This is a genomic window from Pseudomonas sp. BP6, assembly GCF_017875935.1.
Lineage (GTDB): Bacteria > Pseudomonadota > Gammaproteobacteria > Pseudomonadales > Pseudomonadaceae > Aquipseudomonas > Aquipseudomonas putida_Y.
The window spans coordinates 3,590,292-3,647,962 of the sequence record NZ_JAGINI010000001.1; the positions used below are offsets into that span (position 1 = coordinate 3,590,292).

The window sequence follows — 57,671 nt, forward strand, 5'->3', positions numbered from 1 at the left end:
CGGTCCAGCAGACCCAGAGCATGACCCAGGCGCTGCTGGGCAACTGGCAAGGGGAGTCCGATAACAACCTCATCGGCGCACTGTTCACCAACCCTTGGGCAGGCACCTTCCCCCAAGGGCCGTTGAAGCTGGTCGATCGCCTGCCAACGCTGGGCTTTGGCCATCAGGGCGCGGCCTTCGAGGTGTATAACGGCCTGTTCCAGCGATCGTCCCCCGCCCGCTACGATGCTTCGACCCACGTTCAGGTTCCGGCTGAAGCCTTCCAGCGGTTCATAGAAGCGCTGGACTTTCACCAGCCGTTCAAAGCCATGCTCGACGCTTACTGGCAGGAGCATCAGTACAGTCACCGCCTGGCCAGCAAGATCAATTTCATCGCCGCCTGCAACGCCCAGGTCAGCCGAGGCAGCCTGAGCGATGCCGCCAGAACGCTGGCATGGCAAGCCGCTGGCCTGATGCCGCGGCGGCGCAAGGTAAGGGTGAGCACACTGAGCATCTATGGCTACGCGGCCACCGACCTGCTGTACATCAATGCCCCCGACAGCGATCTGACCCTGCTGTACATGCCAGGCAACAGCTCACCCTTGCTCGAATTCGCCAGCGAAAACCTGCTCAAGGACTGGGTGGGCGATCAGTGCAAGGACCCCGCCCGACGCGAGGCACTCAAACAACATTTCAGGCTCGCCGACCGTCCTCAGGGCCTCGATTTCAGCGGCCTGGACACCGCGCTAGAGGGCCTTGGCGACTATCCAAACCGGCACCGGCTGCCGCCTGAACATGGTTATTTCAACGATGATGGTGTCTGGCCCCCTAGAACCTACGTGAACTACAAACCTGGCAAATACAACCCCAAACTGACCGGGGATATGTTCGCAGCCCTGACCGAGCGCCAGCGCCAGCGCAGCTACGACGATGCCGATTTTGTCATCACCACCGATAGCCAGGTTACCAAAGCCAGATGGCGAGGCTACCTCACCAACACGCTCAACCTGCTGGCGCCACTGTGCCTGGTGGTGCCGGGGCTGGCGCCATTGCTGGCAGTCGGTGGCATTGCCCAGTTGGGCCTGGGCCTGGATCAGGTGATCAACGGCCACAGCCTGAAAGCCAAACAGGACGGGGTTGGCGACATCGCCTGGGGGCTGTTCAACGCCGTACCGCTGGCAACGGAGGGCACGGCAGGCATCAAGGCCCTGTTCGAGTTCAAAAGCGATGGTTTTGTCATGCCGCGCGAGGTCAACGGGCAGCTCGGCTACCCGCTGAGCCCGATCCGTCCACCACGGCTTCCCGAGCCAGAAGGCGTGGAGTATTTCCACAACCACGAGCCGATTACACCGCTTGACGAAGGCGACCCGGCTGTTGCCGGCGCGGTGATTCGCTTGCCCCACTACGATGGCGAACTGGACGACCTGGAATGCAGCATCGAAACCTACAATGCACGCGTGGTCTATGACCTGGAGCGCGACGCATTCATCATCAAGGAAACCGTCAACGAGGTCGAGCCGCAAGCCTACATCGCAGTACCTGGCAGCCGTGACCTTGTCGCGCTCGACAGGCAGCGCCCAGTCACCGACGCCATGCGCACCCGCACCTTGCGCGCGCTGGGTGTGGACCTGCCACTGCCAGTAAACATTCCGACACCGGCGCCGGACAGCGCCCCCATCCCCAAACTTATCTCCAGCCTCTGGGTCGGCGACAAAGTCATAAGCGAGCCATTGCTGGCCAACCTTGCCGCCAATGCCGCGCGCCTGAGCGACAGTGAATACAGCATGCGCCTGTTTCTGTCGAAGGCTTCGCCTACCGCTTACGAACAGAACGCAAGACTATTGGCAGCCCGGGCGCCAGGGCTGCAGGTATTGCCGCTAGAAGAGCAAGGCTTCTTCCGGGCCTTCCGCCAGAGCCGCTATTACGCACAGTACGAGGCAGCGCTGGATGGCAACGGTGGCATCGCCACCAATTACGCGTCTGCGACCGATGTGCTGCGCTACCGGATGCTGCACCATGAGGGCGGGCTATACATGGACGTGGACGACTTCCTGCTGCCGGACGGCAAGGGCGAAACGATCGATCAGGTCGAGTTGCGCACCCCACCCGATGGGCTGCTGCTGCCTCCGCCGATGTCCAACGAGAAAATGAGCATGAATTGCCTGTACAACACCAGCCTCATGGGTAGCCACCCAGGCAACCCGCTGCTGGATGCAATCTCCGATGAAATGCTCGCACGTTTCCAGACCCATGCAGACTTCTACGAAAGCCGACCGAGCCTGGAACAGGACCCGAGCGGTTTCTACCGCTATGCCAATACGCTCAGCTATCTCACCGGGCCGGCGCTGCTCACCGAAGTGGTCGATCGCCATCTACCCGGGCTGCGGACCCTGCGCCAGATCATCAACCTGCACACCATGCCACGCGTCAACACCTATCCATTCATCGACCCTTCGCAAGCCAATACAGCCCTGAGGCAACTGCTGCCACTGAACCGATTCGCCGGCGTCGGCGGCAACCATTCCTGGGTTCGCAACTGAAATGAACAGCGGGTACCGAACGGGCCCGGCGGCACCTTTCAGATCGAGCGTCGCGTGGACGTCGCTCGATTTCCCAGGCGACGAACCTGCTGCCAAGGATACCTGCCAGCCCCACTCAAGGAGCCCGGTACACCTTGCTCATCAACTCCGCCTCGGCCTGGGTCAGGCCGCAGCTCTGGGTCAACTCATCGATACTCGCCCCCATCCCCACCAGCTTGGCCGCCTGGCTGAAGGTAACGTTGCTCGGGTCGCGCTGTTCGAGGCGCTCCAGCCGGTCCGGCAGGGTGGCCACCGCCGCACGCAGCTCATGGATGGCCTCCCCCATGCGCACAGTGCCGTTCTGGTAGTCATCCAGACGCTTGGCCAAGTCCTTGATGCGCTGGTCACGCAGCGCATCGCCCTCGGCCTGCTGCGCAGCCAGCTCGCGCTGGCGCTTGCTGTAGTTGAGAAAAAACCACAGGCTCAGCGCCCAGGCCAGCGCCAGGAAGATGACAGCAACCTCTAGGATCAACTCAGATGTTCTCCAGCTCGGACCACTCTTCCTCGGTCATCATCTTGTCCAGTTCGACCAGGATCAGCAGCTCGCCATTCTTGTTGCACACGCCCTGAATGAACTTGGCCGACTCTTCGTTACCCACGTTCGGCGCAGTCTCGATTTCGGACTGGCGCAGGTAAACCACTTCGGCCACGCTGTCGACCAGAATGCCGACCACTTGCTTGTCGGCTTCGATGATGACGATACGGGTGTTGTCGGTCACTTCGGTCGGCATCAGGCCAAAACGCTGACGCGTGTCGATCACCGTCACCACGTTACCGCGCAAGTTGATGATGCCCAGCACGTAGCTCGGCGCGCCCGGCACCGGGGCGATCTCGGTGTAGCGCAGTACTTCCTGCACCTGCATCACATTGATGCCGTAGGACTCGTTGTCCAGACGGAAGGTAACCCACTGCAGGATCGGATCTTCGGAACCTTGTGCAGACGACTTTTTCATTCCCCTACCCTCAAAATCCGCCGTTGGCGGTATGTTCTGTGTCATTTCTGGTTGGCGTGCATCTGCTTGACCGCACCGCTGGCGATCAGCTCGGCCAGTGCGGCGACGTCGAGCAGTGCACACATGTGTTCGATTACGGTACCGGCCAGCCACGGGCGCTGGCCACGCTGGCTGCGCCACTTGATCTCCGACGGGTCCAGGCGCAGCGAACGGCTGACCTGATGCACCGCCAGCCCCCATTCGTAGCCCTGCACCGAAATCACGTACTGCAGGCCCTGGCGAAAATCATCGCGGTAACGGTCGGGCATTACCCAACGCGCAGTGTCCAGCACCTTCAGGTTGCCAGCCTGGCAGGTCAGGATGCCGAGGAACCAGTCGGGCTGGCCGAACAGTGGCGTCAGTTCCTGGCCAGCCAGGGTGTAGATCGAGCCCAGGCACACCAACGGTACCGCCAGGGTCAAGCCGGCAACATCGAACAGCAGGCACTCGAACGGCTCGGCCGCCCACGCCGGACGACCGTCTACAGTGGCCGGAGGCACGGGCAGGTTGGGCGCCGGCAGATACACATCGACCAGCGGCACAGCCGGTTCCACGGTTTGCTCTTCGACCAGTACCGGAATGGTGGCTTCGGCCACGATCTCCTGCTCGACCACCGCCACCACCGGGGCTTGCACCGGCATCACGCTGGGCAGTACCGCCAGCCGGGGCTCGGCGAACGGCCGGGCAAGGCTGGCGGCGGCTTCGGCGGGCTCAGGCCGGGCCGGCTGCCGGGCATCGCGTGCCTGCTCCTCGCGCACCGCCTCGGCGAACTCATCCGCCACTGCCGGCGGCTCGCTCTGGTCTTCGGCCTCGGTGGCCTCCTGCAGCAGGCCGTCCAGGTACGATTGCAGGGCCATCTGGGGTCGGGTGCTGGTTTGCCGGGTTTGAGTCATCAGGCCACCTGCACTGCGTTCTTGTAGGTGAGCAGGTGCTTGAGCAACGCCCTGTAGGCGATCAACCCACGGCTCTTGCTGTCGAACTGCGAGGGCGTGACGCCCTTGCGACTGGCATCGCGCAGGCGCGTATCCACCGGAATGTAACCCTGCCATACATGCTGCCCGTATGTGTCACGTAGCAGCTTGAGGGTGCCCAGCGACGCCTGGGTACGACGGTCGAACAGGGTTGGCACGATCTGGTACGGCAGCGCCTGCTTGCGCGAACGGTTGACCATGGCCAAGGTGCCGACCATGCGCTCCAGGCCCTTCACCGCGAGGAATTCGGTTTGTACCGGGATCACCAGCTGCTGGCTGGCGGCCAGGGCATTGACCATCAGCACACCCAGCAAGGGTGGGCTGTCGATCAAGGCATAGTCGAAATCCTGCCACAGTTGCGCCAGACTCTTGGCGATTACCAGGCCCAGGCCATTCTGCCCTGGTGACTGGCGCTCCAGCACCGCCAGCGCGGTACTCGACGGCAACAGCGAAATGCGCTCATCGCTGGTGGGCAGCAGCAGTTGCCCGGGCAAGCCTTCGGGCACCGCCCCCTTGTGCAGGAACAGGTCGTAGCAGCTGTGCTCCAGGGCATCCGGGTTATGCCCGAAGTAGCTGGTCATCGAGCCGTGCGGGTCGAGGTCGACGACGACCACGCGCTTGCCGGCCTCGGCCAGCAGGCCGGCCAGGGCAATGGTAGTGGTGGTCTTGCCGACGCCACCTTTTTGATTGGCTACTGCCCAGACTCTCATCAAGCAAACTCTATCCATTGATTTGGCAGGGACACTGTAGATACAACTGTCATGCGCAAAACTTCAAAGCTTGCACGCCCCTCTGTGGGAGCGGGCAAGCCCGCGAATACCGGCGCAGCCGGTGCCATTCACCGAGTCGCTGGCTTCGCGGGCATGCCCGCTCCCACAGGGGACGGCGGCACATTCAAAATCGTGTTCGTATCAGCGACGGGGAATTGACGAATCACTGCCCCGCCACTGTTGCTGGCGTTGCTGGTGCACTTTGTGTGCCAGCCCGGCGCAATGCGGCATCCGGTGTGGCATTGGCGCTGCCCGAGCCTGTCAGGCTGCGGCGCACTTCCAGGTTACGGGAAATCACCAGCACCACCCGACGATTGCGTGCGCGCCCTTCGGCGGTATCGTTGCTGGCCACCGGCTGGTACTCGCCGTAGCCCACCGAAGCCATGCGCGCCGGGTTGACGCCCTCCATGGCCAGCAGCCGCACGATGCTGGCCGCGCGCGCCGAGGACAACTCCCAGTTGGTGGGGTACTGCGCGGTGCGGATCGGCAGGTTGTCGGTGAAGCCTTCGACGTGCACCGGGTTGGCGAACGGCTTGAGGATGTTGGCCACCTTCTCGATGATCGCAAACGCCTTGTCACTGGGCATCGCATCACCACTGCCAAACAGCAGCGACGAATTGAGCTCGATCTCGACCCACAGTTCGTTGCCGCGCACAGTCATCTGGTCGCTTTTGATCAGGTCGCCAAAGGCATCGCGCACGTCATTGCTGATGGTTTTCAACGGGTCGGCATTGGTCGCCGCCAGGCCCGCTTCGGTCTGCTCGCTGTCTTTGACCAGCGGTTCGGCCGGACGCACGCTCAGCGGCTGCTCATCGCCAATCGGGATCGGTTTCATACTGCGCTCGGGGTCGTTGAAGACCCCGAGCAAGGCCTGAGAAATAACCTTGTACTTACCCTCGTTGATCGAGGAAATCGAATACATCACCACGAAGAAGGCGAACAGCAACGTGATGAAGTCGGCGTACGACACCAGCCAGCGCTCGTGGTTTTCGTGTTCCTCGGTATGACGACGGCGACGCATGGGTTACTCCATGAAGCCTTGCAGCTTCAGCTCGATCGAGCGCGGGTTTTCACCTTCGGCAATCGACAGCAGGCCTTCGAGCAGCATTTCGCGGTAGCGCGACTGGCGCATGACGATGGCCTTGAGCTTGCTGGCAACCGGCAATAGCACAAGGTTGGCACTGGCCACACCGTAAATGGTGGCGACAAAGGCCACGGCAATGCCATTGCCCAGTTGCGACGGGTCGGCCAGATTGCCCATCACGTGGATAAGGCCCATGACCGCACCGATGATGCCGATGGTCGGCGCATAGCCGCCCATGCTTTCGAATACCTTGGCTGCCTGGATGTCACGGCCTTCCTGGGTAAGGAAGTCGACCTCGAGGATGCTGCGGATGGCTTCCGGCTCGGCGCCGTCCACCAGCAGTTGCAGGCCCTTGCGCGCATACGGGTCGGGTTCGCTGTCCGCTACCCCTTCCAGGCCCAGCAGGCCTTCTTTGCGAGCGGTCAGGCTCCAGTTCACCACGCGGTCGATGCCGCCCGCTAGGTCGACCCGTGGAGGAAACAGGATCCAACGCAAAATCTGCAAGGCACGCTTGAACGACGACAGCGGCGACTGCAACAGCGCCGCCGCCAGAGTGCCACCCAGTACGATCAGAGCCGCCGGGCCATTGACCAGAGCACCGACATGACCACCTTCAAGGAAGTTGCCACCGACGATGGCAACGAAAGCCAGGATCAAACCGATCAGGCTGAGGACGTCCATCAGACGCACGCCTCCACCAGGTGCTTGCCGATTTCGTCCAGGCTGTACACGGCATCAGCCAAATTGGCCTTGACGATGGCCATGGGCATGCCATAAATCACGCAGCTGGCTTCATCCTGGGCCCACACTGTGCTGCCCCCCTGCTTGAGCAGGCGCGCGCCTTCGCGGCCATCGGCGCCCATGCCGGTGAGCACTACCGACAACACCTTGTCACCATACGACTTGGCCGCCGAACCGAAGGTGATGTCCACGCAGGGTTTGTAGTTCAGACGCTCGTCGCCGGGCAGGATCTTCACCGTACCACGGCCATCGATCATCATCTGCTTGCCACCGGGGGCCAGCAGGGCCAGGCCCGGGCGCAGCATGTCGCCGTCTTCGGCTTCCTTGACGCTGATGCGGCACAGCTTGTCCAGGCGTTCGGCAAACGCTTTGGTGAAGGCCGCCGGCATGTGCTGGATCAGCACGATCGGCGCCGGGAAATTGGCTGGCAATTGGGTCAGTACCCGCTGCAACGCCACTGGCCCCCCCGTGGAGGTACCGATGGCCACCAGTTTATAGGGCTTGCGCTTGGGTGCCGGCGACTGCGAGGCCGCCGGTGTCGGGGCCGCTGCACGGGCAGGCGCAGCCGGGCGCGCCTGCGCCTGGCTGGTGAAGGTGCTGGCCGGCGCTGGCGCGGCGACCGGCGCCGTTCGCGCATAGCTGCCGATCCGGCGGTTGCTGCGCGAAATGGTGTGCACCTTCTCGCACAGCAGTTGCTTGACCTTGTCAGGGTTGCGCGAGATGTCCTCGAAATTTTTCGGCAGGTAGTCCACTGCGCCGGCATCCAGCGCGTCGAGGGTGACCCGGGCGCCTTCGTGGGTCAGCGACGAGAACATCAACACGGGCGTCGGGCAGCGCTGCATGATGTGCCGCACTGCGGTAATGCCATCCATCATGGGCATTTCGTAGTCCATGGTGATGACATCGGGCTTGAGCGCCAGCGCCTGGTCGATTGCTTCCTTGCCGTTGGTCGCGGTTCCCACTACCTGGATCGTTGGATCCGCCGAGAGGATTTCCGAGACACGGCGGCGGAAGAAACCAGAATCATCCACCACCAGGACCTTGACTGCCATAAACACTCCATTAGGCGGCGCAACCCGCAGGGCGCGCCACCGAAATCAAATACGCCGCGCGGCGTAACGCTTGAGCATGCTCGGAACGTCGAGAATCAACGCGATGCGACCGTCGCCGGTAATGGTGGCCCCGGACATGCCCGGGGTGCCCTGCAGCATCTTGCCCAGTGGCTTGATGACCACTTCTTCCTGGCCAACCAGTTGGTCGACGACAAAGCCGATGCGCTGGGTGCCGACCGACAGAATCACCACGTGGCCCTCGTGCTGTTCTTCGTGCACCTGGCCCTGGACCAGCCAGCGCTTGAGGTAGAACAGCGGCAGCGCCTTGTCGCGCACGATCACCACTTCCTGGCCGTCGACCACGTTGGTGCGCGACAGGTCGAGGTGGAAGATCTCGTTGACGTTGACCAGCGGGAAGGCAAACGCCTGGTTGCCCAGCATCACCATCAGGGTGGGCATGATCGCCAAGGTCAGCGGCACCTTGATGACGATCTTGGAGCCCTGGCCCTTGGCCGAGAAAATGTTGATCGAGCCGTTGAGCTGGGAGATCTTGGTTTTCACCACGTCCATGCCCACGCCACGCCCGGACACATCGGAAATCTCGGTCTTGGTCGAGAAGCCCGGGGCGAAGATCAGGTTGTAGCAGTCCGACTCGCTCAGGCGCTCCGCGGCGTCCTTGTCCATCAGGCCCTTTTCCACGGCCTTGGCACGCAGGATGTTCGGGTCCATGCCCTTGCCGTCGTCCGAGATCGACAGCAGGATGTGGTCACCTTCCTGTTCGGCCGATAGCACTACGCGGCCGGTACGCGCCTTGCCAGAAGCTTCACGCTCGGCGGGCATCTCGATACCGTGGTCGACAGCATTGCGCACCAAGTGCACCAGCGGGTCGGCCAAGGCTTCTACGAGGTTCTTGTCAAGGTCGGTCTCTTCGCCGACCAGCTCCAGGTTGATCTCTTTCTTCAGCTGGCGCGCCAGGTCGCGCACCAGGCGCGGGAAGCGGCCGAAGACTTTCTTGATCGGCTGCATGCGGGTTTTCATCACCGCAGTCTGCAGGTCGGCGGTGACCACGTCGAGGTTGGACACGGCCTTGGACATGGCCTCGTCGCCGCTGTTCAGGCCCAGGCGCACCAGGCGGTTACGCACCAGCACCAGCTCGCCGACCATGTTCATGATCTCGTCCAGGCGCGCGGTATCGACGCGCACCGTGGTTTCTACTTCACTGGCGGCATGCTTTTCGGCGGCCGGGGCTGGCGCGCGAGGCGCCGCGGCAGGTTTGCTGGCCGGCGAAGGCGCTGGCGCGGCGGCTGGCTTGGCCACCGGCTGGCTTTCGGCCTTGGCGGCAGCCGGCGCTTGCGCCTGGGCAGCAGCCGGGGCTTCTACAGCGTCAACATCGCCACCGAACTTGCCCTTGCCGTGCAACTGGTCCAGCAGGGCTTCGAATTCGTGCTCGCTGATTTCATCGCTGGCTGCGCTGCTGTCTGGCACGGCAGGCGCTGGTGCCTGGGCGGCTGGCAAGGCATCGACCTGGAAGGTGCCCTTGCCATGCAGTTGGTCGAGCAGCGATTCGAATTCGGCGTCGGTGATCTCATCACTGGTCGCTTCGCTGCTGACGGCAACCGGCGGCGCCGCAACCTCGACACTGAACTGGCCCTTGCCGTGCAACTGGTCCAGCAGCGACTCGAACTCGGCGTCGGTGATTTCATCACCAGCGCCACTGACAGTCTCGCCCTGCATCTGCTCGTCGGCCGCTGCTTGCGCCTTGACCGCATCGAGCGAATCGAGCAACTGCTCGAACTCGCTGTCAGTGATGTCCTGGTGCTGCTCTTCGGCCTCGGCCGGAGCCGCAACCGCCACGTCGGCAACCGGGGCCGGCGGCGCTGCAACAGCTTCGGCTGCGCCAGGCTCGGCCAGGCGCGCCAACGCTGCCAGCAGCTCGGGGGTGGCCGGCGTCACTTCAGCACGCTCGCGCACCTGGCCAAACATGCTGTTGACCGTATCCAGTGCCTCGAGCACCACATCCATCAGTTCCGCATCGACCCGGCGCTCACCTTTGCGCAGGACGTCGAACACGTTCTCGGCGATATGGCAGCACTCCACCAGCTCGTTCAGCTGAAGGAAGCCGGCGCCCCCTTTTACAGTGTGGAAACCGCGAAAGATCGCATTGAGCAGGTCGGCATCGTCAGGCCGGCTTTCCAGCTCGACCAGTTGCTCGGACAATTGCTCAAGAATTTCGCCGGCTTCTACCAGGAAATCCTGGAGGATTTCTTCATCGGCGCCGAAGCTCATCAAACGTGCTCCTTAAAAACCAAGGCTGGACAGCAGATCATCGACATCGTCCTGACCGGACACGACGTCTTCACGCTTATCGGCATGAATCTGCGGACCTTCACCCCGAGTCGGATGTTTTTCTCGATCTTTTTCTGCACGCAATTGATCGTGATCATGGTTTATACCGGCAAAGCGGTCGACCTGGCTGGCCATCAGCACCAGCTTGAGCAGGTTGCTTTCCACCTCGGTCACCAGTGTGGTGACGCGCTTGATCACCTGGCCGGTCAGGTCCTGATAGTCCTGGGCCAGCAAAATGTCATTGAGGTGCCCGGAAACCTTGCGGTTACCCTCAGCGCTATGCGTCAGGAAACTGTCGACTCGCTTGACCAGATCACGAAATTCCGGCGCAGCCACTTCGCGGCGCATGAAGCGCTGCCAGTCGGTGCTCAGGGCCTTGGCCTCGCTGGCCAGCTCATTGAGCACTGGTGTGCTTTCCTCGACCAGGTCCATGGTGCGGTTGGCCGCGCCTTCGGTGAGCTTGACCACGTAAGACAGGCGCTCGGTGGCGTCGGTGATCTGCGACACCTCTTCTGCCTGCGGCATGGTGGGGTCGATCTGGAAACTGACGATGGCGCTGTGCAACTCGCGAGTCAGCTTGCCGACTTCCTGATACAGGCCGCGGTCGCGGGTCTGGTTCAACTCGTGAATCAGTTGCACCGCCTCGCCGAAACGGCCCCGCTCCAGGCTTTCGACCAACTCCTGGGCATGCTTCTTCAGGGTCGATTCGAACTCGCCCAAAGACGTTTGTGATGAATCCATGACGCGCCCCCCGTAACGTGACTCAGCCGTTGACGCGTTCGAAGATCTTCTCGATCTTCTCTTTGAGCACCTGAGCGGTGAACGGCTTGACCACATAACCATTGACGCCGGCTTGGGCCGCTTCAATGATCTGGTCGCGCTTGGCTTCAGCGGTCACCATCAACACCGGCATGCTTTTCAGCTTGTCGCTGGCACGCACTTTACGCAGCAGGTCGATGCCGGACATGCCCGGCATGTTCCAGTCGGTCACCAGGAAGTCGTAGTGACCGTTTTCCAGCATTGGCAACGCCGTGGTGCCGTCATCGGCTTCATCGGTGTTGGTGAAACCCAGGTCACGCAACAGGTTCTTGATGATCCGCCGCATCGTCGAAAAGTCGTCAACGATGAGGATTTTCATGTTCTTGTCCAATTAGACCTCCAAGCAGTCTCAAACGCGCTCGGCCTACCGAGCACGCACTCATTCAATTCGGTACAACGTGGAAAACGACTGCAACGACAGCGGGCTCAACGCGCCCGCCATTCCCCCAGGCGGCTGCGCAGGCGCGCGGCACACTGACTGTGCAACTGGCTGACCCGCGACTCGCTGACCCCCAGCACCTCACCGATCTCCTTGAGGTTCAGCTCTTCGTCGTAGTACAGCGCCAGCACCAGACGCTCACGCTCCGGCAGGTTGGCGATAGCCTCGGTCAGGGCAGCCTGGAAGCGCTCCTCCTCCAGCCCGCGCGCAGGTTCGACCTGGCCACTGGCGCCATCCTCATGCAGCCCTTCGTGCTCGCCATCCTGCAACAGGTCGTCGAAGCTGAACAGGCGGCTGCCCAGGGTATCGTTCAAGATCCCGTAGTAATCATCGAGACTCAATTGGAGTTCGGCAGCAACTTCATGATCTTTAGCGTCACGGCCTGTTCTGGCTTCAACTGCACGCATGGCATCACTGACCATACGAGTGTTGCGGTGCACCGAACGCGGTGCCCAGTCACCTTTGCGCACTTCGTCCAGCATGGCGCCGCGGATGCGGATACCCGCGTAAGTCTCAAAGCTGGCGCCCTTGCTGGCGTCGTATTTGTTGGCCACTTCCAGCAGGCCGATCATGCCGGCCTGGATCAGGTCCTCGACCTGTACGTTGGCCGGCAAGCGGGCCAACAGGTGGTAGGCGATGCGCTTGACCAGCGGGGCGTAGCGTTCGATCAGCTCGTACTGGGCATCCTTCGCCGCCCGGCTGTACATCTTGAAACCGCTGGCGTTCATAGTACGGGTCCCGCGCTGGTGGGTTGCACCAAGCGCTCGACAAAGAACTCCAGATGACCGCGCGGGTTGGCCGGCAGCGGCCAGCTGTCGACCTTCTGCGCAATCGCCTTGAAGGCCAGTGCACACTTGGAGCGGGGGAAGGCTTCGTAGACGGCACGCTGCTTCTGCACCGCCTTGCGCACGCATTCGTCGTAAGGCACGGCACCCACGTACTGCAGGGCAACGTCAAGGAAGCGATCGGTGACCTTGGTCAGCTTGGCAAACAGGTTACGCCCTTCCTGCGGGCTCTGCGCCATGTTGGCCAAGACACGGAAACGGTTCATGCCGTAGTCGCGGTTGAGCAGCTTGATCAACGCGTAGGCATCGGTAATCGAGGTGGGTTCATCACACACCACCAACAGCACTTCCTGGGCGGCACGAACGAAGCTGACCACCGAGTCACCAATACCCGCAGCAGTATCGATCACCAACACATCGAGGTTGTCACCGATTTCGCTGAACGCCTGGATCAGCCCGGCGTGCTGGGCCGGGGCCAGGTGCACCATGCTCTGGGTGCCCGAGGCTGCCGGCACGATGCGCACACCACCAGGGCCCTGCAGCATCACGTCACGCAGCTCGCAACGCCCTTCGATGACATCGGCGAGGGTACGTTTGGGGGCAAGGCCCAGCAACACGTCGACATTGGCCAGGCCCAGGTCGGCGTCCAGTAACATGACCCTGCGGCCAAGCTCGGCCAGCGCCAGGGACAAGTTCACTGAAACGTTAGTCTTGCCGACGCCACCTTTGCCACCGGTCACGGCGATCACCTGTACGGGATGCATGCTACCCATGTCTGTTCTTTACCTTGTCTCGCTGGGACTCAGGCCACACGTAGGGCAATTCTGCGTGCCCCTTGGCATAGCGACTTTGCACACGCTTCATGGTCAACCCGCTCGCCGTGGGTTGTGATAGAGATCAGCGAACATGTCGGCCATGGCCTCTTCGCTGGGCTCGTCCTGCTGCTGCACATTCACGGCCCGCGTGACCAACTGGTGGCCCCGCGGCAGGTGCAGGTCGTCAGGAATGCGTGGGCCATCGGTAAGATAGGCCACTGGCAGTTCATGACTGATGGCAAGGCTCAACACATCGCCAAGGCTTGCCGTTTCATCGAGCTTGGTCAGGATGCAACCGGCCAGGCCACAGCGCTTGTAGCTGTGGTAGGCGGCGGTCAGCACCTGCTTCTGGCTGGTGGTGGCCAGCACCAGGTAGTTCTTCGCGGCAATGCCACGCCCGGCCAGGGTTTCCAGTTGCATGCGCAGCGCAGGGTCGCTGGCCTGCAGGCCGGCAGTATCGATCAGCACCACGCGCTTGCGCAGCAGCGGCTCCAGCGCTGCTGCCAGCGACTGGCCCGGGTCGACGTAAGTCACCGGCACGTTGAGGATGCGGCCCAGGGTCTTGAGCTGCTCCTGGGCGCCGATACGGAAGCTGTCCATGCTCACCAGCGCCAGGTTCTGCGCGCCGTACTTGAGCACGTAGCGCGCGGCCAGCTTGGCCAGGGTGGTGGTCTTGCCCATGCCCGCCGGGCCCACCACGGCGATCACGCCGCCCTCTTCGATCGGCTCGACTTCAGGTATTTCGATCATCCGCGCCAAGTGAGCCAGCAGCATGCGCCAGGCCTGGCGCGGCTCTTCGATCTCGGCGGTCAGGTCCAGCAACTCGCGGGCAATCGGCCCCGACAGGCCGATGCGCTGCAGGCGGCGCCAAAGGTTGGCCTGCTGCGGCTTGCTGCCCTGCAGCTGATTCCAGGCCAGTGAACCGAGTTGCACTTCCAGCAACTCGCGCAGGCCCGACAGTTCGGAACGCATGGCATCGAACAGGCGCGGATCAACCGGTGCAGCAACCGGTGCGGCGGCTGCCTCAGGGATATCGGCGTGCGGCTCGACCAACGGTTCGGCAGCGGTCAAAGATTGCCCGGCGAACAATTGGCGGTTGTTGTCGCTGCTGTCCTGACGCTGGTCCAGCTCGGCCTGGGCACTGGCAATGCGCGTATGGGTCTTGCGCAGCTCTTGTTCCAGCTCGGCGTTGGGCACACGCGGGGCCAGGGCGGACAGCTTGTAGTCCAGCGCGGCCGTCAGTTCGACACCACCGGCAATGCGGCGGTTGCCAATGATCGCGGCATCGGCGCCCAGCTCGTCACGGACCAGCTTCATGGCCTGACGCATATCGGCGGCGAAAAATCGCTTAACTTGCATTATCCCCTACCTCAGCCGTTAGGGCCCACGGTGGCAACGATGGTGACTTGCTTGTTGTCAGGTATTTCCTGATACGCCAGAACATGCAAATTCGGTACAGCCAGGCGACCGAAACGCGACAACATGGCGCGGATCGGGCCGGCGACCAGCAGAATGGCCGGCTGACCCTGCATTTCCTGGCGCTGGGCCGCCTCGATCAGCGAACGTTGCAGTTTCTCGGCCATGCTTGGCTCCAGAAGAACACCGTCTTCCTGACCCTGCCCAGCCCTTTGCAGACTATTCAGCAAAATCTGTTCCAACCTTGGCTCCAGGGTAATCACTGGCAGCTCCGACTCAACGCCGACAATGCTTTGCACGATGGCGCGACACAATCCGACGCGCACCGCCGCCACCAGCGCGGCGGTATCTTGACTCTTGCCGGCATTGTTCGCGATGGCCTCGGCAATACTGCGAATATCGCGCACTGGCACCTGTTCAGACAACAGTGCTTGCAGCACCTTGAGCAGCCCCGACAAGGAAATGACACCCGGCACCAGCTCTTCTGCAAGTTTAGGCGATGCCTTGGCAAGTACTTGCAGCAGTTGCTGAACCTCTTCGTGGCCGATCAGTTCGTGGCAATGTTTCTGCAGGATCTGGTTGAGGTGGGTGGCCACCACGGTGCTTGCATCGACCACGGTGTAGCCCAGCGACTGCGCCTGCGAGCGCTGGCCAACGTCGATCCACACCGCCTCCAGGCCAAACGCCGGATCGCGCGCGGCAATACCGTTGAGGGTGCCGAACACCTGCCCCGGGTTGATTGCCAGTTCGCGGTCCGGATAGACCTCCGCCTCGGCCAGAATCACCCCCATCAGGGTCAGGCGATAGGCGCTGGGTTGCAGGTCGAGGTTGTCACGAATGTGCACGGTGGGCATCAGGAAGCCCAGGTCCTGCGACAGCTTCTTGCGCACGCCCTTGATCCGCGCCAGCAGCTGGCCGCCTTGGTTGCGATCGACCAGCGGGATCAGCCGATAGCCGACTTCCAGGCCGATCATGTCGATGGGGGTGACGTCGTCCCAACCCAGCTCCTTGGTTTCCAGCGCGCGCTGTGGCGAGGGCAGCAGGTCCTGCTGGCGCTGCGCCTCTTCCAGGGCTTTGACCTTGGCCTGCTGCTGTTTCTTCCACACCAGGTAGGCGCCCCCACCGGCCAGCAGGCCGAGGCTGAGGAACGCCACGTGCGGCATGCCCGGCACCAGCCCCATGACAATCATCAACCCGCCAGACACTGCCAGGGCCTTGGGCGAATCGAACATCTGCCGATTGATCAGCTTGCCCATGTCCTCGGAGCCCGACGCGCGGGTCACCATGATCGCGGCGGCGGTGGACAGCAGCAGTGATGGCAATTGCGCCACCAAACCGTCACCGATGGTCAGCAAGGCGTACACCTTGCCGGCCTCCGGGAAACTCATGCCGTGCTGCATCATGCCGATCAATATGCCGCCGATCAGGTTGATGAACAGGATCAGCAAGCCGGCGATGGCATCACCGCGCACGAACTTGCTGGCACCGTCCATCGAACCGTAGAACTCGGCCTCCTGCGCCACCTCGGCACGGCGGTGCTTGGCCTGGGCCTGATCGATCAGGCCGGCATTGAGGTCGGCGTCGATGGCCATCTGCTTGCCGGGCATGGCGTCAAGGGTGAAACGCGCACTCACTTCCGAGATACGCCCGGCCCCCTTGGTCACCACCACGAAGTTGATGATCATGAGGATGGCGAACACGACGGCACCGACCACGTAGTTACCGCCGATCACCACCTCACCGAAGGCCTGGATCACTTTACCGGCAGCGCCGTGGCCCTCCTGGCCATGCAGCATGACCACACGGGTGGACGCCACGTTCAGGGCCAGGCGCAACAAAGTGGCCACCAGCAGGATGGTGGGGAACGCGGCAAAGTCGAGCGGGCGCAGGGCGTATACACACACCAGCAGCACCACGATCGACAGGGCGATGTTGAAGGTGAAGAACACGTCGAGCAGGAACGGCGGTATCGGCAACATCATCATTGCCAACATCACCAGCAGCAGCAGCGGCACACCCAGGTTGCCCCGGCCGAGCCCGGCCAGGTTGTTACGGGCGTTGCTGATTAACTGAGTGCGATCCACCGCGAGTCCTCTTGATGCAAAACTTTGACGCCCAGGGGGCGCCTGGGCGTGGCTTTGCAAGAAGCCTTCCAACTTTGCATGGCGAGGGATTTATGTTGCTGGTACCGGCCCTTTCGCGGGTAACCCCGCTCCTACGACGGCCTGTGCCCAACCACCGACCTGCGCCCACCACCGTGGTAGGAGCGGGTTTACCCGCGAATACGGTGGCGGCGGCAACGGTGAACGGCGGGTGGAAATTGGCAAGCAGGACCGGCCCTTTCGCGGGTGAACCCGCTCCTACGACGCCTGTGCCCAACCACCGACCTGTGTCCACCACCGTGGTAGGAGCGGGTTTACCCGCGAATACGGTAGCGGCGGCGACGGTGAACGGTGGGTGGAAATTGGCCAGCAGGGCCGGCCTCTTCGCGGGTAAACCCGCTCCTACGACGGCCTGTGCCCAACCACCGACCTGCGCCCACCACCGTGGTAGGAGCGGGTTTACCCGCGAATACGGTGGCGGCGGCAACGGTGAACGGCGGGTGGAAATTGACCAGCAGGACCGGCCCTTTCGCGGGTGAACCCGCTCCTACGACGGCTTATGCCCAACCACCGACCTGCGCCCACCACCGTGGTAGGAGCGGGTTTACCCGCGAATACGGTGGCGGCGGCAACGGTGAACGGCGGGTGGAAATTGGCCAGCAGGACCGGCCCTTTCGCGGGTGAACCCGCTCCTACGACGGCCTGCGCCCAACCACCGACCTGCGCCCACCACCGTGGTAGGAGCGGGTTTACCCGCGAATACGGTAGCGGCAGCAACGGTGAACGGCGGGTGGAAATTGGCCAGCAGGACCGGCCCTTTCGCGGGTAAACCCGCTCCTACACGACGGCCTGTGCCCAACCACCGACATGTGTCCACCACCGTGTAGGAACAGGCCCGCCCGCGAAATGGCCTGAAGCCGTGACACAAGGTCAACTGTCACGCCGCAAATCCGGCGGGATCGGCAGGTCGTCTTTCAGCGGCTCCGGCCGCTTGCCCTTGCCAGCCCGGTACTGCCGGATCTGGAACACATACGCCAACACCTGGGCCACCGCCAGGTACAAGCCCGCGGGGATTTCCTGCTCGAGTTCGGTGGAGTAATAAATCGCCCGCGCCAGCGCCGGCGATTCGAGGATCTGGATGTTGTGCTCTACGCCAATTTCACGAATTTTCAACGCCATGAAATCGCTACCCTTGGCCAGCAGCAACGGCGCCGCACCGCCCTTCTCCGGGTCGTACTGCAACGCCACCGCATAATGCGTCGGGTTGGTGATGATCACGTCGGCATCCGGCACCGCCGCCATCATGCGCCGCTGCGACACCTCGCGCTGCAGCTGGCGAATACGCTGCTTGACTTCGGGCTTGCCCTCGCTGTCCTTGTACTCGTCGCGCACTTCCTGCTTGGTCATCTTCATTTTCTTGTGCGTCTGGTACAGCTGGAACGGCACATCTGCTGCGGCAATCAGCAACAGCCCGGCTGACATCCACAAGGCACTCCAGCCCACCACCTGCAAGCTGTGGATGATCGCCTGCTCCAGCGGCTCATTGGCAATCGACAGCAAGGCCTGGCGGTCGCTGGACAGCACCAGCACCGCCACCACCAGAATCACGAAGAACTTGGCCAGCGCCTTGAGCAGTTCAGTCAAGGCATTCATCGAGAACATGCGCTTGATCCCCGACAGCGGGTTCATGCGGCTGAATTTTGGCTGCAGCAAGCTGCCCGAGAACAGGAAACCGCTGAGCGCGATGGGCGCCACGAAGGAAATCACGAACAGCAGGATCAGCACCGGCTGCACCGCCCAGATGGCCATCTTGCCCGAGGCCAGCAGGAAGGCGCCCATGGCCCGCTCATCGACGATGATGTCGCGGGTCAAACTGAAGTTCATGCGCATCAACGCCAGCAACGTCTCGGCCACGTGGCCACCGAACGCCAGCAGGCCACCGGCGCCCGCCAGGGTCACCGCCACCGTGTTCAGCTCCTTGGAGCGGGCGACCTCGCCCTTCTCGCGGGCGTCGCGCTTGCGCTTTTCGGTGGGTTCTTCTGTCTTGTCCTGCCCGCTCTCGCTTTCTGCCATGCTCAGCGCGCCCTCGCCAGTTCACGCAGCCATTGCAGCGTTTCGCTGGCCAATGCCTGATAGTGGGACAGGACATCGGCCAGGCCGACCCAGAAGATGAACATGCCCATGACCAAGGTCAGCGGGAAGCCGATAGAAAAAATGTTCAGCTGCGGCGCAGCGCGGGTCATTACGCCAAAGGCGATGTTCACCACCAGCAGCGCAGCGATCACCGGCAGAATCAACAGCAGGCCGGCACCGAACACCCAGCCCATGCGCCCGGCCAGCTCCCAGAAGTGGTTGACCACCAGCGCACTCCCCACCGGCAGGGTGGTAAAACTTTCGGTCAGCACCTCGAACACCACCAGGTGGCCGTTCATCAACAGGAACAGCACACTCACCAGCATGGTCATGAACTGGCTGATTACCGTGACGTTGACACCATTGGCGGGGTCGACCATCGAGGCGAACGCCATGCCCATCTGTACCGCGACGATTTGCCCGGCCACCACGAAAGCCTGAAACAGCAACTGCAAGGCCAGGCCAAACAGCACGCCGACGATGATCTGCTCGGCACACAGCAGCATACCGCGCAGGCTCAACGGGTCGAACTCGGGCAGTGGCGGCAATGCCGGCACGATCACCACGGTCACCGCCACCGCGACGTACAGGCGAATCCGCGCCGGCAACATGCGGGTACCGAAGATCGGCATGGTCATCAGCACCGCAGTCACCCTGAACAACGGCAGGATGAAGGTGGCGACCCAGGTGCCAATCTGCGTGTCGGTCAGCTCCAGCATCGCCGCGTCAACCAATGAGCTGCGGGATGTTGGTGTAAAGGGTGGTGAAGTACTCCATGAACTTCTGCACCAGCCACGGCCCGGCGACGATCAGTGTGATCAGCATCACCAGCAGGCGCGGCAAAAAGCTCAAGGTCTGTTCGTTGATCTGCGTGGCAGCCTGGAACATCGCCACCACCAGGCCCACCAACAGGCTCGGCACCACCAGCACGGCGACCATGAGGGTGGTCAGCCACAGGGCATCACGAAACAGGTCGACAGCGACTTCAGGTGTCATCGGCGGCTCTCCTTGACGGCGTCAGACGCCGCCGAAACTGCTGGCCAGGGTACCCATGATCAACGCCCAGCCATCGACCAGCACGAACAGCATGATCTTGAACGGTAGCGAGATGATCAGCGGCGAAAGCATCATCATACCCATGGCCATCAGCACACTGGCCACGACCATGTCGATGATCAGGAACGGGATGAAGATCATGAAACCGATCTGGAACGCCGTCTTCAGCTCGGAAGTAACAAACGCTGGCACCAGGATCGTCAGCGGCACCTGGTCGGGGCCAGCGATGTCGGTACGCTTGGACAGGCGCATGAACAGGTCAAGGTCGCTTTGCCGGGTTTGCGCCAGCATGAAGTCCTTGAGCGGCCCCTGAGCCTTGTCGATCGCCTGCTGGGCAGTCATCTGCTCCTTCAGGTACGGTTGCAGCGCGTCCTGGTTCACCCGATCGAACACCGGCGCCATGATGAACATGGTCAGGAACAGCGCCATGCCGGTCAACAGCTGGTTGGACGGTGTCTGCTGCAGGCCCAGGGCCTGACGCAGGATCGAGAACACGATGATGATGCGGGTAAAGCTGGTCATCAGGATGACGAACGCCGGAATGAAGCTCAGCGCGGTCATGATCAGCAGGATTTGCAGACTGACCGAATATTCCTGCTGCCCGTCCGGGGTGTTGGACAGGGTAATGGCCGGTATCGACAGCGGGTCGGCGGCCAGAGCCAGCGGCGCAGCCAACAGCAGCGCCAGAGTCAACAACGTACGCAGCGCGCCGCTCATCACTTGTTGTCCTTAGGGTCCTTGCCCATCAGCTCCATCAGCCGCTGGGCAAACTCCGGCGTCGCCTGACGGACACTTGCCGGCACTTCCACGGGTTCGGCCAGTACGTGCAGGGCCTCGATACTGCCGGGGGTATGGCCGATCAGGATCTGCTCCTTGCCTACCTGCACCAGCAGCAGGCGGTCACGCGGGCCGATGGCACGACTGCCGACGATCTCGATCACCTGCCCACCCTTCACTGCGGTGCTCTGCAGGCGCCGCAGCAGCCAGGCCAGGAAGAAGATCAGGCCCACCACCAGTAGCAGGCCCAAGACCATCTGCGCCAGCTGCCCGCCGAGACTGCCAGGTTGAGCCGCCGGGGTGGCTGCTGGCGTGGCCGCGGCCAGGCAGGCGTGGCTGGCGAACAGCGCCGCGACTGCGGCGATGGCGCGCATCGTGCCCTTCACTCAGCGCAGCTTCTTGATACGTTCGCTGGGGCTGATCACGTCGGTCAGGCGGATGCCGAACTTTTCGTTGACCACGACCACTTCGCCATGGGCGATCAGCGTGCCGTTGACCAGCACGTCCAGCGGCTCGCCGGCCAGGCGGTCGAGCTCGATCACCGAGCCCTGGTTGAGCTGCAGCAGGTTGCGGATGTTGATCTCGGTGCTGCCCACCTCCATGGAAATGTTCACCGGAATGTCCAGGATCACGTCCAGATTCGGGCCTTCGAGGCTGACATTTTCGTTCGGCTTCGGCGAGCTGGCGAATTCTTCCATCGGCAGGCGGCCCGGGCCGCTGCTGCTGCCGGTATCCCCGCCCAGCAGCGCATCGATGTCGGCCTGGCCGGCTGAACCGGTTTCCTCCAACGCTGCGGCCCACTCATCGGCCAGTGCCTGGTCCTCTGGGGAGGTGATCTCGTTTTCGTTAGCCATGATTTCCTCGACAGGCATTCAATTCGTTGTAAGCGACCGGCACACCGTCAGCGGCGTTCGATCGGGTCGATGATCTGCAGGGCCAGGTTGCCCTTGTGCGAGCCCAGCCGCGCCTTGAACGCGGGCACCCCGTTAGCGCGCAGCACCAGGTGCTCAGGCAGCTCGACCGGAATCACGTCACCCGGCTGCATGTGCAAGATGTCGCGCAACTTCAGTTGGCGCCGGGCGACCGTGGCGCTCATCGGCACGGCCACGTCCAGCACGTCCTCGCGCAGGGCCTTGACCCAGCGCTCGTCCTGGTCGTCCAGATCCGACTGGAAACCGGCATCGAGCATTTCCCGCACCGGCTCGATCATCGAGTACGGCATGGTCACATGCAGATCGCCACCACCGCCGTCCAGTTCGATGTGGAAGGTGGACACCACCACCGCCTCGCTGGGGCCGACGATGTTGGCCATGGCCGGGTTGACCTCGGAGTTCATGTACTCGAAGGTGACCGGCATGATCGCCTGCCAGGCTTCCTTGAGGTCGACGAAACACTGGTCCAGCACCATGCGCACCACGCGCAGTTCGGTCGGGGTGAACTCGCGCCCCTCGATCTTGGCGTGGCGGCCATCGCCGCCAAAGAAGTTGTCCACCAGCTTGAACACCAGCTTGGCGTCGAGGATGAACAGCGAGGTGCCGCGTAGCGGCTTGATCTTGACCAGGTTGAGGCTGGTGGGTACGTACAGCGAGTGCACGTATTCACCGAACTTCATTACCTGCACACCACCCACGGCCACATCTGCGGAGCGGCGTAGCAGGTTGAACATGCTGATACGGGTGTAGCGGGCGAAGCGTTCGTTGATCATTTCCAGGGTCGGCATGCGACCCCGTACGATCCGATCCTGGCTGGTCAGGTCGTAGCTTTTGATGCTGCCAGGCTCGGATGCGCTCTCGGTCTGCACCAGACCGTCGTCGACGCCGTGCAACAGGGCATCAATTTCATCCTGGGACAGCAGGTCCTGTACGGCCATTGCGGACTCCTACTGCAATACGAAATTGGTGAACAGCAACTGGTCAACGACCGGCTTGCCGACTTCCTTCTGCGCCACTTCCTGGACCACCGCAGTGGCCTTCTGGCGCAACATCTCCTGCCCTACCGGGCTGCTGGCCAGGGCGTCGAACCCTTGCCCGGAGAACATCATCACCAGGTTGTTGCGGATAACCGGCATGTGCACCTTGAGCGCATCCAGGTCGGCCTGGTTACGCGCCTGCAGGGTGATGCTCAGTTGCATGTAGCGCTGACGGCCGTTCTGGTTGAAGTTGACCACGAAAGCCGGGGTCAGCGCTTCGTAGATCGCCGCTGGCTTGACGTTGCTGGCCGCAGCCTCGGTGGCCGGAGCCGGCTCGCTCTTGTGCATGATGAACCAGGTAGCGCCCACCGAAAGGCCGATCGCCAGCAACAGGCCTACCACGGCCAACAGGATCAGCTTGAGTTTGCCTTTAGTGGCGGGGTCTTTGACTGCTTCGCTCTTCGCCATGCCAATAATCCGTCGTCCATCGGGGGTTCAAGGGAGGATGGCTTGGCTTGAGCAAGTGTTATGCCAGATTTTGCAGTGGATGGATTCCAGCAGGTTTGCGGTGCTGGCTTCTTCGCGGGCACGCCCGCTCCCACAGGTACCGCACAGGGTTCGAAATCAACGAAATGCCTGTGGAAGCGGGCGTGCCCGCGAAGAAGCCAGCCCAGGCCAACAGTTATCAGGCGTAGTAATCGACCGCACTGTCGCCGATAACCACCTGCTGCTCCAAAGGCCGGGCGCTGTCGACCGCCTCGGACCCACCCTGCTCGGCCCGGCGCGCCGCCACCCCGGACAGGTTGCCGCCCTGCGCCTGCCCCTGCTGCTGTTGCTGCTCGCGCGACTGGTCAGCGACGTTGACATCCGGCTGCGCCAACCCCTGCTGGGCAAACAGTTCGCGCAAGCGGTGCACCTGGCTGTCGAGGGCATCACGTACGCCGGCGTGGCCGCTGATGAAGGTAACCTGGGTGGCCTGATCCGCCGCAACATTGACGCGAATGTCGAGGCGACCGAGTTCTGCCGGCTCCAGCTGGATATCAGCTGACTTGAGGTTCTGGCTGGACAGGTACATGACCCGGTTGACCAGGCCCTCGGCCCAAGCGTTCTGGTTCATCGGCAATGGCTGATGCAACGGGCTCGCATTGGCCGGTACGGCGTTGGCGGTCTTGGCCGTGGCCGCCTGGGTCAGGTTGGCCAGGCGGTTGGCAAAATCATCGACGCGGGTGTCGCTGCTGGCACTCTTGGTGTCCTTAAGGCCGTCTTCAAGCAAGGCGCCAAAGGCCTTGTCACCGGACTCGGCGCTTTCGCCATCGGCATTCTCGACCAGATTCGCCAAGGTATTGACGGCTGCCCGCCCTTCCTCGCCCTGAGCCTGGGCAGCATCAAGGGCATGTGCCGAGGTGCCACCTTTGGCCTGGGCACTGTGCTCCAGCGCCAAGCGCAGGGTCGGCAAGTTGGCCAGGGGGTCAGCATCCGGGTCGAAGGCCTCCTCGGCAGACGGCTCTTCAGGCAATGCCGCAGCAACCTGGCTTTGCGCCGTGGCCGCCTGAAGCACTGGCGCCACCGCCTCGGCCTGCGCCTGGATCAGTTGCGCGCCAGGCTGGGCATCGGTGACCTGACCAGCCACCAGGCTGGCGTCGCGCACACCCGCATCGGCCTGGGCCGAATCGCCTTCTGGCAACTTGTTGCCGCCATCGGCAACTGCAGCCTTGCCAGCCGGGTCTTTCTTGCCGCCCGTTGCCGCATCAGGCTTGTCCTTGGGCTTGGCCGGAGCGACCTTGTCATCCTGCCCTACAACCTTGTCGCGGCCCTGCCTGGCCATCATCTGGCCAAAGGCATTGCCCTTGTCGCCCTGCGCCTGCAGCGGCTTGTCCGCCTGCACGGTGGCCGAACGCGTGGTTTTGCCGAGGGCATTGGCTTGCAACAATGGGTTAGGTGCGACAGGCATCGAGCGGTCTCCGCGCCAGAAACAAAAAATCGTCGAGACAGAGACAGGCAAGACTCGCGCCAACTCACGTATCAACCTGCGGAAATACGCTGCTGCTCACCACGGTAAAAGTGCTGCACCACGACGAACTCCATGTCGATGCGGCTGATCAAGTCTTCAATACCGTACAACGGGGGCCGCCGCGCGCGCTCTTCGAGCTGTTGACACAGGCTGGCCAAGGCCACAGCGCCCATGTTGCTGCTGCTGCCCTTGAAACTGTGAGCCGCCGCGCCAAGCTCCTCGGCGCTTTTGGCCGCATGCAACTGCCCAAGACGCCGCTCTGAGTCATCGAGAAAAGTCTGCACCAACTGCAGGTAGCCATCTTCCATGACCTCACGCAGGTCACTGAGTACCTTGTGGTCAATATGCATGTCGGTCACTTGTTCACTCCTTGATCAAGCCAGATTATGCCCGAGCCAACCAGCGGCTCACCATACGAACTCCACATGCGCGCAACGCCCGCCCTCACTCCAGTGCGCATCACTGGCCAACTGCCTCACCAGATTCAGACCGCGACCGCTCAGCCCCTGATCCGGCGAAGGCCGCGCCAGCACTCGCTGCACGTCAAAGCCGGCACCGCTGTCGCGCACCTCGATCATCAGACGCCCACCGCCGCCATACGGTTCAACCTTGAAATCGATGCTTACAAAGCCTTCGGTCAGCGAGCCCAGGCGCCGGGCGCGCTCCTGGTAATAGTCGGTAAAGCCTTGCACATCGCGCTTGAGCTGCGAGTCCAGGCCCAGCACACCATGCTCCAGCGCATTGGAATACAACTCGCTAAGCACACTGTGCAGGTTGCCCGTACGTGCGCGCAGGCCATGAATTTCTTGCAATAACTGCACCAGGTACGGCACAGGGTTGAAGCGCTTGAGGCTTTCGCCACGCACCTCGAAGCCCAGCGACCAGTCCAACGGGCTGGAACGACCGCTGTCAGAGTAGATCATCGGTGCTGACACCCGCTCCTCGGCAGTGAACATGCGAATGTCGCACAAGCTGATGTCATCGCGTGGCTGCCCCCCAAAACGCTCCAGGGCCAGCATCAGCTCGTCGAACAACTGCACAGGGTCGCGGTTGTCGGCCAGTACCGCTCGCAGGCGCTGCACGCCAAACAGGCGTTCCTGGTCGTCGGCGGTATCGAGCACACCATCCGACAGCAGCAACAGGCGCTCGTCCGGTGCCAGCGGCAACACCTCAGTGCTGTCATCGAAGCGCTCAGCGGCCAGAATGCCCAGCGGCAGGTGCCGCGAACTCAGTACCGACAGCACCTGGCCATCCACCGACAGGCGATACCCATCGGGCATACCGCCATTCCACACCTCCACCGTGCCGCGCTGCATGCTGAGGTTGAGCAGCAGCGCACAGCAGAACATGTCTACCGGCAGGATGCGCTTGAGCTTGGCATTCATCTCGCGCAGGATCTGCGCCATGCCGTGGCCCTTGGCGGTCATGCCGTAGAACACCTCAGCCATCGGCAAGGTGCCGACCGCGGCCGGCAGGCCGTGACCGGTGAAATCGCCGAGCAGCACACGCATGTCGCCGGCCGGGGTAAATGCCGCCAGCATCAGGTCGCCATTGAACAGCGCGTAAGGCGATTGCAGGTAGCGAATGTTGGGCGCAGAAAGGCATCCAGAGTGGGCCACTTTGTCGAACACCGCCTTGGCCACCCGCTGCTCGTTAAGCAGGTGATGGTGATGCCGTGTGATCTGGTCGCGCTGCGCCAGCACGGTAGCCTGTAACCGGCGCAGACGGTCCATGGCGCGGATCTTGGCAGCGAGGATCACCGCGCTGTAGGGCTTGGCCATGAAATCATCGCCCCCCGCCTCAAGGCAACGCACCAGGCCTTCCTCTTCATTCAGCGAAGTCAGGAAAATGATCGGCACCAGCGCCTCGCCAGCCAATGCCTTGATCTGCCGCGCCGCCTCGAAGCCATCCATGACCGGCATCAGGGCGTCCAGCAGCACCAGTTGAGGGCGCCGTTCGATGAACAGCGCTACCGCTTGCTCGCCGTTCTCCGCAGTGAATACCTGATGCCCCTGGCGGCGCACGATCTGCGAAAGCAGCAGGCGATCGACAGCACTGTCTTCGGCGACCAGCACGGTCAACGCCTGTTCGGCCGGCATGTCGGCGCTCAACTGATATCGAAGAGTTTTTCGAAATTGGAGATGGCGAGAATCTTGCGCACGTCGGAGCTGGCATGCACCACCCGCACGTCCGACTCATCACCGCCCGCGTGGTCGCGCAGCAACAGCAGCATGCCAAGCGCGGAGCTGTCGAGGTAGGTGGTATCCTTCAGGTCGACGACCACCGAATCCGGCCGCCCGGGCTGGCGTTCGTACGCTTCGCGAAACTCCTGATGCTTGCCGAAATCGAAGCGCCCCTTGATCTTGATGGTCAGCTTTTTCCCGTCCTGCGAAAAATCAGTCTCGACTGCCATGCTAGCGATTCCTTCGATGATGGCGGATGCAACTGCTTTAAGGTTTAGCAGGCGAAGGTGGGGGTGGCAAGCGGATGCAGGCTCATGGCTTTGATGGCCTGTACCGGCCTCTTCGCGGGTAAACCCGCTCCTACATCAATCGGTGGTGTCGCCCCATACCGTGGTAGGAGCGGGTTCACCCGCGAATAGGCCGGACCTGCCAGCCAATATACCCGGTCATACACCGTCGCAGCCGCCACCGCATTCGCGGGCAAGACCTCTCATTTGTTTCGGGCCAATTATTCCGCTGCAAGGCCTGCGGGCGAACACCTATAGATGGTTTTGCCGCGGCAGGCGCTGCGACAGCTCATCCAGCAAGCGCTGCTCACGCTTGTCTTCAGCGCGCCGGGCCTCGTCCTGGTAGCGCTGCACCAGCTTGCGCAAACCCTCCACCCGGGCATAAGCCTGCTGCCAGGTACCACGCGCGTTATTGAGGTTGTTCTGGTGCCAGACCAGGCTCTGGCGCTGCTGGGTCATGGCCGTTTCCAGCTGCCCGAGAAAACGCTGGTAATTGACCAGCCAGCTACCATTGACCCCTTGCCCGCCACGGTTGATCCACTGCAGCTGGTAATCCTCGCGAAAGCGCTCCAGCTCGGCCAGCTTGGCCTGGGCCGTGGCCACCTGCTGCTGAAAATGACCAAGCCGCTGAGCCGCCTTGCGCTCGGCCTCTTCGGCCATGTCCACCACCGGCGCCAGGCGCGCGGCACGTCCGGGCTGCGCCACGGCTTATCAACCTGCCGGGGGCGTGAAAATCGCCCCCAGCTGTTCGCGGCTCTGCGCCATGCCCACGTTCTCGCGCAGGCCCTGGCGCAGGAACTCCACCAGCTTCGATTGCAAGGCAATGGCCAGGTCGGTCTCCGGATCACCGCCGGCCACATAGGCACCCACGCTGATCAGGTCGCGGCTTTGCGACAGACGCGACCACAGTTGCTTGAACTTCTGCGCCTGGCGCAAGTGGTCGGCATCGACCACTTGAGGCATGACCCGACTGATCGACGCTTCGATGTCGATGGCCGGGTAATGGCCTTCCTCAGCCAGCCGACGCGACAGCACAAAGTGGCCGTCTAGCACGCCCCGCGCCGAGTCGGCGATCGGGTCTTGCTGGTCGTCGCCTTCGGACAGTACGGTATAGAACGCAGTGATCGAACCACCGCCAGGTTCGCCATTGCCTGCCCGCTCGACCAGTTTTGGCAACTTGGCAAACACCGAGGGCGGGTAACCACGGGTGGCCGGCGGCTCGCCGATGGCCAGGGCAATTTCCCGCTGGGCCTGGGCGAAACGGGTCAACGAGTCCATCAGCAACAGCACATTCTTGCCTTTGTCGCGGAAGTACTCGGCAATGCGTGTGCAATACATGGCGGCACGCAGGCGCATCAGTGGCGCATCGTCGGCCGGCGAAGCCACCACCACCGAGCGCTTGAGGCCCTCTTCACCGAGGATATGCTCGATGAACTCCTTCACCTCGCGCCCCCGCTCACCGATCAGGCCGACCACGATGATTTCGGCTTCGGTGAAGCGGGTCATCATACCCAGCAACACCGATTTACCCACCCCGGTACCGGCAAACAGGCCTAGCCGCTGGCCACGGCCGACGGTAAGCAGGCCGTTGATACTGCGAATACCCACATCCAGCGGCTTGCTGATAGGGTCGCGGTTGAGCGGGTTGATCACCGGGCCGTCCATCGGCACCCAGTCCTCGGCCTTCATCCCGCCCTTGCCATCCAGCGCGCGGCCGGCGCCGTCGAGCACCCGGCCCAGCATGCTCATGCCCATGGGCAGGCGGCCACCGTCATCCAACGGCACTACCCGGGCCCCCGGAGCGATGCCGACGATGCTGCCCACCGGCATCAGAAACACCTTGGGCCCGGCAAAGCCCATGACTTCGGCCTCGACCTGCACCGGGTGATAACTGTCGTCGTTGATCACCAGGCAACGGCTGCCCACTGCAGCGCGCAGGCCTTCGGCTTCCAGGGTGAGGCCGACCATACGCAGCAAGCGGCCTTCGACGATGGGCTGGGCCGGCAGCGCAATGGCCTCAGCGTAAGTGCCCAGGCGCTTGCCGAAGCTGGTGCGCTCAAGGTGCATCTGGGCTGTCCACGGTACGCTCGACCGGCGCATCCAGGTCTGTCGACATGTCTGGCGCCGCCGGGTGCAGGGATTGGTCATGCAACTGGTCGAACAGCTGCGCCACCGCTTTTTCGATACGCGTTTCCATGGTGGCATCGATACGGCTGTGGGCCGTCTCGATGCGGCAACCACCCGGCAGCAGCGCACTGTCTTCCAGCAACCGCCAGTTCTCCTCATGGCGTTCGCGCAGGGCTTTGGCCAGCTCGAAATCCTGCGGATTGAGGTGGATGCGGATATTGTCCGCGCCCATGGGCAGCAGCTTGAGCGCTTCGCGCAGCACCTGAGTGATCTGGCTGGAATCGTTGCGCAGCTCGCGGCCGATCACCTGGCGAGTCATGTGCGCTACCAGGTGGACCAGCGACTTCTCGATTTGCTTGTCCTGCTCGGCAATCGGCTCCATCAGGTTGGCCATCAGCCGCTCGAGGCTGTCCAGCTTGGCCTTCAGGGCCTCTTCAGCCTCCTGCCGGACCTTGAGTTGGGTGCTGTGGAAGCCCTCGCGCTCACCGGTGGCGAAACCCTCGTTGTAGGCCTCCTGGCGGATGGCTTCGAGCTCTTCCAGGGTCAGTGGCTGGACTTCTTCCAGCGGCACTTCCTCGATTTCTTCCTCGATGACCTCGGGCTCCGGTTCCGGCTCGGGCGCAGGCTCCGGTTCCGGGTCGAAGCTGGGCAACGTCCACACGTCCACGCCCTCGAGGTCGCGGGCGCGGATCAGGTCGCTGGGGTGGTGTTCTTTGGTGGGCATGCTGTCATGTTCTCAAACCATGTTCGGCCGATACGGTCCCTTGCAGGAGCGGGTTCACCCGCGAATGCGTCGGCAGCGACAACCTCGATTGCCAGGACCGACGCCTTCGCGGGTAAACCCGCGCCTACAAAAGGCGGCGTCGGCTATGGGGTCGCGAATACCTTAGATCATTTCCTCGGCGCCCTTGCCGCCGAGCACGATCTCGCCGGCCTCGGCCATGCGCCGGGCAATGGTGAGGATTTCTTTCTGCGCGGTTTCCACGTCGCTGACCCGTACCGGCCCTTTGGCCTCCAGATCGTCACGCAGCAGTTCCGAAGCACGTTTGGACATGTTCTTGAAGATCTTGTCCTTGACCCGCTCGTCGGCGCCCTTGAGCGACACCACCAACACGTCGGAGGACACCTCGCGCAACAGCGCCTGGATGCCTCGGTCGTCGACGTCGGCCAGGTTGTTGAAGACAAACATCAAGTCTTCGATCTGCTCCGACAGGTCGCTGTCGATTTCGCGGATCGCGTCCATCAGTGCGCCTTCCACCGAGCTGTCGAGGAAGTTCATGATGTCGGCAGCACGCTTGATACCACCCAGGGTGGTGCGCGCGGCGTTGGAGTTGCCCGAGAACTGCTTCTCGAGGATCTGGTTCAGCTCCTTCAGCGCCGCCGGCTGCACGGTGTTCAGCGATGACACACGCAGGACGATGTCCAGGCGCACCTTGTGGTCGAAGTTGCTCAGCACTTCACCGGCCTGGTCCGGGTCGAGGTAGGCGACCACGATGGCCTGGATCTGCGGGTGCTCGTAGCGGATCACGTCGGCCACGGCACGCGGCTCCATCCACTTGAGGCTGTCCAGGCCGCTGGTATTGCCGCCGAGCAGGATGCGGTCGACCAGGCCATTGGCCTTGTCCTCGCCCAGGGCCTGGTTGAGCATCTTGCGGATGTACGCATCAGACCCGACACCCAGGCTGGTCTGGTCGCCAACGATGTCGACAAACTCGCTCATCACCTGTTCGACCTGGTCACGGTGCACATTGCCCATCTGCGCCATGGCCACACCTACCCGCTGCACTTCCTTCGGGCCCATGTGCCGCAGCACCTGGGCCGCATCGGTCTCGCCCAGCGAGAGCAGGAGGATCGCCGCCTTGTCGACGCGGCTCAGCTTGGCGGTAACGGCTCGGTTATCACTCATCGGCGTTGATCCAGTCTTTCACGACCTGGGCCACACGGCCCGGGTCTTCGGCCACCAGGCCTTTGATTGCGTTGAGCTGTGCCTCGTAACCCTCGCTCGGGCTAGGCAGCAGAATGCTTGTCGGGCCACCCAGGCTGACGCGGTCGTTGGCCAGTTCGCCATCCAGACCCATCATGCCGCCCAGCTCCATGTCGCTATCCGGGGCAGCCTGCTTGCCGCCCCCGGTAATGTTGTTCAGCACTGGCCGCAGCACGCCGAACACCAGCACCAGGATGAACACCACGCCCAGCACTTGCTTGACGATATCCCAGAACCAGGGCTGCTGGTAGAAGGCGATGTCGGCGATTTCCTCGCCACGGTCGGCGGCGAACGGCACGTTGATCACCGTCACGCTGTCGCCACGGCTGGCATCGAAGCCGACTGCGTCCTGCACCAGGCGGGTAAAGCGCGCCAGGTCCTCGGCGCCCCATGGCGCACGTGTGGTATCGCCAGTGGCCGGGTCGATCTTGACCTGGTCGTCCACCACCACCGCTACCGACAGACGGGTCATGCGCCCCTGCTGCTGGCGAGTGTGGCTGATGGAACGGTCCAGCTCGAAGTTCTTGGTGCTTTGCTGACGTTTGTCTGATGGGTACGGCGCGAGCATCGGCTGGCCGGTGGCCGGGTCCATGATCTGCTGGCCGTTGGCATCCACCAGCGGTTGGCCAGGCTGAATGGCAGCAGCCGGGGTCGCCGCGCCACCGGTGGTCTGCGGTGCCGAAGCGGCGCCTGGCGGCTGGTTGCTCAGCGCGCCAGGCACGCCTTGCGGGCCTTGGCTGCTGGCACGCTGTTCGTCGACTGACTGCTCGCTGCGCAACGCCGGCTGATCGGGGTTGAACTGTTCGGAGGTGGACTCGACCGCGCTGAAGTCGAGGTCGGCGGACACTTCGGCCTTGTAGCGGTCGTTGCCCAGCACCGGCTGCAGGATATTGTGCACGCGCTGGGTAAGCATGCTTTCCACCCGGCGACTGTAGTCGAACTGCTTGCCAGCCTGGGTCAGCGCGGAATCCTGAATCTGATCGGACAGCAGGTTGCCCTTCTGGTCGACGACGGTGACCTGGGACTTGTCCAGTTCCGGCACGCTGGTGGCGACCAGGTTGACGATGGCCATCACCTGCCCGGCTTCCAGTGCGCGGCCTGGGTACAGCTCGACCAGTACCGAGGCGCTGGGCTTGCGTTCATCACGTACGAACACCGAACTTTTCGGGATGGCCAGGTGCACACGCGCGGCCTTGACGTTGTTGAGGCTGGAAACGGTACGGGCCAGTTCGCCTTCCAGGCTGCGGCGGTAGCGAGTGGTTTCCATGAACTGGCTGGTGCCCAGGCCCTGCTCCTTGTCGAGCAGCTCGAAGCCGACATTGCCGTCGCTCGGCGCCACGCCGGCGGCTGCCAGTTTCAGGCGCGCACGGGAGAGGTCGTCGGCCTTGACCAGCAGGGCCCCCGAGTTGGGCTCCACGTTATAGGAGATGTCAGCAGCGGCCAGGGTGTCCATGACCTGCTTGGTGTCCATGCCCGACAGGCTGCCGTACAACGGACGGTAATCGGGTTGTTGCGACCACAGCACCACGGCAAAGCCGATGGCCACGCTGGCCGCCAGGCCGACCATGAGGCCGATCTGGCGCAGCATGGGCATCTGCGAGATGTTTTCCAGAAACGCCATGCCAAACAGCGGCGGCTTGGCCGCTGGCGAGCCAGCTTTGGCGGGGGCGTTTTCGACGACTGCTTCAGCCATGGGTTACATCCGTCCTCAAACCGGCATCTGCATGATGTCCTGGTACGCCTGGACCAGCTTGTTGCGTACCTGGGTCATGGCTTGCATCGACACGCTGGCCTTTTGCGAAGCGATCATCACGTCAGTCAGGTCGACGCCGCTCTTGCCGATTTCGAACGCGTTGGCCAGCTGGGTCGAGGCCTGCTGCGTCTCATGCACCTTGCCGATGGCCTGGCCGAGCATGTCGGCGAAGGTACTTTGCCCCGGCGCCAGCTCTGGGGCAACGGTTGCCTTGGGCAGCGACATGGCATCGGCCTGCATGGCCCGCATGTCCAACATCAGACGATTGAATTCAACACCTTGGCTCATGACCCTTCTCTCTCCTGCGGCCGCATTTTTTTGACAGTCATGCGGCGAATGACCTACCTAAAGCAACAAAGGTGCCAGCCTTCGCGACTCATTTCCCAGGGATCACACAATTCCTGTGGGAGCGGCCTTGCGCCCCTATCGCGACGCAAGGCCGCTCCCACAGAGGTCCGCGCCAGTTGCAGATGATTTGCCTGTCAGCCGAACAGGCTGGCCTCGACGTCAAACCCGGCATCGCGCATCTGTGCCAGCTTGTAGCGCAACGTGCGCGGGCTGATGCCCAGGCGTTCGGCCGCCTCTTTGCGGCGGCCGCGTTCGGCGCGCAGGGTGTCGATGATCATCTGGTACTCGTGGCGACGCATGTCATCCCCCAAGCCGCCAGCATCAGCAACCACCTCAAGAGATGGCTCGGTGCCAGCCGACAATGGAATGGCGCCTGCCAGACAAAAATCCGCCGCCTCGATCACGCCCCCCTGCTGCAGAATCAACGCCCGCTGCAGTGCGTTGTCCAGCTCGCGCACGTTGCCCGGCCAGGCATATGCCTGCAGGCAGGCCCGAGCCGCTGGCGAGAGACGCACCGGGGCATGCTTCATCTTGGCCACATGGCGCGCCAGCAGGCGCTCAGCCAGTTGCAGGATATCGCCCGGCCGCTCACGCAGCGGGCGCCAGGCCAGCGGGAACACCGACAGGCGGTAGTACAAGTCTTCGCGGAAGCGCCCGGCCGCCACTTCGCCGGCCAGGTCGCGGTTGGTGGTGGCCAGCACCCGAATATCCAGGCTGATCGGCTTGCGCCCGCCTACCCGCTCCACCTCGCGCTCCTGCAGCACACGCAGCAGCTTGGCCTGCAAGGCCATGGGCATTTCCGAGATTTCGTCCAGCAGCAGGGTGCCGCCTTCGGCCTGCTCGAACTTGCCAGCCTGAGCCGCGATAGCGCCGGTGAAGGCGCCCTTCTCGTGGCCGAACAGGGTGGCCTCGAGCATGTTGTCGGGGATCGCCGCGCAATTGATCGCCACGAAGGGCTGCGCCGCACGCGGCGATTGCTGGTGAATGTAGCGCGCCAGCACTTCCTTGCCAGTACCGGACTCGCCGGAAATCAGCACGGTCGAGTCACTGCGCGCCACACGGGCCGCCAGCTCCAGCAACTGGCGACTGGCCGGCTCGCAAGCCACCGGCCCTTCTTCGCCGGTGACCCGCCCGGCGGCATGCCGCTCCACGAGGCTGAGCAGCGCCTTGGGCTCGAACGGCTTGACCAGGTAGTCGGCGGCGCCTTGACGCATGGCCTCGACCGCACGCTCGACAGCAGCATGCGCCGTCATCAACAGCACCGGCAACTGCGGCTGCTGGCGGCGCAGCTGGCTGAGCAACTGGTGCCCGTCCATACCGGGCATGTTGACGTCACTGACTACCAGGCTGAACGCGTCATCCAGTACGGCCTCCAGCGCTTCTTCGGCACTGCCCACCGCCTGATAGGCGAACCCGCCGATTTCCAGGGTATCGCCCAGCGCCTGGCGCAATACGCGGTCATCCTCGACCAGCAGCACCTTGATTGCCATTACACCCCCTCCGCCAATTGCCCGTCGATCAACGGCAGTTCTACCCGCACGCAGGTACCACGGCCGACTTTCGAGCGCAGGTTGATCGTGCCCTGATGCGCGCGCACCACTGCCTTGACCACGGCCAGGCCCAGGCCGGTACCGGTGGCCTTGGTGGTGAGGAACGGCTCGCCCAAACGGCCAAGCAAGCCTGCATCGATGCCACTGCCGGCATCGCTGACGCAGAGGTGCAAGCTACGTTCGCGGCGGTACAGGTGCACCTTCAGCCGTGCCGGGCCATCGCTGGCCTGCAGGGCATTTTCAATCAGGTTGAGCAAGGCGCCGACCAGGGTGTCGCGGTTGCACAGCAACTCGCCCAGATGACTGTCGCACTGCCAGCGCACGGCATGCCCTTGCACATGTGCCTGGGCCGCCTGTTGCAGGGCCTGGAACAGCGCTTTCGGGGTCACCCGATCCCCCAGTGGCAACTCGCCACGGGCAAACACCAGCATGTCGCGCACCTGGTGTTCCAGCTCGTGCAGGCGCTCCTTCAAGGTCGCGGCGAAGCGCTGGCGGGTTTCCGCGCTCAGTGCTTGCTCGCTATCGGCCAGGTGGCTGGCATACAGCATGGCTGCCGACAGCGGCGTGCGAATCTGATGGGCCAGCGAGGCAACCATGCGCCCCAAGGACGACAGCCGCTCATGGCGAGCCAGTTGATCCTGGAGGCGACGGGTTTCAGTCAGGTCGTTGAGCAGCACCAACTGGCCAGGCTCGGCATCCAGCGAGCGGGTGGCAATCGACAGGCGGCGGCCGTCGCGCAGCGAGACTTCGTGGCCGTCGTCCTTGCGCGGGGCAAAGCTACGGGCGATCACCTGGCGCCACAATTGGCCGATCAGAGGATCGCCGAGCAACTCGCAGGCGGCCGGGTTGGCTTCGCGCACCAGGCCCTGGCCGTCGATCACGATCACCCCACCGGGCAGCAAGTCCAGCAGGTTCTGCAGGCGGTTGGCCAGGCGCTCCTTTTCGCTCAGTTCGTCGATGCGCTGGGCGCTGACCACGGCCAGCTCACCTTTGAGCTCACTGACCCGGGCTTCGAGCAGGCTGTAGGACTGGCTCAGCTGGCTGGACACCTGATTGAACAGGGCAAAGGCTTGCGCGATACCCTGGCCGCTGTCCTGCGCGACCGGGGTTTGCCCCTGCTGATCGGGGGCTCGGGATACGTGGGCGGCCTGGGGCATCGTGCTCTCTCGCGTGGCTGACCGTCATAAAAACGGTGTGTTGCCAGCGGTGTAGCAATAGCCGTGCCGGAGATAGGGATTTGTGCCGGCCTCTTCGCGGGCACGCCCGCTCCCACAGGATCGATACACATCTTCAATTCGGTGATATCCCTGTGGGAGCGGGCTTGCCCGCGAAGAGGCCGGCATAGGCAACCGCCAGGCTTCAATCTTCCGCCTGTTCCTCGCCGCCCTGGCGGCTCATGCCGTACTTGCGCATCTTCTCGACCAGGGTGGTACGGCGAATACGCAAACGTTCAGCCGCGCGCGCAACGATACCGTTGGCATCGTCCAGCGCCTGCTGGATCAGGCCCTGCTCCAGGCTACCCAGGTAGTCCTTGAGGTCCAGGCCTTCGGGCGGCAGCATGGCGTGGTTGCTGAAGTTTGGTGTATGGCCATTGATCGCCACGCGCTCTTCAAGGTCGCTGCGCAGGCTGTCGACCATCTGCTCGTCTTCGTCATCGACATAGCGGAATTTCTTCGGCAGTTCCGACACGCCAATGACCCCGTACGGGTGCATGATCGCCATGCGCTCGACCAGGTTGGCCAGCTCGCGCACGTTGCCCGGCCAGCCGTGACGACACAGCGACATGATCGAGGCGGAATTGAAGCGAATGGAACCGCGCTTCTCGTGCTCCATGCGCGAAATCAGCTCGTTCATCAGCAACGGGATGTCTTCCACCCGCTCACGCAGCGGTGCCATCTCGATAGGGAACACGTTCAGGCGGTAGTACAGGTCTTCGCGAAAGGTACCGTCCTCGATCATGTTTTCGAGGTTTTTGTGCGTCGCAGCGATGATGCGCACGTCGATGCTCTGGGTCTTGTTGCTACCCACGCGCTCGAAGGTACGCTCCTGCAGTACACGCAGCAGCTTGACCTGCATCGGCAACGGCATGTCGCCGATTTCATCGAGGAACAGAGTACCACCGTTGGCCAGCTCGAAACGCCCGGCACGGCTGGTGATGGCCCCGGTAAAGGCGCCCTTCTCGTGGCCGAACAGTTCGCTTTCCAGCAGCTCGGCCGGGATCGCGCCACAGTTGACCGGCACGAATGGCGCTTCGCGGCGCTTGGAATGGTAGTGCAGGTTGCGCGCCACCACTTCCTTACCGGTGCCCGACTCACCCAGGATGAGCACGCTGGCGTCGGTATCCGCCACTTGCTGCATCATTTGCCGCACGTGCTGAATGGCACGACTGGTGCCAACCAGGCTGCGGAACAGATTGGGCTCGCGCTGGCGACCGCGCTCACGCGCCTGGTCATACATTTCGCGGTAGACCTGGGCACGGTGCAGCGAGTCCAGCAGCTGGCTGTAGCTTGGCGGCATTTCCAGGTTGGAAAGCACCCGGCGGCGAAGGTCTTCCGGCAGCTCGGCAGAAGAAATTTCACCTAAAAGCAGAACCGGAAGGAACTCATCCCAGGTAGCCACTGTCTTAAGCAACCCAAGCAGATTGCCCGGAGCATTTACGGTGCCGATGAGCACGCACAGCACTTCGCGGCTCGAAGACAATGGCTCGACCGCCTGCTGCCAGTCATGGCTGGCACACGCGAGGTTTTCTTCGCCGAGGAAGTTCAGCACCACCGCAAGGTCGCGGCGGCGCGCGCTGTCGTCATCGATCAGCAGAATCTTGGTTTCACGCCACATGCAATAGCAACTTCCCTAGTCATATCGGCGCCCTGCGGGGGCGTGCTCGACATCATTCCGACTGAATGGTCAGTGTTCGGACGTCTGAAATTCGAAAACAGCCACTAGTAAAGTCAAAAAGGCCCACACAGTCAAATTTATGGCGCCTTTTGTTAAGTCGTGCGCATCTTAACTGAAGAGATGGTAAACCTTCGATGCATTTTTCGCTTGATTGATCTGCATCATCTCTTCGGCAATTGCCTGGCGTTCACCGGTTGTGACATCGATCAAATTGCGGTAGAGCCGCAGCACCCCTTCCAGCTTCTCGCGCAGCAACGCCTGATCCATCGCATGGGTTTCCAGCACCTCGTCGATGCACGCGCGGCACGCCACATCCAGCTTGGCAATGGCTTCCCAGTCACGCTCACCCAAGGCCCCGATCAGGGCATCGCAGGTGTCATCGAGGCGTTGCAGTGCGGTCACGGTAATCTCCTTGCCATCAGCTGGCAGGCTGGGCGTCGGCAATGCCGTCCCAGCCACTTTTCACGGTAATCAGCAGCTGGGCAACTTCGTCGATAATGCTGGCATCGTTGTCCACATTGGCCTGCATCAGGCGATTGGTCATGTAGACATAGAGGGCGTCGAGCTTTTCGACGTACTCTGGGTTTTCGCTTTTTTCAGGCGACAAGCCATCGCGCAAGCCGATGATGATATCGATCGCCTTGCCCAGCATCAGGCCCTTCTCCGCAATGTCGCCACGCGCCATCGCCCCCTTGGCCTGCGCCATGCGATCGAGGCCGCCTTCCATCAGCATCTGCACCAGGCGATGGGGCGTGGCTTCGGAAATCTGGGCATGGGAATTGACCTTCTGGTACTGACGAAGGGCTCTCATGGGATTCATCTTGCGACCTCGTGACGGGCAGGCTTAAGGGGGAGATATTCCTTGTATCGGGCAGGTGGCGAAAAACTTTACCGGCCGATGACATGAAGTCCGGCATCTTGCACGGACTTCATGCAAGGTTCACGGATCAATCGTCGCTGTTCGCCTTGTTCAGTGCGTTGAGGGTGCTGAGCACCGAGTTCTGCTGCTGACGCAACTGAGTGACCAGGGTATCCATGTTGTTGTACTTGTCCTGCAGGCTCTTCTGCAGGGCTTCCATGCGGGCGTCCAGGGTTTCCTGCTCGGCCGTGAGCTTGGTCAGGCTTTCGCTCAGGACCTTGGAGCGCTCGGCCAGGGTGCCGGTTGCGGCCTTGGCGAATGGCTCGGTGACTTTTTGCAGGCGCGCCAGCAGGCCATCCTTGCCATTGAAAATGCTGGTCAGGTCCGCCGCGTTGGTGGAGGCAACCTTGTCCCACTTCTTGTCGTCCAGGCTCAGCGCACCGCCATCCTGGGACGAACTGACACCAAAGGCAGCGAGCGATTTCAAGGTTCCGTTGCCCGATACCGCATTGAGCTCCTCACGAATGGAGGTCATCAACGTGCGCATGGTGGCATCACCCGTCAGCGCCGCAGCCGTCATGGTGCCATTGGGATTCTTGGTGACCTTGGTTTCCTCGTTCATCACGGCGAGCAAGGCATTGTAGGTATCGATGAAACCTTTGAGGCCCGACTTCAACGTTGTGGAACTGGTAGTCAGCGAGAGGATGGTCGCAGTAGGCTCGCCACTGGTAGCGTTCGTCGGCGAAACACCCACCAGCTTTATGTTGAGACCACTGACGGCATCGGTGATGTCATTGGTCTTGGACTTCATGGCAATGCCGTCCAGGGTGTACTCGGCGTCCGTCGGCTCATCGACAACGGTATAGCCGGTATCGATGCCCGAGTTACCGGAAAGGGTAATGTCAGAGCCCTCACCCATTTTCGTCGAGGTGACGATCAGGCGAGAACCATTGGCATCCGTCAGCACGTTGGCACTAAGGCCCGCTACACCGAACTGGCTATTGATGCTGTCGCGTACCTGCTGCAACGTGGCGCCGGCGGGAACACTCAGATCGAAGTCCTTGCCGTCCTGACTGATGGTCAGGGTAGTTGGCGTACTGCCGCTATTGACTACCGATCCCGCGCCATCTGCATACACTTTGGTCGAAACTTTTGACGCGGTCGCCAACTTGTCGACGATCAGCTTGAACGACCCGTTTGCCGCCCCAGTCCCCATGGTGACGGTCGCGACCTTTTCATCCGAAGACTTAAGGCTCAGGCCACCAAAGCTGTTGGAATCAGTCATGTTGGTCAAGGCGCCACGGAACGCATCGAGAGCCGCCTGGATCTTGCCAATAGAGGACAACGTGGTGGTTGCCTTCAGTGTTTGGGTATTGATCTGCGCCTGTTTCGGCGCCTTCTGCGCGGCCACCAGAGATTCGACGATCGCCTGGGTATCGATGCCCGAGCCAATACCGCTGACTGTTGTACCTGCCATCATTGCTCTCCTTGTTCAGTAGCTGCCGGATCCTTGGCGGATAAATCCATCAAATAATCGACAACAACAAAAATCATGCCAGCCTATGCCTGACCGTCGAACAGCAGGCTGCTGGCTTCACTGAGGCTCTGCGCCAATTTCAGTGCAGCTTCCGACGGAAGTTGCCGGATCACCTCACCGGACTGGGTAGCTATCACCTTGACTACAATCCGGCCCGTGGAATCGTCAATGGAAAAGTCCAGCTGGCGCTGGCTCGACTGGACGAAATCACGAATTTCGCCAACCGCTTTTTCCAGGTCCTCGCGCGAGTGCGGCTGATTATCGGAGGCAGCGGCTTCCTGCACCTTGGCAGGCATAGCCGGGTCCCGCTCGCGATCAGCTCCTGGCGGATGGGGCAACACGGTCGGGTACACCTGGTTCAGCTTGACACTCATGTCCATGTTTCGAACTCCTCATGTCAAAAAGGGTGAAAGGGCACGTAAACGCACCCTTTCACCCTTCACTCAAGCGCCTGAATTACTGAAGCAGTTTCAGGACCGACGATGGCAGCTGGTTAGCCTGCGACAGGATCGCGGTCGAAGCCTGCTGCAGAGTCTGCTGCTTGGTCAGCTCGGCAGTTTCCGAAGCGAAGTCCACGTCCTGCACGGTGGAACGGGCAGCGGTGGAGTTCTTCTGGATGTTCTGCAGGTTGTCGACGGTGGTTTGCAGACGGTTCTGGGTAGCACCCAGGCCCGAACGGACGCTGTCGATGGAGCCGATCGCCTTGTCGATAACAGCCAGAGCGTTCTGGGCGTTGGTGGCGTCGGTCACGTCGGTTTCGGCGATAGAGGTCTTGGCCGAAGTCACAGCGGTGACACCAGTACCCGCGAACAGGTCTTCAACGCCAGCGCCGGTCAGCGAGTAGCCCTTGGCGGAGTCCAGGTTCACCGCGCCAGTGACGACCAGAGTGGCTGCGTCCAACGCGGCGGCAGTACCAAGTTTGCCCGAACCGTCTTTGGCGGCAACTTGGATACCTGCAACGGCACCAGGGTCGGCAGCAGTGAACTTGAGGTTTTCACCGGTATCGGACTTGACCGACAGAGTGCCCTTGGTCTCGTCATAGTTGACGCTGATACCCAGCTTGGCAGCGTTGGACTTCAGCTGGTCAGCAAGACCGGCGGTGTCGGTGACACCCACGAAGTCGACAGTCTGACCGCCGACTTCGAGTTTGAAGTTGGCGGATGCTGGGGTGGCACCGGCGATAGCCGCTTCGTCGATGGTGAACTCGACTTCGGTGCTTGCGGTAGCGGTCAGGCCACCTACTGCGCCGTTCAGGGTCTTGGCGATTTCCTTGGCGGAAGCACCAGCAGCGAGCGTGACGTCAGTGCTCTGGCCGTTACCGGTGATGGTGACAGCGCCACCTGCAATGCCGGTTGCATCTGGAGTGATGCCGACGCTCTTGACTTGCTGCGAGCCAATGCTCTTGGCCGAAACGTTGTCCAGAGTCAGGTTGATGGTTTCGTTGGCATTTGCGCCGACCTGAATGGCCTTGGTGCCGTACGAACCGTCCAGCAGCTTCTGGCCACCGAAGGTGGTGGTATCCGAGATACGGTTCAGCTCAGCGGTCAGAGCCTGGTATTCGTCGTTGTTCGACTTACGGTCGTCGGCGCTCAGCGAGCCAGTAGCCGAGGACAGAGCCAGGGTACGCATTTTCTGCAGGATGTCGGTCGAGGCCTGCATTGCACCTTCAGCGGTCTGAGCGATCGAGATACCGTCGTTGGCGTTCTTCACAGCCTGGCCCAGGCCATTGATCTGGCTGGTCAGACGGTTGGCGATCTGCAGGCCGGCAGCGTCGTCTTTAGCGCTGTTGATGCGCAGACCCGAGGACAGACGCTGCATCGAAGTGGTCTGAGCGTTGCTCGCCTTGGTCAGGTTGCCCTGGGTGGTGATCGACGCAATGTTGGTGTTTACAGTTAAAGCCATGACGAAATCCTCGTTGGATGGGTACTGCGGCTTCCGGCCTTGGCAACCGCCGGATTGGCCTAGAGAACCTTCGTAATGGTTATCGTCGGGTGCGCGGGTTGCTTGAGGGCTTTTTCAAAAAAAAAATACTGGCATGGGGCCAGCCCTGATAAATCAAGGGGTTAAGGGCGGTTTATTGGCGTCAAAAACTGTTCGAACTGGGCTGAATGCCTCATCCCGTCTGTAGGAGCGGGTTCACCCGCGAACACCGGCTAAGCCGGTGCCATAGACCGAGCAGCCTTCTTCGCGGGTGAACCCGCTCCTACAACGGGCTGCGTTAGGCAGAAGTTTATTTTTGGCAGAAAAAAAGCGCCGGGCGGTGGCCGCCGGGCGCTTTTGTGGGCTGACCGGGGGATCAGTCGCGGTACAGGATGGCCGAGCCCCACGACAGGCCCACGCCAAAACCACTGATCGCCACGCGCTTCCAGTTGCCATCGAGCATGTGCTTCTGCAGCAGCAGCGGAACGCTGGAGGACACCGTATTGCCGGTTTCCAGCATGTCCTTGACGAACTTCTCCGGGTGTTGCTCTTCAAAGCGTCGCGCCACGGCGTCGACAATCGCCGCACTGCCCTGGTGGATACAGAAGGCGTCGATATCCGACGATTTCAGGTCGCTGGCATCCAGCAGCTCGTGCAGGTGCGCCGGCACTTTGATCAGGGCGAAGTTGAACACCTGGCGGCCATTCATGAAGAATTTGCCGTCGCTGACTTTCAGGTGCTCGGCACCGGAACCGTCAGTGCCGAAACGCGCCTGGCCCAGGTTCCAGACCGCGTTTTCACCCATCCAGGTTGCCGTGGCGGCGTCGCCGAACAGCATGGTGGTGTTACGGTCTTCCGGGTCGACGATCTTCGAATACGGGTCGGCGGTGATCAGCAGGCCGTTCTTCAGGCCTGCCGCTTCCATGAAGCCTTTGATCGCATACAGGCCATACACATAGCCCGAGCAGCCCAGCGACACGTCGAACGCCGCCACGCGGGTAGACAGGCCTAGTTTGCTCTGGACGATGGCTGCGGTGTGCGGCAGGCCTTCTTCGTCGCCGTTCTGGGTGACCACGATCAACGCATCGATCGATTGCGGATCAAGGTCGGGGTTGCTGGCGAACAGCGCCTGAGCGGCTTCTACGCACAGGTCGGAGGTTTCTTGCTCTTCGGCCTTGCGCGGCAGGAACGACGCACCGATCTTGCCGAACATGAACTCTTCGTCCTTGCCGAACTTCGCACCCTGAACGTAGTTGTCCAGGCCAGCGGTGGGCACGTAACTCGCAATGCTTTTGATGCCAATCATTCTGGCTTCCCAATGAAAACAGCCAAAGACCACCACTCGATGAATTGAGGGCGCCAAATACCGGAGCGGTCACCGCCAGGGGTTGTAGGCAGGGCTCGCCTGCGCACCGGTAACAAAATGCTGCAACAGCTGCTGCATAGAATACAGGGAAGATGAGCGTTTTGACTCATTGGTCACATTGAAATGCTACGAAAGCCGTGCGGACGGCGTGGGGACTGAGGAGTTTTCAGGGGCTTTCAGATGATCGGGGCCGCGTTGCGGCCCCGGGATGTGACAGGCAGATCAGAGCTTGTTGAACAGGCTCAACTGGGAAATACGCGAGAAGGCCAGCTGCGAGGCCTCCAGCATGGCCTGCTGCAAGGTCAGGGTGATGGCTGCCTGCGACATGTCGGTGTTGCCGATGGCGTTCTGGGTGGTCTTGTTGGCCAGCCCCAGGCTGGTGTTCTCCTGGCGCTGAATCTCGAGCGAGTTGCCGCGAGCACCGATCGAGCCACGGGTGATATCGACCTGCTCACGGGCACTGGCCAGGTTTGCAATGGCCGAGGCCGCCGCATCTTTCAAGGCATTCGCCGCGCCAGCACCGGTCACCGGCGTTTCCAGTGCCGCACGCAACTGACTGAGGGTTTCCAGCACGTTCTGGTTCTGGTGGGTATTGGCCGTGACCGCAAACTGGTCGCCTGCCTCCGGCGAACCGGACACCTGGTAGGTTACCCCGGCCACCGTCAACGACGGTGCCGTAAAGGTACCTTTGGCGACCGGCTTGCTGTCGGCCGTCAGCGGCTGGGCATAGAACTCGTATGCGCCCGGCCCCGTGAACTTGATCACCGCACCGTTACTGGGGAAGGTGCTGCGATAGGCGGCCTCGTCGGTCACGCTGCTGCTGGTGACCTGGGCGCTGGAGGTATTGCTGCCGTTACGGGTGGTATTGAACGAGTCCGGGCGTGCCTCCAGGGAGAACTCGCGCCCGCCCACGGCGGCGTCGGCATCGGCACCCTCCTCCAAGGTCACGGTTATCTCGAACTCCACCCCACGCAGGGCAATCTTGTTGGCACCTTCGGTCTTGCTGTCGAAGGTACCGTTGGTAGGCGTTTCCGAGGTGATGTCATTGCCGTTGGCGTCAGTGATGGTGTACTGCGTCGCGCTGGTGAAGGTCAGCTTGTAAGGCTGGCCTGCCGTGAAGCTGTTGTTGTAGGTGGTGCTCGAGGTCAGCAGGCCAGACGACACCCCGACCACGCTATCGTCAGTCGCCGGCACCAACAGGGTCGACTGGGTACGGCTCTTGTTGCTGGCCGAGTCGAAGATGCTGAAACCGGTGTCGTTGGTAGCCAGGTTCAGGGTATCGGATACCTGCAGGCTCAGCTGGGTCTGGTCGCCGTGGTAGCTATAGGTGCCATCAGAGTTACGCACATAGGGCGGCGTGGTGCTCTTGGAGCCTCCGAACATGTAGTCGCCGTTGGCATCGCGCGAGTTGAGCAGGCCAAAGATGTTGGCCTCGATCTCTTTCAGCTCGGTGCCGATGGCCACGCGGTCAGAATCGGTCACCCCGGCGCCACCGGCACGGATCGCCAACTCGCTGGCACGCTGCATGGCATCGTTGATGGTAGAGAGCACACTCTCTTCCTGCAGCAGCGAGTTGCTCACGGTGTTGATGTTGCCGCTGTACTGGTCCAGCAACGATTGCTGCTGTTGCAGCAGCAGCAGGCGTGCAGCACCAACCGGGTCATCGGCAGCGGTCTGGATACGGATACCCGACGTCACCTGGTCGTTGGTCTTGTTCATGCTGGAGAAGTTCTTGGAGTAGCTACTGGCGCTGGCCTCATAGAACTGAGCAGTGGAAATACGCACGATAGTCTACTCCTTACAAAGCGTTGATCAGGGTGCTGAAGGTTTCTTGCGCCGCCTTGATGATCTGCGAGGACGCCGTGTAGTAATGCTGGAACTTGACCAGGCTGGCCGCTTCGTCATCCAGGTTGACCCCGGACACCGCACTGCGGCTTTCGCTGGCAGACTTGAGCACCGCCTCGGTCGCGGTGCTGTCGATGGACGCCTGGTTCGCCTTTGCACCCACGCGTTCGACCAGCGAGGCGTAGGCCGAAGTGAAGCTGGTACCGCCGCCGGAGCCGGTGTTCACCGTCGACTTGGTCTGCAGGTCGAGCAGTGCCGTGGCGTTACGGTTGTCCGCCTTGCCGTCGGCATTAAACGACAGGGTAAAGCTGTCATTGGCCGCAGGGCTGCCGCCAATGGTGGTTTCGACGGCAAAGGTACGCGGGTTACCGCTGCCATCCAGAATCGGGTCGCCAGCCGCATCCAGCATCGGCACGGCGATGGACAGCTTGTTGTCCTGCCCCGGTACCACGCTGCCAGTGCCAATCTGGGTGCCCTTGGCATCGAATAGCTTGTAGCCCTGGGAGCCACCGCTGGCAGCGTCGAACACCACACGCACCGGCATCGAATCGCGAATCGACTGCTGGATCAGCGCGGTATCGGCACCGCCGTAGATGTCCAGCGACTCGCTCAGGGTCGGCTGGGTGATGGTGCCAGTACCGCTGTTGCCACTGCCCGAAGTAGCGCTGACGGGCCCGGCGAAGGCCAGCTTGTTGGCATCGGTCAGGGTCGTGGTAATGCTACCGGCAGCTGCACGGGTGGGGATGACCTTGAAGCTGTCACCAGCCGCCAGACCGCCGCCTTTCAACGCCAGACTGAAACCGTCGATCACGGGTGCCGGGTCGGCATTCAGGTCGAAGCTGCCCATGTCGGTGCCGTCGGAGCGGCGCACACTGTACTGGTTGGCGCTGGTGAACTTCACCTCGTAGTCGTAGGTGGTCAACGCACCGCTATTGGCAATGGTGACATCCAGATTGCCGGAGCCGGTACTGTTATTGGACGAGGCCAGGCTGCGTTGGGCCATGGCAGTAGCGCTGTTGATGCTGGAGAACAGCGAGCTGCCGAACTGGCCATTGGCATCCAGGCCCTGCCCCAACTGGCTATTGATACTGTCGGCGACTACCAGGGCAACGCGACCAAGCTCGTTCATCGACGGCGTCAGCACGTCCTGACGATAACGCAACAGGCCGCCAATGGCGCCACCGGACACCACCGAGGTCACATCAGAGCTGAACGACTCGTAGTTGATGCGCAGGCTGGCCTGACTCTTGTCTGCAGCGCCAGGCTCGACCGACAGGGTGTTGGCCTTGTTGCCGGTGACCAGCGACTGGCCGCTGCCCAGGTACACGTCATAATTGCCATCACGCTCCTGTACCGTAACACCGACCAGCTCATTGAGCTGACGCACCGCTTCACTGCGCGCATCCAGCAGGCTGTTAGGGGTGTTGCCAGTGCCGCTGGCCGCGGCAATCTGCTTGTTGTACTCGGCAATGCTGGCGGTCAGTTTGTTGACCTGGCCAGCCATGGTGTCGAGCTGGGAGTTGATCGTGGCGTTCTGTTGAGTCAGCTGGGTGCTCACCGCATTGAAACGGTTGCTCAGGGTTTGCGCCTGGGTCAGCAGCAACTGGCGCGAGGCAACGTCACCCGGCTTGGCCGCTGCAGTCTGCAGGGCCGAGAAGAAGGCGGTAAGGACCGAGCTGATGCCGGTGTCACGGTCGGCCAGCAGTTTGTCGATGCTGGTGATCTGATCCTGGAACGTCAGCGAATCTGCCTGCAAAGAGGTGGCTGTCTGCAGTTGGTTGTCCAGGTAGGAGCTGTAGATGCGACGCACATCCGCCAGCGTGGTCCCGGTACCCAGGAAGCCTGCGCCAATGTTGTGCGAAGGCCCCGCAGCCTGAACTGTCTGCTGGCGTGAGTAGCCACTGGTCGCGGCGTTGGCGATGTTGTTACTGGTTACCGACAAGGCCGCCTGGCTGGCACTCAGGCCACTCAGGCCGATGGAAATCAGGCTCGACATGATTTAGTCCTTTTATAAGTTCGTGGTTCTGCCAGCCATGGCGTATTGCGGGGTTGACTGCATTTGCTGGGCAATGCTGATGATTTTCTTCGCATAGCCCGGGTCGGTCGCATAACCTGCCTTTTGCAGCTCTCTTGCAAACTGCTCAGGGTTATCGGCCGCATCCAGCGCACCTTGATAGCGAGAATTGCTCTGCAACAAGGTGACGAGGTCGTGGAAGCTGTCCTGGTACGAGTCGTAGCTGCGGAACGCCGCTGTTTCCTTGACGAACTGACCATCGCGGAATTCGCTGGTGATCGCCCGCGCCTGCTCGCCTTGCCAGTTGCCAGTGGCTTTGATGCCGAACAGGTTGTGGCTGCTGCTGCCGTCGCTGTTGCGCATCACCGACTTGCCCCAACCGGTTTCCAGCGCGGCCTGGGCCACCAGGTAGCGTGGGTCGATACCAATGCGCTTGGCGGCCTGTTCGGCCATTGGCAGCATGGTGGCGACGAAGGCGTCGCTGTCGGTGAAAGCCTTGTTCGGCGCCAGCGGCGGCTGGGCCACGGCGCGGCCGACAATGCGCAGGCCGTTGTCCGGCACGGCGAAGGCCTTGGCCACTTGCTGGCCGTCACGTGCAGGCACGGCGGCGTTGTTGGCGGTTTCCGCCGATGGCACGATACCGGCCAGGAGGCGGTCGGTGAGCTTGCTGGGCAAGGCCAGGCGCCGCGCGTTGAGTGCTGCAACGTCATTGCGGGTAGCGGACGAGGCCATGGTATGCACCGGCTCCGCCACCTTGTTGCCCCACAATGCCGGGCCACTGCTATCGACGCGCGGGAACGGGCTGGTATTGACCGACGCACTGCGGCCCTTGGTCAGCTGGCGTACCAGCACGTCCTGCAGGCCGATACCGCCACCTTCGCGGGACATGCTTACGGCCAGCTGCTGGTCGTACATGTCGCGGTACTGTTTGACCGTTTCGGTGTTCATCGGGTTGTCGTCGGCCAGCACGTCACTGGCCTTGCGCGAGGCCTTGAGCATTTCACTGATGAACAGCGACTCGAACTCCTGGGCCACCTTGCGCACATTGGCTTCGCTGTCGCGGTCGCCGTGCTTGAGGGCACTCAGGCGGTTAAGGTCGGTATAGGCGCCGCTGTCGGCACTACCGGATACCTGGCTTTTGATATTCATCCGTGCCGTCCTCAGATCACGATCAGGTCGGCCTGCAAGGCACCGGCCTGTTTCAAGGCTTCGAGGATCGCCATCAGGTCGCCGGGCGCTGCGCCCACCTGGTTCACCGCGCGGACGATTTCGTCCAGCGTGGTACCCGGGCCGAACTTGAACATCGGCTTGGCTTCCTGCTCGGCATTGACCCGCGAGCGTGGCACCACGGCAGTCTGGCCATTGGAGAAGGCCCCCGGCTGGCTGACGATCGGGTCTTCGGTAATGGTCACGGTCAGGCTGCCGTGGGTTACCGCCGCCGGCGACACCTTGACGTTCTGGCCGATGACGATGGTGCCGGTACGTGAGTTGATGATGACCTTGGCCACCGCCTGGCCCGGGTCGATTTCGAGGTTTTCGAGGATCGACAGATAATCCACGCGCTGGCTTGGGTCCATCGGCGCGCTGACCCGTACCGAACCACCATCCACGGCCTGGGCCACGCCAGGGCCGAGCAGGTCGTTGACCTTGTCCACGATGCGCTTGGCGGTCGTGAAGTCAGGGCGATTGAGGTTCAGAGTCAGGGTATTGCCCTGGTTGAAGCCGCTCGGCACCGCACGCTCGACACTGGCGCCACCCGGAATACGGCCAGCCGACGGCACATTGACAGTGATCTTCGAGCCGTCACGGCCCTCGGCGTCAAAGCCGCCCACGACCAGGTTGCCCTGGGCAATGGCGTAGACATTGCCGTCGATACCTTTGAGCGGGGTCATCAACAGGCTGCCGCCGCGCAGGCTCTTCGAGTTACCGATCGACGACACGGTAATGTCCACCACCTGGCCCGGCTTGGCGAACGGTGGCAGGTCGGCGTGCACCGACACTGCGGCAACGTTCTTCAACTGCACGTTGCCGGAACCGGCCGGCACCTTGATGCCGAACTGCGACAGCATGTTGTTGAAGGTTTGCAGGGTGAACGGTGTCTGGGTGGTCTGGTCACCCGTGCCATTGAGGCCCACCACCAGGCCGTAACCAATCAACTGGTTGGAGCGTACGCCAGAGATGCTGGCAATGTCCTTCAGGCGCTCGGCCTGGGCAGCGAAGGCACAGGACAAAAGCAGGGTTGCGGCAATCAGCTGCCTTACGTTGAACATGGTCATCCGTACTCAGAAAGGCCAAAGCGGGCTGATGAAGAAACGGTCGAGCCACCCGGGCTGGCTGGCATCGGCAAACGAGCCCGTGCCGGAATAGGTGATGCGCGCGTCGGCCACGCGGGTGGACGGCACGGTGTTGTCAGTGGCGATATCGTCAGCGCGGACCATGCCGGCAATGCGCACCAACTCTTCGCCGGTGTTCAAGGTCAGCCACTTCTCGCCGCGCACGGCGATGATGCCGTTGGGCAGCACTTCGGCCACAGTGACGGTGATCGAACCGGTCAGGGTGTTGCCCTGGGTGGCCTTGCTGTCGCCCTTGGTGGCACGCTCGCCGTTATAACCAGCCTCCAGCGACAGATCACCACCGCCGAACGGATTGTTGGTGTTCGGTGTGCTGCCGAACAGCGAGGTCAGGCCAATATTGGCCGAGCTGTTCTTCTGGATCTGCGAACCTGCGTTCTTGCTGGCCGAGGTTCTCTCGTTGAGGGTGATGGTGATGATGTCCCCCACCCGGAACGCCTTGCGGTCGCTGTACAGGTTCTGCTCGAAACCGGCCTGGTAGATCGAACCGTTGTTGGCCGCTGCCGGCAATGGGGTGCGCGGCAACACCGGCGCATAGTACGGGTCGTTGGGCCGGGGCGTCGGCGCGACGCAACCTGCCAGCAACACCGCCCCCCCCAGGGCGAAAACGGACAACAGACGATTCATGACGCTTACCTCACGGGTGCAACTGAGTGACAGGGCTTAGAGCTGTTGAGTAACGAACGACAGCATCTGGTCGGCCGTGGAAATGACCTTGGAGTTCATCTCGTAGGCACGCTGGGTGGTGATCATGTTCACCAGCTCTTCCACGGTGCTGACGTTGGAGTTCTCCAGCGTCTGCTGCAGGGTAGTGCCAAAACCGTTCAGGCCTGGGGTGCCGACCTGAGGTGCGCCACTGGCGGCGGTCTCGAGGAACAGGTTGTCGCCGATCGCCTGCAGGCCGGCCGGGTTGATGAAATCGGCGGTCTGGATGTTGCCGATCACCTGTGCAGCCGGATTGCCGGCGGTGGTGATCGACACGGTGCCGTCCTGGCCAACGGTGAAGGTCTGCGCGTCGTTAGGCACGACAATGGCAGGCTCCAGGGCGTAGCCGTTGGCGGTGACGATCTGGCCATCGGAGTTCAGGTGGAAGGTACCGTCACGGGTGTACGACACGGTGCCGTCCGGCTGCAGGATCTGGAAGAAACCACGGCCGTTGACTGCCATGTCCAACGGGTTTTCGGTGGTTTGCAGGCTGCCGGCAACGAAGCTCTTCTGGGTGCCCACAATACGTACACCGGTACCGACCTGCAGGCCCGAAGGCAGCTCGCTGTCCTGGGTAGACTGGGCACCAGGCTGGCGCTTGATCTGGTAGAGCAGGTCGGCAAATTCGGCACGATCACGTTTGAAGCCGGTGGTCGAGACGTTGGCCAGGTTGTTGGAAATGACCGTCAGGTTGGTGTCCTGGGCGGACAGGCCGGTTTTAGCGACCCAAAGAGCCGGAAGCATGTAAGTTCTCCTCGTGCGCCTGTTTTACGGCACCCGTTCAAAAGTGATTAGCCGATTTGCAAAACCCGAGCCATGGCTTCGTCGCCTTCCTTGGCCGTGTTCATCATCTTGACGTGCAGTTCGAACTGGCGGGACAGCGCCAGCACCGAGGTCATTTCCTCGACAGCGTTGACATTGCTGCCTTCCACGAAGCCAGCCACCACCCGCACATTGACGTCTGCATCGGCCGGCTGGCCGGATGTGGTATGGATCAGGCCGTCCAGGCCCTTTGTCAGGCCTTTGGTGTCCGGGTTGACCAGTTTGATGCGATCGACCTCGGCCATCACCCGCGGGTCTTCACCCATGGAGCGGATACTGATGGTGCCGTCGGCACCCACTTCCACTTTCTGCTCGGGCGGGATGGCGATCGGGCCACCGTTGCCGATCACTGGCATGCCATTGCCGGCACGCAGCACACCGAGGGCATCGATGTTCAGGCTACCGGTACGCACATAGGCTTCGCTGCCGTCCGGCGCCTGCACGGCGATAAAGCCCTTGCCGGTCACCGCCACGTCAAGGTCGCGGCCGGTTTCGACCAACGGGCCTTCGCTGAAGTCGGTGGCCGGGCGTTCGGTCATGGCGAAGGCGCGCGCCGGAAAGCTGTCGCCGAACACCGGCATCGAACGGGCCTGCTCCAGGTCGCGCTGAAAACCGTTGGTGGAAATGTTCGCCAGGTTGTTGGCGTGGGCCTTCTGCGCCAGCGCGTTCTGGCTGGCGCCGGTCATGGCCACATAAAGCAACTTGTCCACAGTTTCTCCTCTGCGCGTAGTTGCCGCGCTGTCACTGGGCTGGTTCAAAGCAATAATCGAACCAAGTCTGAAACTCCCGATTTACGGGGCTTTCAGCTTCGCGAGGGGCAATAACCGTCAGTTTGTCGGCGGAAGTTTGCCGCCTGCGGCAAGGGCTTGCTCAATGGCTGCGGCAGGCAGCGTTGTTGTAGGGGCCGGAATGGCGCACCCAGCCTTTGCCCGGGTTATGGGCCGAGCACAGGTAGCGGCCGGTGACCAGACTTTGCCATTGATAGAACGGGGCGGGGGCGGCAGGGGCCGGCAGTACCAGCACCAGCAAGGGGAACAAGGCCAATAATGACAACCGCTTCATTAACGTGAACCTTCAAGTTATTGGGGCCGCATTGCGGCCCCAATTACAGACATCACACCAACAACAATTATCAGGTCATCTGAATGATGGTCTGCATGATGGTGCTTTCGGTGGAGATGGTCTTGGCATTGGCCTGGTAGTTGCTCTGCGCCTTGATCAGATTGACCAGCTCTCCAGTCAGATCGACGTTCGAGTCTTCCAGTGCACCGCCGGCAATCTGACCCAGCGTGCCGGTGTCCGGAGCACCAATCACCGGTACGCCCGACGCGTAGGACTCTTTCCAACTGGTGCCGCCAATCGGTGTCAGACCCTGCAGGTTGGCAAAGTTGGCGATAGCCACCTGGCCGATCACCTTGTCCTGGCCGTTGGTGAAGTTGGCGAACATGTTGCCGCTTTCGTCGATGGTCAGGCCTGACAGCTCGCCAGTGGCAAAGCCATCCTGACTCTTGGCGGTGGTGGCGGAGGCGGCGTTGTACTGGGTGGTGCCAAGCATATCCAGGTTGACCCCGTCGACATTGGCGGTAGCACCGTTGGCGCCCCACACACCAGCAGCGTTCTTCTGTGCCGGGATCCAGTTGTCGAGCGTGAAGGTCTTGTTGGCCGCGATGGTCATGCCGCCCGCTACCGGGCCCGCATTCATGGCAGCTGTATCCAGGGTGCCATCAGACTTGAACGGCAGATTGTTGGCCAACGGCGTGGTCGAATTCGGGTCAGCCGGGTTGCGACCGTCGATGGTGGTGTACATTGTCCAGGAGTTGCTGGTGGCATCCTTTACAAAGTACTGGTTAAGCTGGTGCGCGTTACCCTGACTATCGTACACGTCGGTGTTGAACGTGTAGTTGTAGGTGCCCGTGTTGGTCGGATCGAATGGCGATTGGGCTGGCGCAGTAGCGGTAGAGTTGAGATTGACGTTCTCGGAGATACGGCCGGTCGGGTTCGGCGTCAGGTTCGAGGTGTCGATCTGCAGGTTGGTCAGTACACCCTGAATGATCTTGCCGTTGTCATCCACGGCATAGCCTTGCAGGTTGGCGCCCGACGAGCTGACCACGTAGCCATCCTTGTCGCTGTAGAAAGCACCGGCACGGGTGTAGATTTTCGAGCCGTTGTCGTTCATCACGAAGAAGCCGTTGCCATCAATGGCCATGTCCAGCGCCTGGCCGGTGCCGTTGATGTTACCCGGAGTGAACATCTGCGACACGGCGGCAGTCTTCACGCCGGTGCCCACTACGTTCTTGCCGGCACTCGTGCCGCGAATGGAGTTGGAGTACTGGTCGGCGAACTCGGCACGCGACGATTTGAAGCCGGTGGTGGCTACGTTGGCAATGTTGTTGCCGGTAACGTTCAGGGCCTTGTTTGCTGCATAGAGGCCGCTAAGGCCGATATTGAAAGACATGTGTAACTCCTGTCGTTTTGCTCAGGCCCTAGATGCCGATGCTTTGGATTTTGGAAAGCGCAACACTGCCCAGCCCAGCCAGGTTGAGCGTCATCTCCGAACCGTTGGCCCCCATGGTCACACTGGTAACCGAGGCCGGCAGGTTGGTGGTCATGGCCGTGGCCTTGCCATCGATCGAGGCAGTGGCCTTGAAGGTGTAGGTCCCGGCGGCCGCGACCTCACCGTCATCGTTCAGGCCATCCCAGGTAAAGTCGATGCTGCCACCCTTCTGGGTACCGAGCTCGATGGTACGCACCAGCTTGTCGTCCTTGTCATAGATCCCCACCGAGGTGGAGGTACTGGACGACGTCAGGTTGACCGAGCCCTTCATGTCCTTGCTGGTATCGACCACGGCCTTGTCGGTCTGGACAATGACATTGCGCCCGACCAGCGAGGAGGCCTGCAAGGCCTGGGAAGATTGCAGCCCGGCCGCAATGTAGGTCACTGCGTCGTTCAGCGACTGCATGCTTTCCAGGCTGCTGAACTGCGCCAACTGAGCCACGAACTCGCCGTTTTCCTGTGGGTCGAGCGGGTTCTGGTTCTGCATCTGGGTAACCAGCAACTGCAAGAACGCGTCCTTGCCCAGCGCGCTGCCGGCGGCACCGGTAGAGCTGTCAGTCTTGGACGTCTGCTTCTGCAGCGAGGTCAGGTACGCGCTACCGACGTCCGTGGTGGAATTGGTGGTGGTCATGTCGGCTTCCTATCACTGCCCAAGGGTCAGCACTTTCTGCATCATGCTCTTGGCCGTGTTCATCAGTTCGGCATTGGTCTGAAACGCGCGGCTGGCGGAAATCATGTCAGCCATTTCCTCGACCACGTTGACGTTCGGGTAGTAGACGTAGCCGTCCTTGTTCGCCGCCGGGTGGTTCGGCTCGTAGCGTGCCTCCAGCGTGCTCTGGTCTTCGACGATGCCTTTTACCTGCACGCCCTGCCCTGCCTCGCCCTGGTCTTCGAACAGCGACTGACTGCTGCCGGCCTGGGCATTCTGGAAGGTGGTGGCGAACACCGGGTGGCGGGCGCGATACGTCTGGTCGATGCTCGAAGACACGGTCTCGGCGTTGGCGATGTTGGACGCCACGGTGTTCAGGCGCGTGTTCTGTGCGCTCATGCCGCTACCGGCAATGTTGAAGACACTGGAAAGGGACATGATCATTCTCCCCGCAGGGCGGAAACCAGCCCTTTGAATTTACTGTTGAGCAAGGTGAAGCTGGCCTGGAAGCCAATCGCGTTTTCCGTGTAGTTCGATTGCTCGATCTGCGCATCCACGGTGTTCTGGTCGATCGACGGCTGCAGCGGCGTGCGGTACTTGAGGGTTTCATCGGCCATGGCCAGGCCTTCAGCCTCGATGTGCCGGCTATTGGTGCGGTCAAGGCTGAAGCGGCCACCACTCTGCTGCTTGTCGCTTTCGGCTGCCAGCACCGAGGCAAAGTCCATGTCACGCGCCTTGTAGTTGGGCGTATCGGCGTTGGCGATGTTGTTGGCCAGCACTTCAGCGCGCTGGGCGCGGAAGCCCAGAGCCTTTTCGTGAATACCAAGCGCTTTGTCGAAGCTGATGCTCATGTCAGGGAAACCTTTAGAGGTTGACCGGAATTTCGTTGAGCAAGGTATAGCAAGGGCTGTGCCAACCACCGAAAAGCCCGTATTTATGGGGTTTACCGGGAGAGTACTATCAGATTGATGCCAGAAAAGCGGCAAAGGCCTTCCGCCTGAGGTGACAAAAGCGGCAATTGATAGGCGGCAAAAGCGGCAAAACAAAAAATTGACGTCAGTGTTTTCCTGTGCGGGCCTCTTCGCGGGTAAACCCGCTCCTACGGCGGGCTGTGTCCAACCTCCGGTGTGTGTCCACCACCAATCTGTGTAGGAACGGGTTTACCCGCGAATACGGTAGCGGCAGCAACGGTGAACGGCGGGTGGAGATTGGCCAGCAGGGCCGGCCCTTTCGCGGGTGAACCCGCTCCTACACGGCGGGCTGCGTCCAACCTCCGGTGTGTGCCCACCACCAATCTGTGTAGGAACGGGTTTACCCGCGAATACGGTAGCGGCAGCAACGGTGAACGGCGGGTGGAGATTGGCCAGCAGGGCCGGCCCTTTCGCGGGTGAACCCGCTCCTACACGACGGGCTGCGCCCAACCTCCGGTGTGTGTCCACCACCAATCTGTGTAGGAGCGGGTTTACCCGCGAATACGGTAGCGGCAGCAACGGTGAACGGCGGGTGGAGATTGGCCAGCAGGGCCGGCCCTTTCGCGGGTGAACCCGCTCCTACACGGCGGGCTGTGTCCAACCTCCGGTGTGTGTCCACCACCAATCTGTGTAGGAGCGGGTTTACCCGCGAATACGGTAGCGGCAGCAACGGTGAACGGCGGGTGGTAAATGGCCAGCAGGCCCGGCCCTTTCGCGGGTGAACCCGCTCCTACACGGCGGGCTGTGTCCAACCTCCGGTGTGTGCCCACCACCAATCTGTGTAGGAGCGGGTTTACCCGCGAATACGGTAGCAGCAGCAACGGTGAACGGCGGGTGGAGATTGGCCAGCAGGGCCGGCCCTTTCGCGGGTGAACCCGCTCCTACACGGCGGGCTGCGTCCAACCTCCGGTGTGTGCCCACCACCAATCTGTGGAGCGGGTTTACCCGCGAATACGGTAGCGGCCGCAACGGTGAACGGCGGATGGTAAATGGCCAGCAGGCCCGGCCCTTTCGCGGGTGAACCCGCTCCTACACGACGGGCTGCGCCCAACCTCCGGTGTGTGCCCACCACCAATCTGTGTAGGAGCGGGTTTACCCGCGAATACGGTAGCGGCAGCAACGGTGAACGGCGGGTGGTAAATGGCCAGCAGGCCCGGCCCTTTCGCGGGTAAACCCGCTCCTACACGACGGGCTGTGTCCAACCTCCGGTGTGTGTCCACCACCAATCTGTGTAGGAGCGGGTTTACCCGCGAATACGGTAGCGGCAGCAACGGTGAACGGCGGGTGGTAAATGGCCAGCAGGCCCGGCCCTTTCGCGGGTAAACCCGCTCCTACACGGCGGGCTGTGTCCAACCTCCGGTGTGTGCCCACCACCGATCCGGTGTAGGAGCGGGTTTACCCGCGAATACGGTAGCGGCCGCAACGGTGAACGGCGGGTGGAGATTGGCCAGCAGGCCCGGCCCTTTCGCGGGTAAACCCGCTCCTACACGGCGGGCTGCGCCCAACCTCCGGTGTGTGCCCACCACCAATCTGTGTAGGAGCGGGTTTACCCGCGAATACGGTAGCGGCAGCAACGGTGAACGGCGGGTGGAAATTGGCCACCAGGGCCGGCCCTTTCGCGGGTAAACCCGCTCCTACACGGCGGGCTGTGTCCAACCTCCGATGTGTGCCCACCACCAATCTGTGTAGGAGCGGGTTTACCCGCGAATACGGTAGCGGCAGCAACGGTGAACGGCGGGTGGAAATTGGCCACCAGGGCCGGCCTCTTCGCGGGTAAACCCGCTCCTACGAAGACACGGCAAACAAAAAGGCCGGCATCTCTCGATACCGGCCTTTTTGCTTACTTGGCCTGGTAGATGATCCCCGGGCTGCACTGCACCATCTGGTAATGGTCCGGCAAGCCGTTCAGCGCTTCCGAGGCGCCGAGGAACAGGTAACCACCGGGCTTGAGGGTACTGTGAATGCGCAGCAGGATGTCCTTCTTCACCTGCGCCGAGAAATAGATCAGCACATTGCGGCAGAACACGATATCGAACTTGCCCAGACTGGCATAGCTGTCGAGCAGGTTGAACGAGCGGAACTCGACACGGCTGCGAATCGCTGGCTTGACCGCCCAGCGCCCCGGTCCCTTGGGGTCGAAGTAGCGCTGCAAGCGCTCCTGGGACAAGCCGCGGG

Annotated in this window: 55 protein-coding genes (2 of these 55 cut by a window edge); 1 reads left to right on the top strand and 54 read right to left on the bottom strand. The window is 62.1% G+C overall.

Annotation, left to right across the window (positions count from 1 at the left end; all coding sequences use genetic code 11):
* Positions 1 to 2,519 carry the 3' portion of a DUF6543 domain-containing protein gene (locus tag J3A98_RS16265; RefSeq protein WP_209967352.1) on the top strand. 193 nt of this gene lie to the left of the window's left edge, so the window shows 2,519 of its 2,712 coding nt (coding positions 194–2,712); the start codon falls outside the window, past its left edge; the stop codon is at positions 2,517 to 2,519.
* Positions 2,520 to 2,634: 115 nt separating this feature from the next.
* Here J3A98_RS16265 and J3A98_RS16270 read toward each other — a convergent pair whose 3' ends face one another.
* The 54 genes from J3A98_RS16270 to cheR form a co-directional block, all read right to left on the bottom strand.
* Positions 2,635 to 3,030 carry a DUF2802 domain-containing protein gene (locus J3A98_RS16270; RefSeq protein WP_010955062.1) on the bottom strand — a complete coding sequence of 132 codons (396 nt, stop codon included), beginning with the start codon at positions 3,028 to 3,030 and terminating at the stop codon, positions 2,635 to 2,637.
* Between the two features lies 1 nt (position 3,031).
* A complete protein-coding gene (locus tag J3A98_RS16275; protein WP_003254393.1) occupies positions 3,032 to 3,511 on the bottom strand; it encodes a chemotaxis protein CheW in 480 nt (159 codons plus the stop codon).
* Between the two features lie 41 nt (positions 3,512 to 3,552).
* A complete protein-coding gene (locus J3A98_RS16280; protein ID WP_176685419.1) occupies positions 3,553 to 4,443 on the bottom strand; it encodes a CheW domain-containing protein in 891 nt (296 codons plus the stop codon).
* Positions 4,443 to 5,231: a ParA family protein gene (locus J3A98_RS16285; protein ID WP_176685418.1), complete on the bottom strand. Its 789-nt coding sequence runs from the start codon at positions 5,229 to 5,231 to the stop codon at positions 4,443 to 4,445. The genes J3A98_RS16280 and J3A98_RS16285 overlap by 1 nt, the downstream gene beginning before the upstream one ends.
* A gap of 223 nt (positions 5,232 to 5,454) precedes the next feature.
* Positions 5,455 to 6,312: a flagellar motor protein MotD gene (motD, locus tag J3A98_RS16290; RefSeq protein WP_209967355.1), complete on the bottom strand. Its 858-nt coding sequence runs from the start codon at positions 6,310 to 6,312 to the stop codon at positions 5,455 to 5,457.
* Positions 6,313 to 6,315: 3 nt separating this feature from the next.
* A complete protein-coding gene (locus J3A98_RS16295) occupies positions 6,316 to 7,056 on the bottom strand; it encodes a flagellar motor protein (protein WP_003254399.1) in 741 nt (246 codons plus the stop codon).
* A complete protein-coding gene (locus J3A98_RS16300; protein WP_209967357.1) occupies positions 7,056 to 8,168 on the bottom strand; it encodes a chemotaxis response regulator protein-glutamate methylesterase in 1,113 nt (370 codons plus the stop codon). The genes J3A98_RS16295 and J3A98_RS16300 overlap by 1 nt, the downstream gene beginning before the upstream one ends.
* Positions 8,169 to 8,213: 45 nt before the next feature.
* Entirely contained in the window at positions 8,214 to 10,454 is a 2,241-nt protein-coding gene (locus J3A98_RS16305; RefSeq protein ID WP_209967359.1) for a chemotaxis protein CheA, read from the bottom strand.
* 12 nt (positions 10,455 to 10,466) lie between these two features.
* Positions 10,467 to 11,255 (bottom strand): protein phosphatase CheZ, encoded by a 789-nt coding sequence (locus tag J3A98_RS16310; RefSeq protein ID WP_176685414.1) that lies wholly within the window; start codon positions 11,253 to 11,255, stop codon positions 10,467 to 10,469.
* 22 nt (positions 11,256 to 11,277) lie between these two features.
* Positions 11,278 to 11,652, bottom strand: coding sequence for a chemotaxis response regulator CheY (locus tag J3A98_RS16315; protein ID WP_010955070.1), 375 nt, complete (start codon positions 11,650 to 11,652; stop codon positions 11,278 to 11,280).
* 107 nt (positions 11,653 to 11,759) lie between these two features.
* Positions 11,760 to 12,500: an RNA polymerase sigma factor FliA gene (gene fliA / locus J3A98_RS16320; protein WP_003254406.1), complete on the bottom strand. Its 741-nt coding sequence runs from the start codon at positions 12,498 to 12,500 to the stop codon at positions 11,760 to 11,762.
* Positions 12,497 to 13,330: a flagellar synthesis regulator FleN gene (gene fleN, locus J3A98_RS16325; RefSeq protein WP_021785193.1), complete on the bottom strand. Its 834-nt coding sequence runs from the start codon at positions 13,328 to 13,330 to the stop codon at positions 12,497 to 12,499. Before fleN ends, fliA begins: the two co-directional genes overlap by 4 nt.
* Positions 13,331 to 13,423: 93 nt before the next feature.
* Positions 13,424 to 14,731, bottom strand: coding sequence for a flagellar biosynthesis protein FlhF (flhF, locus tag J3A98_RS16330; protein WP_176685413.1), 1,308 nt, complete (start codon positions 14,729 to 14,731; stop codon positions 13,424 to 13,426).
* A gap of 11 nt (positions 14,732 to 14,742) precedes the next feature.
* Positions 14,743 to 16,872, bottom strand: a complete 2,130-nt coding sequence (gene flhA, locus J3A98_RS16335) for a flagellar biosynthesis protein FlhA (protein WP_209967361.1) — start codon at positions 16,870 to 16,872, stop codon at positions 14,743 to 14,745.
* A 948-nt stretch (positions 16,873 to 17,820) separates the two neighbouring features.
* Positions 17,821 to 18,963, bottom strand: coding sequence for a flagellar biosynthesis protein FlhB (gene flhB / locus J3A98_RS16340; protein ID WP_209967362.1), 1,143 nt, complete (start codon positions 18,961 to 18,963; stop codon positions 17,821 to 17,823).
* Between the two features lie 2 nt (positions 18,964 to 18,965).
* Positions 18,966 to 19,742, bottom strand: a complete 777-nt coding sequence (gene fliR, locus J3A98_RS16345; protein WP_209967365.1) for a flagellar biosynthetic protein FliR — start codon at positions 19,740 to 19,742, stop codon at positions 18,966 to 18,968.
* A gap of 7 nt (positions 19,743 to 19,749) precedes the next feature.
* Positions 19,750 to 20,019 (bottom strand): flagellar biosynthesis protein FliQ, encoded by a 270-nt coding sequence (gene fliQ / locus J3A98_RS16350; protein ID WP_103462211.1) that lies wholly within the window; start codon positions 20,017 to 20,019, stop codon positions 19,750 to 19,752.
* A 21-nt stretch (positions 20,020 to 20,040) separates the two neighbouring features.
* Positions 20,041 to 20,796, bottom strand: a complete 756-nt coding sequence (gene fliP / locus J3A98_RS16355) for a flagellar type III secretion system pore protein FliP (RefSeq protein ID WP_003254415.1) — start codon at positions 20,794 to 20,796, stop codon at positions 20,041 to 20,043.
* Complete coding sequence (gene fliO, locus J3A98_RS16360) at positions 20,796 to 21,230, bottom strand: flagellar biosynthetic protein FliO (protein WP_176685430.1); 435 nt, start codon at positions 21,228 to 21,230, stop codon at positions 20,796 to 20,798. The genes fliP and fliO overlap by 1 nt, the downstream gene beginning before the upstream one ends.
* Positions 21,231 to 21,242: 12 nt before the next feature.
* Positions 21,243 to 21,710, bottom strand: coding sequence for a flagellar motor switch protein FliN (gene fliN, locus J3A98_RS16365; RefSeq protein WP_029615633.1), 468 nt, complete (start codon positions 21,708 to 21,710; stop codon positions 21,243 to 21,245).
* 47 nt (positions 21,711 to 21,757) lie between these two features.
* Positions 21,758 to 22,726 carry a flagellar motor switch protein FliM gene (fliM, locus tag J3A98_RS16370; protein WP_021785186.1) on the bottom strand — a complete coding sequence of 323 codons (969 nt, stop codon included), beginning with the start codon at positions 22,724 to 22,726 and terminating at the stop codon, positions 21,758 to 21,760.
* Positions 22,727 to 22,735: 9 nt separating this feature from the next.
* Positions 22,736 to 23,233, bottom strand: a complete 498-nt coding sequence (fliL, locus tag J3A98_RS16375; protein ID WP_176685407.1) for a flagellar basal body-associated protein FliL — start codon at positions 23,231 to 23,233, stop codon at positions 22,736 to 22,738.
* Between the two features lie 217 nt (positions 23,234 to 23,450).
* Complete coding sequence (locus J3A98_RS16380) at positions 23,451 to 24,716, bottom strand: flagellar hook-length control protein FliK (protein WP_209967366.1); 1,266 nt, start codon at positions 24,714 to 24,716, stop codon at positions 23,451 to 23,453.
* 71 nt (positions 24,717 to 24,787) lie between these two features.
* Positions 24,788 to 25,135 (bottom strand): Hpt domain-containing protein, encoded by a 348-nt coding sequence (locus J3A98_RS16385; protein ID WP_004577674.1) that lies wholly within the window; start codon positions 25,133 to 25,135, stop codon positions 24,788 to 24,790.
* 48 nt (positions 25,136 to 25,183) lie between these two features.
* The gene (locus J3A98_RS16390; protein ID WP_209967368.1) at positions 25,184 to 26,875 is read right to left on the bottom strand and encodes a fused response regulator/phosphatase; all 1,692 of its coding nucleotides are present in this window, start codon (positions 26,873 to 26,875) and stop codon (positions 25,184 to 25,186) included.
* A gap of 8 nt (positions 26,876 to 26,883) precedes the next feature.
* Complete coding sequence (locus J3A98_RS16395) at positions 26,884 to 27,189, bottom strand: STAS domain-containing protein (RefSeq protein ID WP_176685404.1); 306 nt, start codon at positions 27,187 to 27,189, stop codon at positions 26,884 to 26,886.
* 309 nt (positions 27,190 to 27,498) lie between these two features.
* Entirely contained in the window at positions 27,499 to 27,951 is a 453-nt protein-coding gene (fliJ, locus tag J3A98_RS16400) for a flagellar export protein FliJ (RefSeq protein WP_103462206.1), read from the bottom strand.
* A gap of 6 nt (positions 27,952 to 27,957) precedes the next feature.
* Positions 27,958 to 29,313 carry a flagellar protein export ATPase FliI gene (fliI, locus tag J3A98_RS16405; protein ID WP_103462205.1) on the bottom strand — a complete coding sequence of 452 codons (1,356 nt, stop codon included), beginning with the start codon at positions 29,311 to 29,313 and terminating at the stop codon, positions 27,958 to 27,960.
* Complete coding sequence (gene fliH / locus J3A98_RS16410) at positions 29,303 to 30,097, bottom strand: flagellar assembly protein FliH (RefSeq protein ID WP_176685403.1); 795 nt, start codon at positions 30,095 to 30,097, stop codon at positions 29,303 to 29,305. The genes fliI and fliH overlap by 11 nt, the downstream gene beginning before the upstream one ends.
* Before the next feature lie 162 nt (positions 30,098 to 30,259).
* Positions 30,260 to 31,279: a flagellar motor switch protein FliG gene (fliG, locus tag J3A98_RS16415; protein ID WP_003254434.1), complete on the bottom strand. Its 1,020-nt coding sequence runs from the start codon at positions 31,277 to 31,279 to the stop codon at positions 30,260 to 30,262.
* Complete coding sequence (gene fliF, locus J3A98_RS16420) at positions 31,272 to 33,050, bottom strand: flagellar basal-body MS-ring/collar protein FliF (protein ID WP_209967371.1); 1,779 nt, start codon at positions 33,048 to 33,050, stop codon at positions 31,272 to 31,274. Before fliF ends, fliG begins: the two co-directional genes overlap by 8 nt.
* A 15-nt stretch (positions 33,051 to 33,065) precedes the next feature.
* The gene (fliE, locus tag J3A98_RS16425; protein ID WP_176685401.1) at positions 33,066 to 33,398 is read right to left on the bottom strand and encodes a flagellar hook-basal body complex protein FliE; all 333 of its coding nucleotides are present in this window, start codon (positions 33,396 to 33,398) and stop codon (positions 33,066 to 33,068) included.
* Positions 33,399 to 33,592: 194 nt separating this feature from the next.
* Entirely contained in the window at positions 33,593 to 34,948 is a 1,356-nt protein-coding gene (locus tag J3A98_RS16430) for a sigma-54 dependent transcriptional regulator (RefSeq protein WP_103462202.1), read from the bottom strand.
* Positions 34,948 to 36,165, bottom strand: coding sequence for an ATP-binding protein (locus J3A98_RS16435; RefSeq protein WP_209967372.1), 1,218 nt, complete (start codon positions 36,163 to 36,165; stop codon positions 34,948 to 34,950). Before J3A98_RS16435 ends, J3A98_RS16430 begins: the two co-directional genes overlap by 1 nt.
* Before the next feature lie 202 nt (positions 36,166 to 36,367).
* Positions 36,368 to 37,843 (bottom strand): transcriptional regulator FleQ, encoded by a 1,476-nt coding sequence (gene fleQ / locus J3A98_RS16440; protein WP_119714053.1) that lies wholly within the window; start codon positions 37,841 to 37,843, stop codon positions 36,368 to 36,370.
* A gap of 168 nt (positions 37,844 to 38,011) precedes the next feature.
* Entirely contained in the window at positions 38,012 to 38,305 is a 294-nt protein-coding gene (locus tag J3A98_RS16445) for a hypothetical protein (RefSeq protein ID WP_014590131.1), read from the bottom strand.
* Positions 38,306 to 38,321: 16 nt separating this feature from the next.
* A complete protein-coding gene (gene fliS, locus J3A98_RS16450; RefSeq protein WP_019438376.1) occupies positions 38,322 to 38,723 on the bottom strand; it encodes a flagellar export chaperone FliS in 402 nt (133 codons plus the stop codon).
* Between the two features lie 127 nt (positions 38,724 to 38,850).
* Positions 38,851 to 40,239 (bottom strand): flagellar filament capping protein FliD, encoded by a 1,389-nt coding sequence (gene fliD / locus J3A98_RS16455; protein WP_209967374.1) that lies wholly within the window; start codon positions 40,237 to 40,239, stop codon positions 38,851 to 38,853.
* A gap of 83 nt (positions 40,240 to 40,322) precedes the next feature.
* The gene (locus tag J3A98_RS16460; protein WP_209967376.1) at positions 40,323 to 40,679 is read right to left on the bottom strand and encodes a flagellar protein FlaG; all 357 of its coding nucleotides are present in this window, start codon (positions 40,677 to 40,679) and stop codon (positions 40,323 to 40,325) included.
* A 76-nt stretch (positions 40,680 to 40,755) separates the two neighbouring features.
* Positions 40,756 to 42,201: a flagellin gene (locus tag J3A98_RS16465; protein ID WP_209967377.1), complete on the bottom strand. Its 1,446-nt coding sequence runs from the start codon at positions 42,199 to 42,201 to the stop codon at positions 40,756 to 40,758.
* Positions 42,202 to 42,595: 394 nt separating this feature from the next.
* Positions 42,596 to 43,525: a ketoacyl-ACP synthase III gene (locus J3A98_RS16470; protein ID WP_176685394.1), complete on the bottom strand. Its 930-nt coding sequence runs from the start codon at positions 43,523 to 43,525 to the stop codon at positions 42,596 to 42,598.
* Between the two features lie 282 nt (positions 43,526 to 43,807).
* Complete coding sequence (locus J3A98_RS16475; RefSeq protein ID WP_209967379.1) at positions 43,808 to 45,370, bottom strand: flagellar hook-associated protein 3; 1,563 nt, start codon at positions 45,368 to 45,370, stop codon at positions 43,808 to 43,810.
* A 13-nt stretch (positions 45,371 to 45,383) separates the two neighbouring features.
* Complete coding sequence (gene flgK / locus J3A98_RS16480; protein WP_176685392.1) at positions 45,384 to 47,426, bottom strand: flagellar hook-associated protein FlgK; 2,043 nt, start codon at positions 47,424 to 47,426, stop codon at positions 45,384 to 45,386.
* 12 nt (positions 47,427 to 47,438) lie between these two features.
* Positions 47,439 to 48,593: a flagellar assembly peptidoglycan hydrolase FlgJ gene (flgJ, locus tag J3A98_RS16485; protein WP_176685391.1), complete on the bottom strand. Its 1,155-nt coding sequence runs from the start codon at positions 48,591 to 48,593 to the stop codon at positions 47,439 to 47,441.
* An 11-nt stretch (positions 48,594 to 48,604) separates the two neighbouring features.
* On the bottom strand, positions 48,605 to 49,720 hold the full coding sequence (locus J3A98_RS16490) for a flagellar basal body P-ring protein FlgI (RefSeq protein WP_176685390.1): 1,116 nt from the start codon (positions 49,718 to 49,720) through the stop codon (positions 48,605 to 48,607).
* A gap of 6 nt (positions 49,721 to 49,726) precedes the next feature.
* Entirely contained in the window at positions 49,727 to 50,422 is a 696-nt protein-coding gene (gene flgH / locus J3A98_RS16495; RefSeq protein WP_103462191.1) for a flagellar basal body L-ring protein FlgH, read from the bottom strand.
* Positions 50,423 to 50,458: 36 nt separating this feature from the next.
* Entirely contained in the window at positions 50,459 to 51,244 is a 786-nt protein-coding gene (gene flgG / locus J3A98_RS16500) for a flagellar basal-body rod protein FlgG (RefSeq protein WP_038410057.1), read from the bottom strand.
* A gap of 47 nt (positions 51,245 to 51,291) precedes the next feature.
* Positions 51,292 to 52,032: a flagellar basal-body rod protein FlgF gene (gene flgF / locus J3A98_RS16505; protein WP_103462189.1), complete on the bottom strand. Its 741-nt coding sequence runs from the start codon at positions 52,030 to 52,032 to the stop codon at positions 51,292 to 51,294.
* A 160-nt stretch (positions 52,033 to 52,192) separates the two neighbouring features.
* Complete coding sequence (locus J3A98_RS16510; protein ID WP_176685388.1) at positions 52,193 to 52,384, bottom strand: hypothetical protein; 192 nt, start codon at positions 52,382 to 52,384, stop codon at positions 52,193 to 52,195.
* Between the two features lie 70 nt (positions 52,385 to 52,454).
* The gene (flgE, locus tag J3A98_RS16515) at positions 52,455 to 53,777 is read right to left on the bottom strand and encodes a flagellar hook protein FlgE (RefSeq protein WP_176685387.1); all 1,323 of its coding nucleotides are present in this window, start codon (positions 53,775 to 53,777) and stop codon (positions 52,455 to 52,457) included.
* 28 nt (positions 53,778 to 53,805) lie between these two features.
* Positions 53,806 to 54,507, bottom strand: a complete 702-nt coding sequence (gene flgD, locus J3A98_RS16520) for a flagellar hook assembly protein FlgD (RefSeq protein ID WP_176685386.1) — start codon at positions 54,505 to 54,507, stop codon at positions 53,806 to 53,808.
* Positions 54,508 to 54,519: 12 nt separating this feature from the next.
* On the bottom strand, positions 54,520 to 54,963 hold the full coding sequence (gene flgC / locus J3A98_RS16525) for a flagellar basal body rod protein FlgC (protein WP_012051596.1): 444 nt from the start codon (positions 54,961 to 54,963) through the stop codon (positions 54,520 to 54,522).
* A 2-nt stretch (positions 54,964 to 54,965) separates the two neighbouring features.
* Positions 54,966 to 55,376: a flagellar basal body rod protein FlgB gene (flgB, locus tag J3A98_RS16530; protein ID WP_021785151.1), complete on the bottom strand. Its 411-nt coding sequence runs from the start codon at positions 55,374 to 55,376 to the stop codon at positions 54,966 to 54,968.
* A gap of 1,960 nt (positions 55,377 to 57,336) precedes the next feature.
* A protein-coding gene (cheR, locus tag J3A98_RS16535) for a protein-glutamate O-methyltransferase CheR (RefSeq protein ID WP_004575768.1) crosses the window boundary here: on the bottom strand, positions 57,337 to 57,671 show its 3' end. 493 nt of this gene lie beyond the right edge of the window; the window shows 335 of its 828 coding nt (coding positions 494–828); the start codon falls outside the window, past its right edge; the stop codon is at positions 57,337 to 57,339.

Coding starts and splice junctions, on each gene's coding strand:
- J3A98_RS16275 (WP_003254393.1), bottom strand. CDS start 3,511: ATGAAAAAGTCGTCTGCACAAGGTTCCGAAGATCCGATCCTGCAGTGG.
- J3A98_RS16280 (WP_176685419.1), bottom strand. CDS start 4,443: ATGACTCAAACCCGGCAAACCAGCACCCGACCCCAGATGGCCCTGCAA.
- J3A98_RS16285 (WP_176685418.1), bottom strand. CDS start 5,231: ATGAGAGTCTGGGCAGTAGCCAATCAAAAAGGTGGCGTCGGCAAGACC.
- motD (WP_209967355.1), bottom strand. CDS start 6,312: ATGCGTCGCCGTCGTCATACCGAGGAACACGAAAACCACGAGCGCTGG.
- J3A98_RS16295 (WP_003254399.1), bottom strand. CDS start 7,056: ATGGACGTCCTCAGCCTGATCGGTTTGATCCTGGCTTTCGTTGCCATC.
- J3A98_RS16300 (WP_209967357.1), bottom strand. CDS start 8,168: ATGGCAGTCAAGGTCCTGGTGGTGGATGATTCTGGTTTCTTCCGCCGC.
- J3A98_RS16305 (WP_209967359.1), bottom strand. CDS start 10,454: ATGAGCTTCGGCGCCGATGAAGAAATCCTCCAGGATTTCCTGGTAGAA.
- J3A98_RS16310 (WP_176685414.1), bottom strand. CDS start 11,255: ATGGATTCATCACAAACGTCTTTGGGCGAGTTCGAATCGACCCTGAAG.
- J3A98_RS16315 (WP_010955070.1), bottom strand. CDS start 11,652: ATGAAAATCCTCATCGTTGACGACTTTTCGACGATGCGGCGGATCATC.
- fliA (WP_003254406.1), bottom strand. CDS start 12,500: ATGAACGCCAGCGGTTTCAAGATGTACAGCCGGGCGGCGAAGGATGCC.
- fleN (WP_021785193.1), bottom strand. CDS start 13,330: ATGGGTAGCATGCATCCCGTACAGGTGATCGCCGTGACCGGTGGCAAA.
- flhF (WP_176685413.1), bottom strand. CDS start 14,731: ATGCAAGTTAAGCGATTTTTCGCCGCCGATATGCGTCAGGCCATGAAG.
- flhB (WP_209967362.1), bottom strand. CDS start 18,963: ATGGCAGAAAGCGAGAGCGGGCAGGACAAGACAGAAGAACCCACCGAA.
- fliR (WP_209967365.1), bottom strand. CDS start 19,742: ATGCTGGAGCTGACCGACACGCAGATTGGCACCTGGGTCGCCACCTTC.
- fliQ (WP_103462211.1), bottom strand. CDS start 20,019: ATGACACCTGAAGTCGCTGTCGACCTGTTTCGTGATGCCCTGTGGCTG.
- fliP (WP_003254415.1), bottom strand. CDS start 20,796: ATGAGCGGCGCGCTGCGTACGTTGTTGACTCTGGCGCTGCTGTTGGCT.
- fliO (WP_176685430.1), bottom strand. CDS start 21,230: ATGCGCGCCATCGCCGCAGTCGCGGCGCTGTTCGCCAGCCACGCCTGC.
- fliN (WP_029615633.1), bottom strand. CDS start 21,710: ATGGCTAACGAAAACGAGATCACCTCCCCAGAGGACCAGGCACTGGCC.
- fliM (WP_021785186.1), bottom strand. CDS start 22,726: ATGGCCGTACAGGACCTGCTGTCCCAGGATGAAATTGATGCCCTGTTG.
- fliL (WP_176685407.1), bottom strand. CDS start 23,233: ATGGCGAAGAGCGAAGCAGTCAAAGACCCCGCCACTAAAGGCAAACTC.
- J3A98_RS16380 (WP_209967366.1), bottom strand. CDS start 24,716: ATGCCTGTCGCACCTAACCCATTGTTGCAAGCCAATGCCCTCGGCAAA.
- J3A98_RS16390 (WP_209967368.1), bottom strand. CDS start 26,875: ATGCCGGCCGAACAGGCGTTGACCGTGCTGGTCGCCGAAGACAGTGCT.
- J3A98_RS16395 (WP_176685404.1), bottom strand. CDS start 27,189: ATGGCAGTCGAGACTGATTTTTCGCAGGACGGGAAAAAGCTGACCATC.
- fliI (WP_103462205.1), bottom strand. CDS start 29,313: ATGCACCTTGAGCGCACCAGCTTCGGCAAGCGCCTGGGCACTTACGCT.
- fliH (WP_176685403.1), bottom strand. CDS start 30,097: ATGCCCACCAAAGAACACCACCCCAGCGACCTGATCCGCGCCCGCGAC.
- fliG (WP_003254434.1), bottom strand. CDS start 31,279: ATGAGTGATAACCGAGCCGTTACCGCCAAGCTGAGCCGCGTCGACAAG.
- fliF (WP_209967371.1), bottom strand. CDS start 33,050: ATGGCTGAAGCAGTCGTCGAAAACGCCCCCGCCAAAGCTGGCTCGCCA.
- fliE (WP_176685401.1), bottom strand. CDS start 33,398: ATGAGCCAAGGTGTTGAATTCAATCGTCTGATGTTGGACATGCGGGCC.
- J3A98_RS16430 (WP_103462202.1), bottom strand. CDS start 34,948: ATGGCAATCAAGGTGCTGCTGGTCGAGGATGACCGCGTATTGCGCCAG.
- J3A98_RS16435 (WP_209967372.1), bottom strand. CDS start 36,165: ATGCCCCAGGCCGCCCACGTATCCCGAGCCCCCGATCAGCAGGGGCAA.
- fleQ (WP_119714053.1), bottom strand. CDS start 37,843: ATGTGGCGTGAAACCAAGATTCTGCTGATCGATGACGACAGCGCGCGC.
- fliS (WP_019438376.1), bottom strand. CDS start 38,723: ATGAATCCCATGAGAGCCCTTCGTCAGTACCAGAAGGTCAATTCCCAT.
- fliD (WP_209967374.1), bottom strand. CDS start 40,239: ATGGCAGGTACAACAGTCAGCGGTATTGGCTCGGGCATCGATACCCAG.
- J3A98_RS16460 (WP_209967376.1), bottom strand. CDS start 40,679: ATGGACATGAGTGTCAAGCTGAACCAGGTGTACCCGACCGTGTTGCCC.
- J3A98_RS16465 (WP_209967377.1), bottom strand. CDS start 42,201: ATGGCTTTAACTGTAAACACCAACATTGCGTCGATCACCACCCAGGGC.
- J3A98_RS16470 (WP_176685394.1), bottom strand. CDS start 43,525: ATGATTGGCATCAAAAGCATTGCGAGTTACGTGCCCACCGCTGGCCTG.
- flgK (WP_176685392.1), bottom strand. CDS start 47,426: ATGTCGAGCCTGATTTCCATCGGCCTGAGTGGCCTGAGTGCCAGCCAG.
- flgJ (WP_176685391.1), bottom strand. CDS start 48,593: ATGAATATCAAAAGCCAGGTATCCGGTAGTGCCGACAGCGGCGCCTAT.
- J3A98_RS16490 (WP_176685390.1), bottom strand. CDS start 49,720: ATGACCATGTTCAACGTAAGGCAGCTGATTGCCGCAACCCTGCTTTTG.
- flgH (WP_103462191.1), bottom strand. CDS start 50,422: ATGAATCGTCTGTTGTCCGTTTTCGCCCTGGGGGGGGCGGTGTTGCTG.
- flgG (WP_038410057.1), bottom strand. CDS start 51,244: ATGCTTCCGGCTCTTTGGGTCGCTAAAACCGGCCTGTCCGCCCAGGAC.
- J3A98_RS16510 (WP_176685388.1), bottom strand. CDS start 52,384: ATGAAGCGGTTGTCATTATTGGCCTTGTTCCCCTTGCTGGTGCTGGTA.
- flgE (WP_176685387.1), bottom strand. CDS start 53,777: ATGTCTTTCAATATCGGCCTTAGCGGCCTCTATGCAGCAAACAAGGCC.
- flgD (WP_176685386.1), bottom strand. CDS start 54,507: ATGACCACCACCAATTCCACCACGGACGTCGGTAGCGCGTACCTGACC.
- flgC (WP_012051596.1), bottom strand. CDS start 54,963: ATGTCCCTTTCCAGTGTCTTCAACATTGCCGGTAGCGGCATGAGCGCA.
- flgB (WP_021785151.1), bottom strand. CDS start 55,376: ATGAGCATCAGCTTCGACAAAGCGCTTGGTATTCACGAAAAGGCTCTG.